Annotated in this window: 51 protein-coding genes, 1 tRNA gene and 1 pseudogene (2 of these 53 cut by a window edge); 24 read left to right on the top strand and 29 right to left on the bottom strand. The window is 65.4% G+C overall.

Annotation, left to right across the window (positions count from 1 at the left end; translation table 11 throughout):
* Positions 1–626: the 3' portion of a pyrroline-5-carboxylate reductase gene (gene proC / locus DT069_RS04950; RefSeq protein WP_119459163.1), read on the top strand. 193 nt of this gene lie to the left of the window's left edge; 626 of the gene's 819 nt are visible here — the last part of the coding sequence; the start codon falls outside the window, past its left edge; its stop codon occupies positions 624–626.
* 10 nt (positions 627–636) lie between these two features.
* Positions 637–1,119, top strand: a complete 483-nt coding sequence (locus DT069_RS04945; RefSeq protein ID WP_119459162.1) for a YbaK/EbsC family protein — start codon at positions 637–639, stop codon at positions 1,117–1,119.
* Positions 1,120–1,123: 4 nt separating this feature from the next.
* Here the strand turns inward: DT069_RS04945 and DT069_RS04940 are convergent, their stop codons facing one another.
* Positions 1,124–2,662 carry an amidohydrolase family protein gene (locus DT069_RS04940; protein ID WP_119459161.1) on the bottom strand — a complete coding sequence of 513 codons (1,539 nt, stop codon included), beginning with the start codon at positions 2,660–2,662 and terminating at the stop codon, positions 1,124–1,126.
* A 236-nt stretch (positions 2,663–2,898) separates the two neighbouring features.
* Here DT069_RS04940 and DT069_RS04935 point away from each other — a divergent pair, with 236 nt between their 5' ends.
* The 4 genes from DT069_RS04935 to DT069_RS04920 all read left to right on the top strand — a co-directional run bounded on the left by DT069_RS04935 (position 2,899) and on the right by DT069_RS04920 (position 5,845).
* Positions 2,899–3,498, top strand: coding sequence for a TetR family transcriptional regulator (locus tag DT069_RS04935; protein WP_119459160.1), 600 nt, complete (start codon positions 2,899–2,901; stop codon positions 3,496–3,498).
* Positions 3,499–3,521: 23 nt separating this feature from the next.
* Entirely contained in the window at positions 3,522–4,157 is a 636-nt protein-coding gene (locus DT069_RS04930; protein WP_162912984.1) for a phasin family protein, read from the top strand.
* Positions 4,158–4,300: 143 nt separating this feature from the next.
* Positions 4,301–4,681 (top strand): tRNA-binding protein, encoded by a 381-nt coding sequence (locus DT069_RS04925; RefSeq protein WP_119459301.1) that lies wholly within the window; start codon positions 4,301–4,303, stop codon positions 4,679–4,681.
* Positions 4,682–5,086: 405 nt separating this feature from the next.
* On the top strand, positions 5,087–5,845 hold the full coding sequence (locus DT069_RS04920; protein ID WP_119459158.1) for a cell wall hydrolase: 759 nt from the start codon (positions 5,087–5,089) through the stop codon (positions 5,843–5,845).
* A gap of 65 nt (positions 5,846–5,910) precedes the next feature.
* Here the strand turns inward: DT069_RS04920 and DT069_RS04915 are convergent, their stop codons facing one another.
* The 3 genes from DT069_RS04915 to DT069_RS04905 form a co-directional block, all read right to left on the bottom strand.
* Complete coding sequence (locus DT069_RS04915; RefSeq protein ID WP_425450009.1) at positions 5,911–7,317, bottom strand: ATP-binding protein; 1,407 nt, start codon at positions 7,315–7,317, stop codon at positions 5,911–5,913.
* A 3-nt stretch (positions 7,318–7,320) separates the two neighbouring features.
* A complete protein-coding gene (locus DT069_RS04910) occupies positions 7,321–8,010 on the bottom strand; it encodes a response regulator (RefSeq protein ID WP_119459157.1) in 690 nt (229 codons plus the stop codon).
* A 69-nt stretch (positions 8,011–8,079) separates the two neighbouring features.
* Positions 8,080–8,595, bottom strand: a complete 516-nt coding sequence (locus tag DT069_RS04905; RefSeq protein WP_119459156.1) for a MarR family winged helix-turn-helix transcriptional regulator — start codon at positions 8,593–8,595, stop codon at positions 8,080–8,082.
* A 103-nt stretch (positions 8,596–8,698) separates the two neighbouring features.
* On the opposite strand from DT069_RS04905, the gene DT069_RS04900 reads away from it, so the two are divergent.
* On the top strand, positions 8,699–9,595 hold the full coding sequence (locus tag DT069_RS04900) for a branched-chain amino acid aminotransferase (protein WP_119459155.1): 897 nt from the start codon (positions 8,699–8,701) through the stop codon (positions 9,593–9,595).
* A 305-nt stretch (positions 9,596–9,900) separates the two neighbouring features.
* On the opposite strand, the gene DT069_RS24885 is transcribed toward DT069_RS04900, so the two are convergent.
* The 3 genes from DT069_RS24885 to moaD all read right to left on the bottom strand — a co-directional run bounded on the left by DT069_RS24885 (position 9,901) and on the right by moaD (position 11,214).
* A complete protein-coding gene (locus DT069_RS24885) occupies positions 9,901–10,350 on the bottom strand; it encodes a cation diffusion facilitator family transporter (RefSeq protein WP_425450008.1) in 450 nt (149 codons plus the stop codon).
* 131 nt (positions 10,351–10,481) lie between these two features.
* A complete protein-coding gene (locus DT069_RS04890) occupies positions 10,482–10,949 on the bottom strand; it encodes a molybdenum cofactor biosynthesis protein MoaE (RefSeq protein WP_119459154.1) in 468 nt (155 codons plus the stop codon).
* Between the two features lie 13 nt (positions 10,950–10,962).
* On the bottom strand, positions 10,963–11,214 hold the full coding sequence (moaD, locus tag DT069_RS04885; RefSeq protein ID WP_119459153.1) for a molybdopterin converting factor subunit 1: 252 nt from the start codon (positions 11,212–11,214) through the stop codon (positions 10,963–10,965).
* A 251-nt stretch (positions 11,215–11,465) separates the two neighbouring features.
* Between moaD and DT069_RS04880 the strand changes: the two genes are divergently transcribed.
* Positions 11,466–11,759 carry a hypothetical protein gene (locus tag DT069_RS04880; protein ID WP_119459152.1) on the top strand — a complete coding sequence of 98 codons (294 nt, stop codon included), beginning with the start codon at positions 11,466–11,468 and terminating at the stop codon, positions 11,757–11,759.
* A 14-nt stretch (positions 11,760–11,773) separates the two neighbouring features.
* Here the strand turns inward: DT069_RS04880 and DT069_RS04875 are convergent, their stop codons facing one another.
* From DT069_RS04875 to uvrB, 8 genes are all read right to left on the bottom strand, one after another.
* Complete coding sequence (locus DT069_RS04875; protein ID WP_119459151.1) at positions 11,774–13,066, bottom strand: molybdopterin molybdotransferase MoeA; 1,293 nt, start codon at positions 13,064–13,066, stop codon at positions 11,774–11,776.
* Positions 13,067–13,073: 7 nt separating this feature from the next.
* On the bottom strand, positions 13,074–13,610 hold the full coding sequence (mobB, locus tag DT069_RS04870) for a molybdopterin-guanine dinucleotide biosynthesis protein B (protein ID WP_119459150.1): 537 nt from the start codon (positions 13,608–13,610) through the stop codon (positions 13,074–13,076).
* Positions 13,611–13,671: 61 nt separating this feature from the next.
* Positions 13,672–14,304: a CDP-diacylglycerol--glycerol-3-phosphate 3-phosphatidyltransferase gene (gene pgsA, locus DT069_RS04865; protein WP_119459149.1), complete on the bottom strand. Its 633-nt coding sequence runs from the start codon at positions 14,302–14,304 to the stop codon at positions 13,672–13,674.
* 103 nt (positions 14,305–14,407) lie between these two features.
* Positions 14,408–16,387: an excinuclease ABC subunit UvrC gene (gene uvrC, locus DT069_RS04860; protein WP_425450007.1), complete on the bottom strand. Its 1,980-nt coding sequence runs from the start codon at positions 16,385–16,387 to the stop codon at positions 14,408–14,410.
* Between the two features lie 474 nt (positions 16,388–16,861).
* The gene (locus DT069_RS04855) at positions 16,862–17,203 is read right to left on the bottom strand and encodes a dihydroneopterin aldolase (protein ID WP_425450006.1); all 342 of its coding nucleotides are present in this window, start codon (positions 17,201–17,203) and stop codon (positions 16,862–16,864) included.
* A 171-nt stretch (positions 17,204–17,374) separates the two neighbouring features.
* A complete protein-coding gene (locus tag DT069_RS04850; protein WP_119459298.1) occupies positions 17,375–18,160 on the bottom strand; it encodes an SDR family oxidoreductase in 786 nt (261 codons plus the stop codon).
* 144 nt (positions 18,161–18,304) lie between these two features.
* Positions 18,305–18,706, bottom strand: a complete 402-nt coding sequence (msrB, locus tag DT069_RS04845; RefSeq protein ID WP_119459147.1) for a peptide-methionine (R)-S-oxide reductase MsrB — start codon at positions 18,704–18,706, stop codon at positions 18,305–18,307.
* Positions 18,707–18,796: 90 nt separating this feature from the next.
* Complete coding sequence (gene uvrB, locus DT069_RS04840; protein ID WP_119459146.1) at positions 18,797–20,956, bottom strand: excinuclease ABC subunit UvrB; 2,160 nt, start codon at positions 20,954–20,956, stop codon at positions 18,797–18,799.
* A gap of 126 nt (positions 20,957–21,082) precedes the next feature.
* Between uvrB and DT069_RS04835 the strand changes: the two genes are divergently transcribed.
* Positions 21,083–21,955 carry a protein-L-isoaspartate O-methyltransferase family protein gene (locus DT069_RS04835; RefSeq protein WP_119459145.1) on the top strand — a complete coding sequence of 291 codons (873 nt, stop codon included), beginning with the start codon at positions 21,083–21,085 and terminating at the stop codon, positions 21,953–21,955.
* Between the two features lie 9 nt (positions 21,956–21,964).
* A complete protein-coding gene (locus DT069_RS04830) occupies positions 21,965–22,324 on the top strand; it encodes an MmcQ/YjbR family DNA-binding protein (RefSeq protein ID WP_119459144.1) in 360 nt (119 codons plus the stop codon).
* On the opposite strand, the gene DT069_RS04825 is transcribed toward DT069_RS04830, so the two are convergent.
* Entirely contained in the window at positions 22,316–22,879 is a 564-nt protein-coding gene (locus DT069_RS04825; protein WP_425450032.1) for a methyltransferase domain-containing protein, read from the bottom strand. The genes DT069_RS04830 and DT069_RS04825 overlap by 9 nt on opposite strands.
* 635 nt (positions 22,880–23,514) lie before the next feature.
* On the opposite strand from DT069_RS04825, the gene DT069_RS04820 reads away from it, so the two are divergent.
* On the top strand, positions 23,515–25,710 hold the full coding sequence (locus tag DT069_RS04820) for an anthranilate synthase (protein ID WP_119459142.1): 2,196 nt from the start codon (positions 23,515–23,517) through the stop codon (positions 25,708–25,710).
* A 26-nt stretch (positions 25,711–25,736) separates the two neighbouring features.
* On the opposite strand, the gene DT069_RS04815 is transcribed toward DT069_RS04820, so the two are convergent.
* Together DT069_RS04815 and DT069_RS04810 are read right to left on the bottom strand one after the other, a co-directional pair.
* Positions 25,737–26,297, bottom strand: a complete 561-nt coding sequence (locus DT069_RS04815) for a queuosine precursor transporter (protein ID WP_425450005.1) — start codon at positions 26,295–26,297, stop codon at positions 25,737–25,739.
* Between the two features lie 115 nt (positions 26,298–26,412).
* Complete coding sequence (locus DT069_RS04810; protein WP_119459141.1) at positions 26,413–27,924, bottom strand: phenylacetate--CoA ligase family protein; 1,512 nt, start codon at positions 27,922–27,924, stop codon at positions 26,413–26,415.
* 292 nt (positions 27,925–28,216) lie between these two features.
* Between DT069_RS04810 and DT069_RS04805 the strand changes: the two genes are divergently transcribed.
* The 3 genes from DT069_RS04805 (at position 28,217) to DT069_RS04795 (ending at position 31,594) form a co-directional block, all read left to right on the top strand.
* Positions 28,217–29,275, top strand: coding sequence for a helix-turn-helix domain-containing protein (locus DT069_RS04805; RefSeq protein WP_119459140.1), 1,059 nt, complete (start codon positions 28,217–28,219; stop codon positions 29,273–29,275).
* 315 nt (positions 29,276–29,590) lie between these two features.
* Positions 29,591–30,022, top strand: a complete 432-nt coding sequence (locus DT069_RS04800) for a hypothetical protein (RefSeq protein ID WP_119459139.1) — start codon at positions 29,591–29,593, stop codon at positions 30,020–30,022.
* Between the two features lie 369 nt (positions 30,023–30,391).
* Positions 30,392–31,594, top strand: coding sequence for an aspartate transaminase (locus DT069_RS04795; RefSeq protein ID WP_119459138.1), 1,203 nt, complete (start codon positions 30,392–30,394; stop codon positions 31,592–31,594).
* 21 nt (positions 31,595–31,615) lie between these two features.
* Here DT069_RS04795 and DT069_RS04790 read toward each other — a convergent pair whose 3' ends face one another.
* Positions 31,616–31,933, bottom strand: a complete 318-nt coding sequence (locus DT069_RS04790; RefSeq protein ID WP_119459137.1) for a hypothetical protein — start codon at positions 31,931–31,933, stop codon at positions 31,616–31,618.
* A 245-nt stretch (positions 31,934–32,178) separates the two neighbouring features.
* Between DT069_RS04790 and DT069_RS04785 the strand changes: the two genes are divergently transcribed.
* Positions 32,179–33,261 carry a M48 family metalloprotease gene (locus tag DT069_RS04785; RefSeq protein ID WP_119459136.1) on the top strand — a complete coding sequence of 361 codons (1,083 nt, stop codon included), beginning with the start codon at positions 32,179–32,181 and terminating at the stop codon, positions 33,259–33,261.
* Positions 33,262–33,410: 149 nt separating this feature from the next.
* On the opposite strand, the gene DT069_RS04780 is transcribed toward DT069_RS04785, so the two are convergent.
* Positions 33,411–34,058: an exopolysaccharide biosynthesis protein gene (locus tag DT069_RS04780; protein ID WP_162912982.1), complete on the bottom strand. Its 648-nt coding sequence runs from the start codon at positions 34,056–34,058 to the stop codon at positions 33,411–33,413.
* A gap of 364 nt (positions 34,059–34,422) precedes the next feature.
* On the opposite strand from DT069_RS04780, the gene DT069_RS04775 reads away from it, so the two are divergent.
* The 3 genes from DT069_RS04775 to msrP all read left to right on the top strand — a co-directional run bounded on the left by DT069_RS04775 (position 34,423) and on the right by msrP (position 38,192).
* The gene (locus tag DT069_RS04775; protein WP_119459134.1) at positions 34,423–36,483 is read left to right on the top strand and encodes an elongation factor G; all 2,061 of its coding nucleotides are present in this window, start codon (positions 34,423–34,425) and stop codon (positions 36,481–36,483) included.
* A gap of 144 nt (positions 36,484–36,627) precedes the next feature.
* Positions 36,628–37,095, top strand: coding sequence for a Dps family protein (locus DT069_RS04770; protein WP_119459133.1), 468 nt, complete (start codon positions 36,628–36,630; stop codon positions 37,093–37,095).
* Positions 37,096–37,217: 122 nt separating this feature from the next.
* Positions 37,218–38,192: a protein-methionine-sulfoxide reductase catalytic subunit MsrP gene (msrP, locus tag DT069_RS04765; protein ID WP_119459132.1), complete on the top strand. Its 975-nt coding sequence runs from the start codon at positions 37,218–37,220 to the stop codon at positions 38,190–38,192.
* An 84-nt stretch (positions 38,193–38,276) separates the two neighbouring features.
* On the opposite strand, the gene DT069_RS04760 is transcribed toward msrP, so the two are convergent.
* The 6 genes and pseudogenes from DT069_RS04760 to DT069_RS04735 all read right to left on the bottom strand — a co-directional run bounded on the left by DT069_RS04760 (position 38,277) and on the right by DT069_RS04735 (position 45,228).
* Entirely contained in the window at positions 38,277–38,804 is a 528-nt protein-coding gene (locus tag DT069_RS04760; RefSeq protein WP_119459131.1) for an outer membrane beta-barrel protein, read from the bottom strand.
* 721 nt (positions 38,805–39,525) lie between these two features.
* Positions 39,526–40,415, bottom strand: a pseudogene (locus tag DT069_RS04755) (LysR family transcriptional regulator).
* A 91-nt stretch (positions 40,416–40,506) separates the two neighbouring features.
* Positions 40,507–41,478 carry a thioredoxin-disulfide reductase gene (trxB, locus tag DT069_RS04750; RefSeq protein WP_119459130.1) on the bottom strand — a complete coding sequence of 324 codons (972 nt, stop codon included), beginning with the start codon at positions 41,476–41,478 and terminating at the stop codon, positions 40,507–40,509.
* Positions 41,479–41,580: 102 nt separating this feature from the next.
* On the bottom strand, positions 41,581–43,497 hold the full coding sequence (locus DT069_RS04745) for a hypothetical protein (RefSeq protein WP_119459129.1): 1,917 nt from the start codon (positions 43,495–43,497) through the stop codon (positions 41,581–41,583).
* A 15-nt stretch (positions 43,498–43,512) separates the two neighbouring features.
* A complete protein-coding gene (locus tag DT069_RS04740; protein WP_425450004.1) occupies positions 43,513–44,175 on the bottom strand; it encodes a 2OG-Fe(II) oxygenase family protein in 663 nt (220 codons plus the stop codon).
* A 66-nt stretch (positions 44,176–44,241) separates the two neighbouring features.
* A complete protein-coding gene (locus tag DT069_RS04735) occupies positions 44,242–45,228 on the bottom strand; it encodes a mitochondrial fission ELM1 family protein (RefSeq protein WP_425450003.1) in 987 nt (328 codons plus the stop codon).
* A gap of 89 nt (positions 45,229–45,317) precedes the next feature.
* Between DT069_RS04735 and DT069_RS04730 the strand changes: the two genes are divergently transcribed.
* The gene (locus DT069_RS04730; RefSeq protein ID WP_119459128.1) at positions 45,318–45,824 is read left to right on the top strand and encodes an Lrp/AsnC family transcriptional regulator; all 507 of its coding nucleotides are present in this window, start codon (positions 45,318–45,320) and stop codon (positions 45,822–45,824) included.
* An 88-nt stretch (positions 45,825–45,912) separates the two neighbouring features.
* On the opposite strand, the gene greA is transcribed toward DT069_RS04730, so the two are convergent.
* From greA to carA, 3 genes are all read right to left on the bottom strand, one after another.
* Positions 45,913–46,386 carry a transcription elongation factor GreA gene (gene greA, locus DT069_RS04725; protein WP_119459127.1) on the bottom strand — a complete coding sequence of 158 codons (474 nt, stop codon included), beginning with the start codon at positions 46,384–46,386 and terminating at the stop codon, positions 45,913–45,915.
* A gap of 98 nt (positions 46,387–46,484) precedes the next feature.
* Positions 46,485–49,742, bottom strand: a complete 3,258-nt coding sequence (carB, locus tag DT069_RS04720; RefSeq protein WP_119459126.1) for a carbamoyl-phosphate synthase large subunit — start codon at positions 49,740–49,742, stop codon at positions 46,485–46,487.
* Between the two features lie 108 nt (positions 49,743–49,850).
* A complete protein-coding gene (gene carA, locus DT069_RS04715; RefSeq protein ID WP_119459125.1) occupies positions 49,851–51,062 on the bottom strand; it encodes a glutamine-hydrolyzing carbamoyl-phosphate synthase small subunit in 1,212 nt (403 codons plus the stop codon).
* A gap of 239 nt (positions 51,063–51,301) precedes the next feature.
* On the opposite strand from carA, the gene DT069_RS04710 reads away from it, so the two are divergent.
* The 5 genes from DT069_RS04710 to DT069_RS04690 all read left to right on the top strand — a co-directional run.
* Positions 51,302–51,757 carry a GatB/YqeY domain-containing protein gene (locus tag DT069_RS04710; protein WP_119459124.1) on the top strand — a complete coding sequence of 152 codons (456 nt, stop codon included), beginning with the start codon at positions 51,302–51,304 and terminating at the stop codon, positions 51,755–51,757.
* Positions 51,758–51,870: 113 nt separating this feature from the next.
* The gene (dnaG, locus tag DT069_RS04705) at positions 51,871–53,736 is read left to right on the top strand and encodes a DNA primase (protein ID WP_119459123.1); all 1,866 of its coding nucleotides are present in this window, start codon (positions 51,871–51,873) and stop codon (positions 53,734–53,736) included.
* A 101-nt stretch (positions 53,737–53,837) separates the two neighbouring features.
* Positions 53,838–55,793 (top strand): RNA polymerase sigma factor RpoD, encoded by a 1,956-nt coding sequence (gene rpoD / locus DT069_RS04700; RefSeq protein ID WP_119459122.1) that lies wholly within the window; start codon positions 53,838–53,840, stop codon positions 55,791–55,793.
* 89 nt (positions 55,794–55,882) lie between these two features.
* Positions 55,883–55,958 (top strand) — tRNA-Ile (locus DT069_RS04695).
* 122 nt (positions 55,959–56,080) lie between these two features.
* Positions 56,081–56,377 carry the 5' end (the start) of a PAS domain-containing protein gene (locus DT069_RS04690; RefSeq protein ID WP_119459121.1) on the top strand. It continues 1,365 nt past the right edge of the window, so the window shows 297 of its 1,662 coding nt (coding positions 1–297); its start codon is at positions 56,081–56,083; its stop codon lies off the right edge, out of view.

Below are 56,377 nucleotides of genomic sequence, written 5' to 3'. Positions count from 1 at the left end.
GGCCGGCGGTCGTTGTTCTGGCCGTGAAGCCCCAGATGATGGGCGGAGTCCTGCCCGCCTATGCCCGGTTCGCGCGGCCGGAGACGGTGTTCCTCTCGGTCGCGGCGGGCAAGACGATCGCCTATTTCGAGCGGCATTTCGGCGCGGGAACGCCGATCGTCCGGGCGATGCCGAACACTCCGGCCGCGGTTGGTCGCGGTATTACGGCCCTCTCGGCGAACGGCGCCGTCACCGCCGCGCAGAGGGACGCCTGCAGTACGCTGCTGAGCGCGGTCGGCGAGGTCGCTTGGGTCGAGGCGGAGGCGCTGCTCGATGCGGTGACGGCGGTCAGCGGCGGCGGCCCCGCCTATGTGTTCCTGATGATCGAGTGCCTGGCGGAGGCCGGCGTCCAAGCCGGCCTGCCGCCGGATCTCGCGATGCGGCTCGCCCGCAGCACGGTCGCCGGCGCCGGCGAGCTGGCGTGTCGCTCCGACGATCCGGTATCCATCTTGCGCCAGAACGTGACCAGCCCCGGCGGCACAACGATCGAAGCGCTGAGTATCCTGATGGCGCCGGATGGCATGCAGGTCCTCTTCACCAAGGCGATCGCCGCGGCGACCCGACGGTCGCGCGAACTCGCGGATTGAAGGCTCGACCATGGCGGAACCGCCGCTGCGTGCCAGCGCCGACCGGGTGCGGCAGGCCCTGCGCGCCTTTGGCCATGATGTTCAGGTGGTGGAGTTCGCGGAGACGACCCGAACCGCGGCCGAGGCGGCTGCGGCGATCGGCTGCGCCGTCGCGCAGATCGCGAAATCCTTGATCTTCCGCGCCGCGTCCTCGGGCCGGCCGGTGCTGGTGATCGCCAGCGGCGCCAATCGAGTCAATGAGAAGACGGTCGCGGCGGTGCTGGGCGAGAAACTGGAGCGGGCCGATGCCGACTTCGTCCGGGCGAAGACCGGTTTCGCGATCGGCGGCGTGCCGCCGGTCGGCCATCGCGAGTCGCCGGTCACCTTCATCGACGAGGATCTGCGGCAGTTCGATGAGATCTGGGCCGCCGCCGGAACACCCTATGCGGTGTTCCGGCTGACTCCGGCCGACCTTGTCTCCTTGACCGGCGGGACGGTGATCGCCATTCGCTAGCGGTTTACCGCCGCGAATTGTAGCGGATATAGGGCAGAAGCTCCGGGATCTCCCAGGCCGCGTAGTGCGCCTCGATATAGGGAAGCAGCGCCTCCACCCGTTTCGCCGCCTCCGCCGGATAAGGCGCCACCGTCAGCTGGGCCGCCAATTCGCGGCCGGCGGCCTCTGCGTCGAACCGGGTCGGTCGGCCGTCCTGAAGCATGACCTCGCCGCCGACCAGGACGGTCCGCACGTCGCTGGCCCGAGCGCGCAGCAGGATGAGGTCGCGCGGGTCGGTCTCTGGCGCGACCCAGGGCCATGTCAGCCGCTCGAGGTCGAGCAGCAGGATGTCCGCGGCATGGTCGGGCGCCAGCCTGCCGAGCAGTCCTTCCTTGCGCAGCAGCTTGGCGCCGCCCGTCGTCGCCATGGCGAACAGGTCCGTCGGCTGCGGCGCAGCCGTCTTCATCTGCGGCGTCCGGTGCAGGCGGAGCGCGAGGCGCATCTCCGCGAACATGTCCTCGTCGTCGTCGAGCGTCGTGCCGTCCATGCCGAGCGCGACCGTGCTTCCGGACGCCAACAATGCGTTGAGCGGCGCAATGCCGGCGCGCAGGCGCAGGTTGGAGCCGGGATTGTGGCTGATCGCCGCACCGCTCTCGGACAGCACCTCGATCTCGGGCTCCGTCAGCCAGACGCCGTGCGCGATCGAGAAGCGGGGGCTCAGCACCCCCAGGTTGCGTAGATGGAGGAGGGTTGGCCGGCCCAGGAACTTCGGGCCGTAGAGCTTCTCGTACAGGGATTCGGTAAGATGGGTCTGAATCCCGGTGTCGTAGGTCTCGGCCTGTTGCGCGATGCGCTGCATGAAGCCGTCCGACACCCATTGCGGGCCGGGCGGGGCGAACCAGAGGTCGATCCGCGGATGTGCCCGATAGGTTTTCCAGAACGTCTCCATTACGGCGAAATATTCGTCCTGGTCGATCGCGTTCGGGGGCGGCAGTTGCTGCTCTGCATAGGCGCGCAGCTCCGCCGGCAGGGAGGCGAGGAACCGCTCCTCCTCGCCGCGCGGCCCCCAGACGAGATGGCTCTGGTCGCTGATTCCGGCGGCGAACGCGACGCGGAGGCCGGCCTCGTCATAGGCCGCCAGGGCCCGGCGCATGGCATCGGCATAGTCGTCGGCGGTTCCACCGCCGCCGTGGACGTCCACAACCGTGGTCACGCCGGATCGCAGAAGACGCGCCGCGCTCAGCAATGTGTCGAGATAGATGTCGGTCGGGCGTCGCGAATCGAGCGAGAGTAGCCAAAGCTCCAGGAGCCGATCCGGCACGCCGTGCTGGAGGGCCGTCACGCCGGCGCTGTGGTGATGGGCGTTGATCAGCCCCGGCAGGACGGCGACCGAGTCGGACCCCAGGACCGTGGCGCCGGGGTGGCGCTCCCGCAGCCCGCGCCAGTCGCCGACCTCGCGAATCCGGTCGCCTGCCACCAGGACCGCCCCGTCAGACAGAACGGGATCGGCCGGGCCTGGGCCGGCGATCACCCAGCGGCCGCGAACGAGCAAGCTATCGGTCATTCCGTATCTCCTCCTGATCGCGCCCGGCGAAAGGCGGTACCATTCGAGAGATCCGGGCTTATATCTGTTATCTATTCCGTTTCGAGGGTTAGAGCCTGATCCGATCGCATCGAAACGATGTGATCGGATCAGGCTCAAATCATATGAGTTAGAGAACGATCCACTGATCAGGATGCCTCAACCTGATCAGTGGATCGTTCTCTAGGCCGGAGCGAGCGGCGAAGCAGGAGACGAGTATGGTCAAGAAAGCGGATCTTCCCAAGCACATCCTCGACCGCGCCTTCGAGCTCGCGGCGGAGCGCGGCTGGCGCGCGATCTCCCTGTCGGATATCGCAGGGGCGGCGAAGGTACCGCTATCCCAGCTTTATGCCCTCTATCCGTCAAAGACGGCGATCCTCGAGGCCTTCTCGCAGGAGCTCGATCGGCAGGTCCTGTCGGCGACCGACGCAGAGACGCCGGAGGGGTCGGCGCGCGACCGGCTGTTCGACGTGGTGATGCGCCGGCTCGACGCAATGGAGCCGCACCGGGAGGCGGTGCGGGCGATTCTGAACGGAACCCGCCGCGATCCGCTGATGGCCCTGGCCAGCCTGGGCCAGTTCATGCGCTCGATGGCCTGCATGCTGGAGGCGGCGGGCATCTCCGCCGCGGGTGTGCGCGGCGCGATTCGCGTCGAAGGGCTTGCCGCAATCTATCTCGCCACCCTGCGCGTCTGGCTGAAAGATGAAAGCGAGGATCGGGCCCGGACTATGGCTACCCTCGATTCGCGGCTCCGCCGGGCAGAAAGCTGGATCGGGATGCTGGAGCGTCGGCGCCCCGGTCGCTCCTCGGCGGCCTGACGTCGCGGCCGGACCGATCAGGTTTGGCATCGCCTCGATCGCCAGTTTTTGCTGCAGTGCACAAAAATGGCTTGACGCCGTCGTTCGCTACGCACATATTCGCAGCGTTGCTGCAGTGCAGCATGGGCGCGACCCTTTATCCTAATCCTGATTGGAGTGCAGATATGGCGAAGGCCAACAATGCTTTCAGCGACACGGAGTTCAAGGTTCCGAACTTCTCACAGTTCTATGCGGATTACAGCCGCATGATGGGCGATTTCGGCAAGCTGTTCGGCAATTCCAAGACGTCCTTCCTGGATATCAATGCCGTAGTGGCGACCCAACAGCGCAATATCGAGGCGCTGACGAAGGCGAACAAGCTGGCGTTTGATGGCGCCCAGGCGGCCGCGCGGCGCCAGGTGGAGATCGTCCGCCAGAGTTTCGACGATCTCGCCAAGATGAGCCATGAACTTGCGGCGGCGGGCAGCCCGGAAGACAAGCTGGCGCGTCAGGCGGATTTCGCAAAGGAGAGCTTCGCGACGGCCGTTGGTGCGATCCGCGAGGTTTCGGAGCTGCTGCAGAAGTCGAATCTCGAGGCGGCCGACGTGATCAGCAAGCGGATGTCCGACAATTTCGACGAAGTGAAGACCGCGCTGTCGCAGGTCAACGGCAGCCACTAACAGCCGTTCGTCCGTGTCGAAAGCGCCGCCCCGCTTCTTCGGTGGGGCTGCGCTTTCGTTGGCGAATCCTCGCGGCATTGCCGCATCCGCGCCGCGGATGCTAGCCTCCCCGCCGAACGCAACAGTTGGCGGACCTGGCGCCCATGACGGACAAGCAATCTTCCCCGGCCTCCCCATCTCCGGAACTCACCCCGACCATCACCTATGACGATTTCCGCAAGGTCGATGTCCGGGTGGGGACGATCCTCGCCGTTGATCCGTTTCCGGAGGCGCGCCGTCCGGCTTTCAGGCTGCAGGTGGATTTCGGGCCCGAGATCGGCGTCCGCAAGACCTCAGCCCAGATCACCAGCTACCGGCCCGAGGACCTTATCGGCCGTCAGATAGCCGCCGTGGTGAACTTCCCGCCGAAGCAGATCGGCAAGTTCATGTCCGAGGTACTGGTGCTGGGATTTCCCGACGCGGCCGGTCAGGTGGTGTTGATCCGGCCCGATCAATCCGTTCCTAACGGCGGGCGGCTGTACTGAGCTGCACAGATCGCGCGGTGCCGTAGGGGCGGGTTTCAAACCCGCCCCTACTGATTCAGCCTGAGCTTGATGCGGCGGTTGCGTGACAGGCGGCTCCGTCGTCGCTCGGGCTGCAGGTCGATCCCTTTATTACTTCAGCGGAACATTTTGCCGATCGCGGCGTTATATCGTGGAAAGAGCTGAGTAATCAGCGGCTTCTCTCCCTGTCATGACCGAGGGTCGAACAGTAATGCTTGGAGTTCGGTTAACGAATTAGGTTAATCGGTTAACTGCCTGACTATTCAGTAAAATGCCACATGCTTATGTGTTGCTTACCAAACATAAAGATTAGAAAATCGTCAACGCGCCGTCCATAATAAGGGCCAGAAAGAGCCGGAAGGCTGCGGCAAGACGAGGAGGTCTGTCATGAATGTTTTTCGGGCCATCGGAGATACTCTCCATAGCGCTTCAAGGTCCGTCTTCCCAAGGCTTGCCCTCCCAAGGCTTGTCCTCCCAAGACTCGTCATCGCGGGGCGCAGCCGGCAGAGCGCGGCCTTTGCCGGATGCCTGGCCCTGATTACTGGCGGCCTTGCCCTGATCCCCGGGCCCGATGCGGCTGCCATCGCGACCGTGGAGGAGGGACAGGCCCTCGCGGCGGTCGCGCCGGGTGCCGGCGGGTTTGGGGCGCAAAGCACGGCTGCTCTCGCGCTGACACCGGATCTGCGGCACGCGGCCGGAGGTGCCAACACCCTGGCGACGATCGGCCGCGAGGTCGAATGTCTCGCCCTCAACATCTATTTCGAAGCGCGCAGCGAGCCCGAGACCGGCAAGCGCGCCGTTGCCCATGTCGTGATGAATCGCGTGGCCGACCCGCGGTTTCCGGACGATGTCTGCGCCGTCGTGCAGCAGGGCGGCGAATGGCCGCGGCACCGTTGCCAGTTCTCCTGGTGGTGCGACGGCCAGAGCGACGAGCCGACGGACCGGCGCGCCTGGGTGCGCAGCAAGGCGCTGGCCCAGCAGGTCTATTGGGCCCGTTCCGCGGACCCGACCAACGGCGCTCTCTGGTATCACGCCGATTATGTCGCGCCGAGCTGGGGCCAAGTTCTGGCCCAGGCCGGCAAGATCGGCCGGCACATCTTCTATCTGGATCAAAAGAAGCCGAAACTGCAGCTCGCGTCCTCCTGACGGCGGACTGACGGCGGATCGCGGGGCTTGGCACGGCGCCTGATCTCCAGGCGTCGGCCACGGAGCTAGACCGGAAGGCGCAGGCGGGCGCGGAGGCCGCCGCTGGGGGACTCCGCCAGCGCCAGCTCTCCCCCATGGCTGCGCATCACGTCGCGGGCGATGGTCAGACCAAGCCCGATTCCGCCGGTTTCCGAGTTGCGCGACTGGTCGAGGCGATAGAACGGCCGGAAGACCTCTTCGCGCTGCTCGGGGGGAATGCCCGGCCCGTCATCGTCGATCGTGATCTCGACCGCGGCGCCGCGATGACCGGCGCGCACCGACACCGTCCGGGCGTATCGCTGCGCGTTGGCAATCAGGTTGCCGACGCAGCGCCGGAACGCATCCGGCCGCAAGCGCATCGGCAGCGGGTCCTCCTCAGTATGCAGGTCGATCGTCGTGCCCTCGCGCCGGGCGCTCCCGACTACATCCTTCAGCAGCGCCGAAAGATCGACCTCCACTGGCTGCTCGGTGCCTTCGCCGCGGGCGAAGGCGAGATAGCCGCCGACCATTTTCTCCATCTCGGCCACGTCGGCCTTCAGATCGGCGGTGTCCGGGCTGTCGGGCAGCATCGCGAGCTGCAGCTTCATCCGGGTCAGGGGCGTTCGCAAATCGTGCGAAACGCCGGCCAGCATTTCCGTGCGCTGCGTGATCTGTCGGGTGATACGGTTGCGCATCAGGTTGAAGGCGGCGGCCACCTGCCGCACCTCGGTCGCACCTTCGATGCGGAAATCGCCGGTTTCGCGCCCCTTGCCGAAATCATCGACGGCGGCGGCCAACCGGCGGATCGGCCGCACCTGGTTGCGCATGAACACGGTGGCGACGGCGAACAGCACCAGCGAGGTGCCGACCATCCAGAGGATGAAGACGTAGGTGGTCGAACTGAACAGCCGCCGGCGCGGTGCGACGATGTGAAGCACGCCGTCGGGAAGCTGCACCTGAATCTCGACATACTTCTCCAGCGAGCGGGTATCGATCAGGAACGGCCGCCGCACCACATTGGCGAGCGCCGTGGCCAGCTTGCGATCGACCAGCGTCTCGCGCATCAGCAGCGGATTGAGCCTCAGGATCTTGCCGGGGGCGAGCGTCATCTCGAGCTGCATCGTCTCCTCGGCGACCGCGAAGATGCGGGGATAGTGCTCGGGCCCCGATACCTCCTCCATCAGGGCGATGACCGCGGCGATGTCGCCGGCGATGCTGCCCGCCAGCCGCCGCGTCACGGTTTCCCAATGGCTGTCGTAGAACACCCAGGTCGACACGACCTGCAGCAGGATCAGCGGCGTGATGATGATCAGCAGCGACCGGCCCAGAAGCGAGCGCGGCAGCATACGATTCAGGGCGGCCACCATGCTTCTCATGGCCGAGCGGCGGGCGTCCCCCGCCTTCGGCTCCGCCGCGACCCGGCCCTCTGCGATCCGGCCTTCCGCACTCGTCATGGTCTAGTCCTGCCGCAGCATATAGCCGCGTCCCCGAACGGTCTGGAGGTAGCGGGGAAAGCGGGAGTGGGGCTCGATCTTGCGGCGCAGCCGGGCCATCTGCACGTCGACCGTCCGGCTGTTGCCGGCGGCGATACCCGCCTGTCGGCTCAACTCCTCGCGGCTGAGTGGCACACCCGGGCTGCGCGCGAGCGCGGACAGCAGGTCGGCTTCAGCCGTTGTCAGCCGAACCTCCTCGGCGCCGCGGCGCAGGAGTTGGCGATCGAGATCGAAGCTGTGCTCGCCGAAGCGAATCTCCTGGACCTTCGGTACCGTTTCCTGCGGCACCCGGCGCAGGATCGTGCGGATGCGCAGGACCAGCTCGCGCGGCTCGAACGGCTTCGGCAGATAGTCGTCGGCGCCTTGCTCAAGACCGGTGATGCGGTCTTCGGCCTCGGCCATCGCGGTGAGCAGCAGGATAGGCACCTTGCTGTCGGCGCGCAGCGCCGCCGTCAGCTCCAAGCCAGTCTCACCCGGCATCATGATGTCGAGGACGATCAGGTCGAAGGCGATGCCGGCCAGCCGCGCCCGCGCATCGGCGGCGTCTCCGGCGACGGTGACGCGGAAGCCCTGCTCGCTGAGATATTTCCGCAGCAGCTCGCGCAGGCGCCGGTCGTCGTCGACGACCAGGATATGCGGCATCTCTTCCGTCATGACGCGGCGGATTATACGGCGCGACGCGGCCGGATGCCTAGCGGCGCCTTGTAGCGCTCAACGTAGCGCTCAACGCCGACCGGACTCGGTCTTCAACGCCGCTCCCGGCTCGCCGAAGCGGGCGCGGTCGGTTTCGTTGATCAGGCCGAGCAGGACCTTGCGGAAGCCGTCCACCGCCTCGGCGCCCGCGGCGCGGTAGGCGCGGGCGAACAGCGCCCGTTGGCTCTCCGTCAGGCGCCGCTCCAGCTCGGTGCCCTGCGGCGTCAGCTCAAGCAGCCGCTGGCGGCGGTCGGTCGGCCCCGGCCGCTGGGTGACGAACCCTTGATCGACCAGTTGGCTCAGGACCCGGCTCAGGCTCTGCTTGGTGATCTTCAGGATGTCGAGCAGCTCCGATACCGTCATGGATGGGTTGCGGCCGACGAAATAGATCACCCGATGATGCGCCCGGCCGAAGCCGTATTGGGCCAGCATCGCATCGGGCTCGGCCGTGAAGTCGCGGTAGGCGAAGAACAGCAGTTCAATGCCCTGGCGCAGGTCCTCCTCGCGGAGGAACAGCGGATTGGCCAAAGATTTTACGTCAGCCATGTTGACATATTTTTCTGCAAAACATACCGTGGACTGGGTGTTCGTCGATGGTCGACGGGCATAATATAGCGGCAAAGCGCTTCAACAAGGGTGGACCGGTGTCATGAGCGTACTCCCCTTCGACGACCGAGACGGCGTGATCTGGTACGATGGCGTGCTGGTGCCCTGGCGCGAGGCCAAGCTGCATGTGCTGAGCCACGGCTTGCATTATGCGAGCTGCGTGTTCGAAGGCGAGCGGGCCTATGGCGGCCGCATCTTCAAGAGCGCCGAGCATAGCGAGCGGTTCCTCAACTCGGCACAGGTCCTTGGCTTCAAGATTCCCTACAGCGCTGCCGAAATCGACGCCGCCAAGCGTCAGTTGCTCGAGGCGCAGGGCTTCGACGACGCCTATGTCCGTCCCGTCGCCTGGCGCGGCAGCGAGATGATGGGCGTGTCGGCGCAGCAGACCCGCATCCATGTCGCGATCGCCGTCTGGCAGTGGCCGGCCTATTTCTCGCCGGAATCACGGACGAAGGGCATCCGCCTGACCATCTCGAAATGGCGCCGTCCGGCCCCGGACACGGCGCCGGTCCACGCCAAGGCGGCCGGCCTCTATATGATCTGCACGATGAGCAAGCATTCTGCAGAGGCGGAAGGCTATGCCGATGCCCTGATGCTCGACTGGCGCGGCCAGATCGCCGAGGCGACCGGCGCCAACATCTTCCTGGCCCAGAACGGCGAGCTGCACACCCCAACGCCGGACTGCTTCCTCGACGGCATCACCCGGCGCACGGTGATCGACCTGGCGCGCCGGCGCGGCATCAAGGTGATCGAGCGGGCGCTGATGCCGGAGGAGCTCGGCCGCACCGACGAGGTGTTCATCACCGGCACCGCGGCCGAAGTGACCCCGGTGGGCGAGATAGGCCCCTATAGCTTCAAGGTCGGCGCGATCACCCGGGCGATGATGGAAGACTACGAGAAGCTGGTCCGCGCGCCGGCTGACGCCGCAGCCGCGGAGTAGGGACGGGCCCCTACGTTGCAGATCGGTCCGGGCGCGAGTCACTCCCGCTTAGGGACAGCTGGTCGAGTCGCGAGCTCCGAGCCTTGATCGGCTCCGCCGGGTCATCCTGGTTTCGCCGAGGGGGCCGGAGAAAAACATACCTGATGGCGGGGTGACACTTTTTAAGTGAAGCAGTGAGGTCTTCTATGGCGGCCTCTATCTCGGGACTGGTCAATTCGTCGCGGAAGTCGATGGACACGGCGAGAAGGATATTGTTGGGGCCAAGATGCATGGTAAGCAGGTCCTTGGCGGCCACTATCCGGGAATCAGAGTCGAGAACGGATCGGACGAACGAGACCACCTCGGTCGAGGCGCCCTCCCGTCATCAGGCTGAGGGTTTCTCGCGCCAGGAAGACGGCGATCAGCACGAGAACGGCGCCAATACCGATGGAGACCATGCCGTCGAAGATCGGTTCGTCGAAGACATAGGCGAGAGCGATGCCGCCCAGCGCGAAGATGAGCAGCGCGACGATAATGGCCCAGAAATGGATTTTGATTCCATGGCCGAAGGGATGGTTTTCGTCAGCCGGCCGTGCGGCCCTCCGAAGATCAAAGAGGAGGAGGCCCTGATTGCTGGTGTCGACGATCGAGTGAATGCCCTCGCTCAACATCGCGCTCGAGCCGGTCCACGACGCTGCCGCGAACTTGGTGCAGGCGATGGCCAGGTTGCCGGCGAGGGCGGCGCAGATTACCCGCTTCGAGCCGTGAGATGCCATTGGTTTGGCTTCGGTGCAGCGTGGCTGAAAACCGAGGGGTGAACCCAGGCGTCTCCGGGGTTGTTCCTACAGGGCGAAGTGTATCGGCCGCGGAGTGGGCTCGTGAATGCTGCGGCCAGGCAGGGCAACCCCTACGATTCGGCCGCCCAGCGCTTGGCCGCGGCGTCGTCGCTGTCGCGCGCGTCAACCCATTGGCCGCCCGAGGGCGTCTCCTCGAGCTTCCAAAACGGTGCCTTGGTCTTCAGCCAATCGATCAGGAACTGGCAGCTTTCCAGCGCCGCCTGACGGTGGGCCGAGGCGGTGGCGACCAGCACGATGCGGTCGCCGGGCTCGAGCCGGCCATAGCGGTGGATGATCAGGCTCGCTTCCAAGGGCCAGCGGCGATTGGCCTCCGCCTCGATCTCGGCGAGCTTCTTCTCGGTCATGCCGGGATAATGCTCCAGCGTCATCGCGCCGATGGGCGCATTGCCGGTCCTACTGGGAGCCATATCGCGGACCAGACCGACGAAGCTGGCCAGACCGCCGATATTGCGGTTGTCGGCCGTCAGCCGGGCGAATTCGGCACCAATGTCGAAATCCTCGGCCTGGACGCGGATCATCGCTCGCTTCCAGTCAGCCACCGGTCACCGGGGGGAACAGCGCGATCTCGTCGCCCTGGGCGACCCGATGATCGGGGCCGGCATATTCCTGATTGACCGCGACGCGCACGACCTCGCGGTTGGCCAAGGCCGCTGCATAACCCGCCCCGCGGGCCTCCAGCCAGTCCAGCAGGGCGGCGACCGTGGTGACGGAGGCGGGCGGCTGCACCTCCTCCTCGGCCGTGCCGATCTTGCCCTTGAGCCATGCGAAATAAAGGATCTTCATCCGTGCGCCCGCCGCAGCCTCTCTCCGAGAATCTATATGATGCGCATCTTAGCCGTCTGAAGGGGCTGTTTGAAGAACCCAGAAGAAAGTTCCATAGTCAGGTCGTTTCGGAAGAAAAAATATTTCGGTTCCGGCTGGTGGTAGAATCCAGGCGCAGGCCTAGATAATCAGTCTAAACGTGGCCGGCCGAGTTCAAGCCGGTCTATTGCGCTGTGAAGCGCGACCCTCTAGCTAGGAGCGCGGAGGCTAGCATGGTCGCTTCGGTTTCTTGTGATCGGCCGCTGTTCACTGCGGCGGATGAGGCCTTGATGTTGCGAATCGGCGCCTATTTCGAGGCGCTCGGGTTCGAGATCGAGCGGGATAGGAGCGACACCTACGACGGTTATTGGATGACGCCGCCGGGGACCATCAATCCGGCCTGGATCATCGTTCGGCAGGATAATGGCGCCTATGAGCTTCGGGATGGCCTGCTCACCATCGAACGGAGAGGACGGTCGCTGCGGGATATCCTGCCGCCCGAGTGGATGCCGGCATTGGCCGCATAAGGGCGCGAGAGTCACTAGCGCACCTCATTGAAGGGCAGGAAATCCACCATGCTCCCCGGGGCAAGGTGGGTCGTGTCCTCCGGCAGCTCGACCAGCCCGTCGGATTCGACCATCGAGCTCAGGATGCCCGCTCCGTCGCGGGGGAATTTCTGCGCCGCAAGGTCGCCGGCGCTGTCAGGAACCAGCCGCGCCCGGACCCATTCGCGGCGATCCTTCTTCTTCTTATGCTCGAACGCGGCACGCACCCGGAACAGGGGCGGCGCCAGATCCTTTGCGCCCATCAGCCGCAGGACCATCGGTCGGGCGATGCGCAGGAACGTCACCATGACGGCCACCGGGTTTCCAGGCAGGCCGATGAAGGGCACCGGGCGGTCTTCGGACATGATCTGGCCGAAGGCGATCGGCCGGCCGGGCTTGATGGCCAAGCGCCAGAAATGCAGATTGCCCAGCGCCTCGACCGCCGCCTTGACGTGGTCCTCCTCGCCGACCGACACGCCGCCGGAGGTGATCAGCAGGTCATGCTCCTGCGCGGCGACGGCAAGCGACAGGCGGACGACCTCGCGGCGGTCCGGCAGGATGCCCAGGTCGGTCACCGCGGCGCCCAGCTGGGACAGCATCGCGGCAAGCGTATAGCGGTTCGAATCGTAGATCGCGCCCGTCTCGAGCGGCATTCCCGGCTCGACCAGCTCGTCGCCGGTCGAGAACAGGGCGACGCGCAGCGGCTGCGAGACCGGTAGCGTCGTCAGGCCGATCGAGGCGGCGAGGCCGACCTCCTGGGGCCGTAGCCGCGTCCCGGCCTCCAGGATGGTGCGCCCGGCGCGGACATCCTCGCCGGCCAGACGGCGGTTAGCGCCGCGCTTGATGCCCGGGCGAATGATGACGACATCGCCCTCAAGGCGGCAGTCTTCCTGCATCATTACCGTATCGGGCCCAGCGGAATCGGGTTCAGTGGCCGCACCGAGGGGCATCGCTGCCCCGGTGAAGATGCGGATCGCTTCGCCCCGCCTTGCCGGTCGCCCCAGCGGATGCCCTGCGGCGGCCCGTCCGTTGACCGGCAGCCGCGTTTCCGCGTTCGCGTTGAGGTCCTCGAAATAGACGGCATAGCCGTCGACAGCCGAATTGTCGTGGCGCGGCACGTCGATCGGCGCCACCACCGGCTCGGCGAGAATGCGGTCCCCGGCACGGGTCAGCGGAACCGGCTCGACCCCGGTGACGGTGACGAGCCGGCCGAGCAATCGGTCGAGGGCTTCGTCGAGGGGCATCAGCGGCCCGCCGCCCGCGAAGCAGTCGTCAGTCAATTGGGCCACGGCCGCGCTACTCCCGCATCGCCGTCCGGCGGGCATCCGCGCCGCGCGCCGGCAGGTTGCAATGGGCGATAATGAAATCGGCGATCGCGGTGACGTCGTCGATCGGAATCACAGGCCGCGGAAGGTCCGGCAACGCGATGTCGCTCGCCACCGCAACGATGCGCGGATCCTCGGACTGAAGGAGCGGCTTGCCGTTTGCCTGGCGGTAGACTTCCAGCTTGTCGTGCGCCTCGCGCTTGAACCCTTCGATCAGCAGCAGGTCGACCGGGGCCATCCGGCGCATCAGCTCGGCCGCCGTGGGCTCCGCGGCGCCGCGGTGCTCATGCATCAGCGCCCAACGCTGGGCCGAGCCGACCATCACCTCGGTCGCGCCGGCCGCACGGTGCTCGTAGGAATCCTTGCCGGGCTTGTCGATGTCGAACGCGTGATGGGCATGCTTCATCGTCGATACGGACAGCCCGCGACCGATCAGTTCCGGCAGCAGCTTGACCACCAGCGTCGTCTTGCCGCTTCCGCTCCATCCTGCGAGGCCGAAGACCTTCATCGTCCCGCTTTCATGTCCCAGTTGGGCATGTCCCCGTTGGGCGGGAGCGGCCGGTGGCCGCTCACCGCGCCGGTTTCGGTGGTCTGACGGCGGAGGAGCGTGACCGGGTGGACGCCGCGCCGGGGCGCCGGGCGGGCGTGTCCGGGCCCATATGCCGCAGGCCTGTCACCAGGTAGTCGTAGCCTGTCACCAGCGTCAGTATCGCCGCCAGCCAAAGACCGATCTCGCCGATCTCCGTCACCGGCACGGCGGCGGGGCCGGCATCGCCGACGATCAGAAAGCCCAGGGCCAGCATCTGCAGCATGGTCTTCCATTTCGCGAGCCGGCTCACCGGCACGCTGACATTGAGGCCGGCGAGAAACTCCCGCAGCCCCGACACGAGAACCTCACGGCACAGGATGACCAGCGCAGGCAGGATGACGAGGCCGGAAATGCGCTCGGAGAAGGCCAGCATCAGGATTACCGCCGCCACCAGGAGCTTATCGGCGATCGGGTCTAGAAAGACTCCAATCTTCGTGATCTGGGCACGGCTGCGCGCGAACCGCCCGTCGAAATAGTCGGTGATCCCGGCGGCGCCGAACAGGAAGCCGGACACCCAGCGCCAGACGTCGCCCTCGACGAAGAACAGGCCGACCAGGACGGGAATGATGGCGATCCGCGACAGGGTCAGGAGATTGGGGAGGCTTGTCAGCATTGGGTCCGTCAGTCTGAGAACATTCCATGTTTTACAGCCTGTTCCGCTCCTAAACAACCATCCGGCCGGGATGGACCCGCCGGCCGACGGCCGCCTCGAAGGGTTAACCTTGGCCGTGAAAGTGATCATAAATCCGCTTCGCCACGGTCCCGCTGATTCCCTCGACAGCTTCGAGGTCTGCGAGTCCGGCCCGGGCGACGTTCCGGGCCGAGCCGAAGTGGTGGAGCAGGGCCTTCTTCCGCCGCGCGCCGATGCCCGGAACCTCGTCGAGCAGGGACTGGCCGATCTGCTTCGAGCGCTTCGCGCGATGGGTGCCGATGACGAAGCGGTGCGCCTCGTCGCGCAAGCGCTGCAGGAAATACAGCACCGGGTCGTTCGGCTCCAAGCTGAAGGGCTCGCGCCCCGGCAGGAAGAACCGCTCGCGGCCGGCATTGCGGTCGGGTCCCTTGGCGATCGCGGCGACCGGCTGGTCCGAGATACCGAGATCGGCGAACACCTGCAGGGCTACGCTCAACTGCCCGGCGCCGCCGTCGATCAGCACAAGGTCCGGCCAGGTTCCGCCCTGCCGTTCCGGGTCCTCCTTGAGCGCGCGGGCGAATCGGCGGGTCAGCACCTCGCGCATCATCGCGTAGTCGTCCCCGGGGGCGTCCCTGGGGGCGTCCCTGGGGGCGTTTTCGGGCGCGTCGTCGCCTGCGCCGGCAATCGCGAACTTGCGATAGGCGTTCTTCATCAGCCCGTCCGGGCCGGCGACGATCATGGCCCCATAAGGGTTGCGGCCGGAGATATGGCTGTTGTCGTAGACCTCGATGCGGTTCGGCGGACCGTCCAGCCCGAAGACGGAGGCCGTGCCTTCGAGCAGGCGCCGCTGCGTCGCGTTCTCGGACAGCCGGCGCGCGAGCGCATCGCGGGCGTTGGCCGTCGCATGATCGACCAGCTTGCGCTTGTCGCCCCGCTGCGGCACCAGCAGCTTGACCGCGTGGCTTGCCTGCAGCGCCAGCGCCTCGGCAAGCAGCATCTGCTCGCTCGGCGCATGGCTTAGGAGGATCAGGCGCGGCACCGGCTTGTTGCTGTAGAACTGGCCGAGAAAGGCGGCCAACACATCCGGCAGGTCGAGCTGGCGGTCGTGGCTGGGGAAGTAGGCACGGTTGCCGTAATTGCTGCCGGCGCGGAAGAAGAAGACCTGAATACAGGTCTGGCCGCCGGCTTGGTGCGCGGCGATGACGTCCGCCTCGTCGATGCCGGCGACGTTGATGGCCTGATGCGCCTGGATCTGCGTCAGCCCGCGGATCCGGTCGCGATAGCGCGCCGCCGTCTCGAAGTCGAGCGCATCGCTCGCCGCCTGCATCCGTTCCGCGAGGCGCTGCTGGATGCCCCGGCTGTTGCCGGACAGAAACTCGCGCGCCTGACCGACGAGTTCGGCATAGTCCTCCGGCGCGATACGATTCACGCAGGGCGCCGAGCAGCGCTTGATCTGATATTGCAGGCAGGGGCGCGTTCGGCCGGCGAACACGCTGTCGGAGCAGGACCGCAGGAGAAAGGCGCGCTGTAGGGCGGTGATGGTGTGGTTAACCGCACCAGCCGAGGCGAAGGGGCCGAAATACTCGCTCTTAGGATCCTGCGCGCCGCGATGCTTGGCAAGCTGCGGCGCCGGGTGGTTGCCGGTGATCGTGATGAACGGAAAGGACTTGTCGTCGCGCAGCAGGACATTGTAGCGCGGCATCAACCGCTTGATCAGGTTGCCCTCGAGCAGCAGCGCCTCGACCTCCGTATGGGTCGTGATGACCTCGAGCGCCACCGTTTCCGCGACCATCCGCTGCAGCCGGTTCGGCAGCTTCGCGATCTGCGTATAGCTGGCGACACGCCGCTTCAGATTGCGCGCCTTGCCGACATAGAGCGCGTCGCCCTTCGCGTTCAGCATCCGATACACGCCGGGGCTGCCGGGCAGGGTCTTGAGCTGCGCCTGAATCACGGCGACGCCGTGCGCGATGCTGCCCGCATGGCCCATATCCGGTTCGCTCAAGCCCGATCGCTGTTCCGGCGCTTGCTGCATCGACTCCTGCTCCAACGGCGCGTCCTGTTTCATGATGTTCGTCATGGGTCAGCCGGAAGATTAATGGCAAGTGCGGTGCGGTCGCGCTGGCTGCTCGTCCAACCGGGAAGCCTTTCGGCTCTAGTGCAATGCGAGAAGCCGAGAGGCGGCAAAGGGCGGCGCCAGATATCCACGGAATCTGTGGATAACTCTGTCGATAAATGGGATTTGCCACTCACTTCGCCAAGCAAATCCGGCTCTTTGTCCTCGTTGCGTAAAAATTAGGCAGAATTCACAACATATTGAAATGGAACAGAAAAACTCAAGTCAAGCGCAAACAATCTGTCACAACTGCGATCAGGGGCTTGACTTCGCCGCCATCTTAACCGTCGCCATTTCCTTGTGAACAACTCTCCGCCGCCGTTCCCCCTTGGAAGCGGAAGAACCTTCGATATTTCAATAGCTTCTTAACCATGGAGGCGAATCGACTCACACATCAGGGCGGCGTTGCCGGAGCCGCCGCGACAGTCAATCCTGCGGCCGCTTTCGCTCGATCTCGACGCCGACGCTCTCAGCCTCGGGGAAAACTTCCAGCTTCTCGATCTTGACCCGCACGCTGCGTACCCGCGCATCCTCGAGGCATGTCGTCGCGATGCGCTCAGCCAAGGTTTCGGCAAGGTTCACATGCCCGGCGCCGACCACATGCCGGATGCTGGTGACGAGCTCGCTATAGCAGACGACGCTGTCGAGATCGTCCTCGAGCGGTCCCTCCGTTCGGAAGTCCAGATCGAGATTGATGCGGATGCGCTGATCGGCGACCCGCTCATGCTGATGAATGCCGATCCTGCAGGGCAATACCAAGTCCCGCACGAAGATTCGCGCTTCCCAAGGGGCATTCGAGGGGGCGCCCCCGGGGGCGCTTCTCGGGCGGGTCCGGCCCAGGGCTACCGGATCAGCCTTTTTGCTGACGTTGGCTTTACTCATAACCGTTTAGCTCCTGCGCGTCCCGGTCGAGTCGGAACCCATCGCGATCAAGCCGCCTTATTCGCGCTTCACATATCCGCGCGACGGCAATGCCCAGCCCAGATGCTCGCCGCCATCGAGCGCGATCATCTGACCGGTGATCGCCGGGGCCGACAGCAGGAAAAGAACCGCCTCGCAGATCTCCTCCGGCGTCGTGCCGTGGCCCAGCGGCACGGCATTGCACAGCTCCTCGAACTGCTCAACAGTCTGCTTCGGGCTGGGCAATGTCGGCCCAGGGCCGATGCCGTTGACGCGAATGTGCGGCGCAAGCGCCAGGGCCAGTGTTCGGGTCAGCGTCCACAGGCCCATCTTCGAGACCGTGTAAGATAGGAAGTAGGGCGTCAATTTCCAGACGCGCTGATCCAGCAGGTTGATGATGTTGCCCTGGACATCCTCGGGCATCTGCCGGGCGAAAGCCTGGCTCAGGACCAACGGCGCGCGCAGATTGGTTTCTATATGCGCGTCCCACGACTCACGCGTCGCCGTATCGACCGTGTCCATCTCGAAGAGCGAGGCATTGTTGACGAGGCAGGTCAGCGGCCCGACCGCACCCACGGCGCGCTCCACCAGCATCTCGACCTCGGATTCACGGGACAGGTCGCAGCGCAGCGCCACCGCCCGGCCGCCGGCCGCCTCGATGCGCGACACCACCTCGGCGGCGGCCGTCTCCGAGCCGTGATAGTGGACGGCGACCGCCCAGCCGGCGTCGGCCATGCCAAGCGCGATCGCGCGGCCGATACGCTTCGCGGCGCCGGTGACGAGGACGGCGCCCGGAGGTGCCTGTTTGGAGGGTCTGTCGATCATCGGCTGGAAAATGGGCCAAACGCGCGAACGGCGCAAGAGCCGCGGTCGGCGCCGTTTGCGCGGATACGGTGGCTCACCCCCTCCCCCAACCATCCCCCCGTCGAGGGGAGGAGGTAGGGGGAGGGGCAATTTGCGGCCGAACGCCTATTTCTTTGGCTTCAGATCGAGTGCGGCCGAGTTGATGCAGTAGCGGAGGCCGGTCGGCTGCGGGCCGTCGTCGAAGACGTGTCCGAGATGCGCGTGACATTTCGCACAGAGCACTTCGGTGCGCCTCATGCCGTGGCTGGCATCGCTCTCCGTCGCGACCGCTTCTTCGGACATTGGCTTATAGAAGCTCGGCCAGCCGGAGCCGGACTCGAACTTCGTGTCAGAGTCGAACAGCTCCTCGCCGCAGACGACGCAGGCGTAGGTGCCCGGCGTTTTCTCGTCATTGTACTTTCCGGTGAAGGCCCGTTCGGTGCCCTTCTCCTGGGTGATGTGATATTGCTCCGGCGTCAGCTTCCGGCGCAGGGTGTCGTCGTCCGGCTTTCTGGTCTCATTCGCCATCGCAGCTCCTCCTCATCCTTCGACAAGCTCAGGATGAGGCCCTCATGGTGAGCTTGTCGAACCATGAGGGCCTCGGTCACAGACCGACAATCAGCGCCGCCGGCGACCCGTCGGCCGGCCGGAGCGTGTCTTTGGCCCAGCGTTCTTGCCGCCGAGTCCGCTGCCGCTGAAGCTGCCCGGCAGGCCGGCGGTGGAGCGCGCCACGGGGCGGCCGTCCGTGGGCACGCCGAGATCCATTGCCTCCAGCCGGCGGATCTCGTCGCGCAGGCGCGCGGCCTCCTCGAACTCGAGGTCGGCAGCCGCTGTACGCATCCGCTGCTCCAGATCGGCGATATAGGCCTTGAGATTATGGCCGACGAGATTGCCGGCCTCCGCGTCGCCGGTCGATACCGTCACCCGGTCACCCTCATAGACGCTCTGCAGAATGTCCGAGATCGACTTGCGCACGGATTCCGGCGTGATGCCGTTGGCAGCGTTGTACGCCTGCTGCCTCTCGCGCCGGCGGTTGGTCTCGGCGAGCGCCACCTCGAGCGATCCCGTCATCTTGTCGGCATAGAGCACGACGCGACCGTCGATGTTGCGCGCCGCCCGCCCGATCGTCTGGATCAGCGAGGTCTGCGAACGCAGAAAGCCTTCCTTGTCGGCGTCGAGAATCGCGACCAGCGCGCATTCCGGGATGTCCAGCCCCTCGCGCAGCAGGTTGATGCCGATCAGCACGTCGAAGGCCCCGAGCCGCAGATCGCGGATGATCTCGATGCGCTCCAGCGTCTCGACGTCCGAATGGATGTAGCGGACGCGGATGCCCGCCTCGTGCATATATTCGGTCAGGTCCTCGGCCATCCGCTTGGTCAGCGTCGTGATCAGCACGCGCTGGCCCTTCGCCGCCGCCTCGTGGCATTCGGCGATCACATCGTCGACCTGGGTCTCCGTCGGCCGGATCAGGCAGACGGGATCGATCAGGCCGGTCGGCCGGATCACCTGCTCGGTGAAGGCGCCGCTGGTGCGCTCCAGCTCCCACCGGCCCGGCGTCGCCGAGACATAGACCGTCTGCGGCCGCATCGCATCCCACTCCTCGAACTTCAGCGGCCGGTTGTCCATGCAGGAGGGCAGGCGGAAGCCGTATTCCGACAGGATCGACTTGCGGGCGAAGTCGCCGCGATACATGCCGCCGATCTGCGGCACGGTGACGTGGCTCTCATCGACGATCAGCAGCGCGTCGCCCGGCAGATATTCGAACAGGGTCGGCGGCGGCTCGCCGGGCTTGCGGCCGGTCAGATAGCGGGAATAATTCTCGATGCCGGCGCAGCTCCCGGTCGCCTCGATCATCTCGATGTCGAAAACCGTGCGCTGCTCGAGCCGCTGCGCCTCCAGCAGCTTGCCCGCCTTGTTCAACTCCTCGAGCCGCTGCTTGAGCTCAACCTTGATCTGCTTGACCGCCTGCGTCAGCGTCGGCTTCGGTGTCACATAATGGCTGTTGGCGTAGATCCTGACCTCGTCCAGCGCCGCCGTCTTCTCGCCGGTCAGCGGGTCGAACTCGTGCAGCGACTCGATCTCGTCGCCGAACAGCGACAGCTTCCAGGCGCGGTCCTCAAAGTGGGCGGGAAAGATCTCCACCGAATCGCCGCGCACCCGGAAGGTGCCGCGATGGAAGTCCGCGTCATTGCGCTTGTATTGCAGCTCGACGAAGCGGCGCAGCAGCTCGGTGCGGTTGATCGTCTGCCCCTGCCGCAGGGTCACCGTCATCGTCGAATAGGTTTCGGGCGAGCCGATGCCGTAGATGCAGGAGACGCTGGCGACGATCACCACGTCACGGCGCTCGAACAAGGCCCGCGTCGCCGAGTGGCGCATTCGGTCGATCTGCTCGTTGATCGACGACTCCTTCTCGACAAAGGTGTCGGTGCGCGGAACGTAGGCCTCGGGCTGGTAGTAGTCGTAGTAGGATACGAAATACTCGACCGCGTTGTCCGGGAAGAATCCTTTCATCTCACCATAGAGCTGTGCCGCCAGCGTCTTGTTGGGCGCCAGGATCAGCGCCGGACGCTGCAGTTCCTGGATGACATGCGCCATGGTGAAGGTCTTGCCGGAGCCGGTGACGCCGAGCAGGACCTGGTCGCGCTCCTGGGCGCCCAGGCCCGCGACGAGCTCGCGGATCGCCTGCGGCTGGTCGCCGGCGGGTTTGTAGTCGGACTGGAGCGTAAAGGGCGTGCCGCGCAACGCGGGCAGCGGCCGTTCGGCAAGTTCGAGAGGCATGGCTGGAATATAGGTCCTCTTCCGGCGTCGGCCAATGGGGCAAGCACCGGTGATGGCCGGAACGTTGCGGCCGATGGGCGCGCGCCTTACGATGGTTATGGTTGACGGCTTCGATTGGGCACGCCCATGGCCGATATCGACATCGTGCGCCGGGCCTATGCGAAGCAGATCATGGCGGCCGCCGGGGTCGATAGCCGTGCGCTGGAGGAGGCGTTCGCGCGCGTCCCGCGTGAGGATTTCCTCGGCCCAGGACCGTGGCAGATCTGGCGGTCCGGCCGGGGCTATTGCGCGACACCGTCGGCGGACCCGGTCTATCTCTATACGAATGACTTGGTGGCGATCGACCCGGCGCGGCAGATCAACAACGGCGAGCCCTCCTTCCATGCCACGCTGATGGCGGCGCTGGCTCCCGCGGCGGGCGAGCATATCGTTCATATCGGGACCGGCACGGGCTACTACACGGCGATCCTTGCCGAGCTGGTCCGCGCCGCGGGCCGGGTCACCGGCATCGAGTACGACCCCAGCCTGTCGGATCGGGCGGCGCGAAACCTTGCGCGCTATCCAAACGTCACCGTCCTCACCGGCGATGGCGCCAGGATGACCTTCGATCCTGCTGACGGGATCTATGTGAATGCCGGGGCGACCCGGCCGGCCGAAAGCTGGCTGGACGGCCTGACGGAGGGCGGCCGCCTGATCCTGCCCTTGACCACGGACGACAACCGCCCGAAGGCCGAGATGCCGGGGGGGACGCGTCGCGGCGGCGTGCTGAAGGTCGTTCGGCGTGGGTCCCGATACGCCGCCCGCTTCATTTCCTCGGTCCTCATCTTTCCCTGCGCCGGCGCACGCGATGCCGCATCGGAACGGCTCCTCGCCGCCGCCATGGAGGGGGGCGGGGCAGAGACCGTGCGGAGCCTGCGCCGCGATGCGCATGACCGGGAGCGCTCCTGCTGGCTGCATGCCGATGGCTGGTGCCTATCCCAATGTGCCGTCGACCTGTAGAGTGGCGCGATGTCAAGACAGCCGACCGACTACCTGCGCGCGATCTGCCTGGCGCTTCCCGAAGCGGTGGAGAAGGAGGCATGGGGCGATCCGACCTTCCGGGTGCGCGACAAGATCTTCGCGATGGAGAAGCGTGGCGACGGGCGCATCTCGCTCTGGTGCAAGGCACCGCCCGGCAGTCAGATGGTGCTGGTCGGTGCCGATCCGGAGCGGTTCTTCGTGCCGCCCTATGTCGGCCACAAGGGATGGGTCGGCATGCGGCTCGACCGCAATCCGGACTGGGACGAGGTGGCCGTCGTGGTCAAGCGCAGCTACGGGCTGATCGCGCCCAAGCGACTCGCCGCGCTGATCGGTCGTACCTCAGTTTGAAACTTCAGGCTCGCCACGGCGAGCAAGGTCTGCGACCACCATTTCGGCCACGAAGAGCTTCTCGCCTCGCATCAGGCCGTGTCGGATGATCTGTTCAGGACCGTCAGCGGTAAACTCTGATAGGGCGAAGCCAGCAGCGTGTATTCGGTTCCTTGCATCGGCGCCATAGAATCGAACGTGATTGGCTTGGCCGAAATACAGGAATCGATCATCCGGAGACGTGATCTCGGGATTCTCATAGGTCGCGTTCCACCCTTCCACGATCGGAAACATGAGCAAGAGGACGCCACCTGGCTTCAGGATACGGTGCAATTCCGAGAGTGCCTTTCTGTCGTCGACGTGCTCCAGGATATGAAAGCAGATAATCGCGTCAAAGGATGCGTCAGGCTGATCGATTTCTTCGATGTTCAGCACAAGATCGGCCCGGCCCGGACTGAGGTCGGCTGTCACATATTCCTCGACAGAAGGGCGCACGAAGCTCGTAATTGACTGCTCCGGCGCGAAGTGAAGCAGTTTGGACCCGGCTAAGCGCTGTTCGTGCTCGTCGAACCACATCTTGAACAAGCGGTGACGTTCCAAGGAGGAGCATTGGGGGCATTGCGCGTCGGGGCGGGGCGGCCATCCGGTCGGGCCGAAGAAGCCATCAAACGCGCAGATATTGCAGATGTGCCGACGGGGTTTCGTATGTCTCAGGCGCCGAGCGAGATGGACAAATTGCCGAAAGCGCCAGCGGTTCGCATCACCGAGTCGCGCGTCAACGGCACGAGCCAAAGTGCGTTTGAGCATAAATCCAGCAAATCACCCCTAAGCTTGTCTCACAAGCGTTATTGGAGAACGTCCGCCCCCACGTCAGGGGGCATATGGTCGAGCCATCATTTGGGGCCGCCCTTTTCATGGGACCTCGATGCGCTCGGAATCCCGCCGCAGCATCACGGTCATCATCGCGGCTTTGGTGGAACAGCCGCCACTGATCGCTTGACTTCGAACGCGCGCAAAGCCAGCATGGCGCCATGCAACCGATCGTCTGCATTCTGAACAAGCGCTGGTGGTGGCCCGTGTAACCGGGCGGCCAGCGCGCATCCATTCGGACCACAGGGCCGCCACGCGTTTCGGGCGGCCTTTTTCGTAATCAGTGGTAAGGCAGTTCGGACGGTCGTGGCGCCCCGCACAACCATGGGGAGACCGCCACGATGCTTTTCGACCTACGCCCTGAGCAAGGCTATCGCACGCGCGGCGGCCTTCAGGTTTATCGCCACGAGACCCCGCTGCCTTATGAGGGGGCGGTCGAGCCGCTGATCGACGCGCTGGCCGATCGGCGCGGCGTTCTGCTGTCTTCCGGCTTCGAGTTTCCGGGGCGCTATGCCCGTTGGGACCTCGGCTTCGTCGACCCGCCGCTCGCGATCACGGCGCGTGCTCGCGATTTCGAGCTTGCGGCGCTCAACAGGCGCGGCGCCGTGCTGCTGCCGCCGATCGCCGCGGCGCTGGAGATGCTCGATGCGGTCGAGCGGCTGAGCGTCGAGCCGGAGCGGGTCACCGGCGCGATCCGCCCGGCCGGGCAGCGCTTTCCGGAGGAGATGCGCAGCCGGCAGCCTTCGATATTCAGCCTGCTGCGCGCCGTCATCGAGCTGTTCGGCAGCGGCGAGGACCGGCATCTCGGGCTCTATGGCGCCTTCGGCTATGACCTCGCCTTCCAGTTCGAGCCGATCCGCCAGCGCCGGGAACGGCCGGCGGATCAGCGCGATCTGGTGCTGTATCTGCCGGACGAGATCCTGGTGGTGGACCATATGGCCCGGCGGGCCAGCCGGCTGAGTTACGAGTTCCGGACGGCCTTGAGCCGCACCGACCTCCTGGCGCGACGGACCGTGCCGGATCCCTATCGAGGCGGCATGGCTGCCGCGGCCCGAGCCGACCACGAGCCCGGCGCCTATCCGGCCGCGGTCGAGCGTGCGCGGACGGCCTTTCAACGCGGCGATCTGTTCGAGGCGGTGCTAAGCCAGCTCTTCACGGAGCCCTGCGCCGACGGGCCGGCCACGGTGTACCGTCGCTTGCGGCAGGCCAACCCCTCACCCTATGGCGCCCTGATGAATCTCGGCGCGGGCGAGTTCCTGGTGGCGGCATCGCCCGAGATGTATGTCCGGGTGGACGGCCGGGAGGCTGGAGGACGGCGCATCGAAACCTGTCCGATCTCCGGCACCATCGCACGCGGCAAGGATGCGATCGGCGATGCGGCGCAGATCCTGACGCTGTTGAACTCGGCCAAGGATGCGGCAGAGCTCACCATGTGCACCGACGTGGACCGCAACGACAAGTCGCGGATCTGCGAGCCGGGCTCTGTGCGCGTCATCGGTCGCCGGCAGGTCGAGCTCTATTCGCGCCTGATCCATACGGTGGACCATGTCGAGGGCGTTCTGCGGCCGGAATTCGATGCGCTGGATGCATTCCTCAGCCATGCCTGGGCCGTCACCGTGACCGGCGCGCCCAAGCGCGGGGCAATGCAGTTCGTCGAGGATCAAGAGAAATCCGCCCGTCGCTGGTATGGCGGCGCGATCGGCCGGGCGACCTTCGACGGTGGCATGAATACCGGGCTGACCCTGCGCACCATCCGGATGAAGGACGGCATCGCCGAGGTCCGGGTCGGCGCCACGCTGCTCTACGAGAGCGATCCGAAAGCCGAGGATGCCGAATGCCGCCTGAAGGCTGCGGCCCTGTTCGCTGCGATCCGCCCGCCCATGGCGACGGCGGCGGCGAGGCCAGCGGAGCCTCGTCCATCGGAGTTCTGCCCGGGCGAAGGCAGGCGCATCCTGCTGGTCGATCACGAGGACTCGTTCGTCCATACGCTGGCGAACTATTTCCGGCAGACCGGGGCGAAGGTGGTGACGCTGCGGGCCGAAGCCGCCCGTGCGGCCCTAGCCGCGGACCGGCCCGACCTCGTCGTGCTGTCGCCGGGGCCGGGCCGGCCCTCGGACTTCGATCTGAGCGCGACGCTCGAAAGCGTGCTCGCCCGCGACCTGCCCATCTTCGGCGTTTGTCTCGGGCTACAGGGTGTAGCCGAGCATTTCGGCGCGCGGCTGGCGGTGCTCGCCGAGCCGGCGCATGGCAAGGCGTCCGAGCTGCAGGTGCTGGGAGGGCGGCTGTTCGACGGCCTTCCGAAGCGCTTCGGCGTCGGCCGCTACCATTCGCTCCATGCCTGCCGGGAGACGCTGCCGGAAGTGCTGCGGATTACCGCTCAGACGGATGACGGCGTGGTGATGGCGCTGGAACATGCGGAACGGCCGATCGCGGCCGTGCAGTTTCACCCGGAATCGATTCTGACCCTGGCGGACGATGCCGGCTTGCGCCTGATCCGCAACGTGGTCTCCGTGCTCTGTGCCGCGCCGGTCGCCTGACCGGCTCCGGCCCCAAGCCCCCAGACTCAGGACTGTTGCTGTCCGGCCGGTTGCTGTCCGGTCGGTTGCTGTCCGGTCCAGGGCCGGATCCACAGCCTGAGGGCGCCGAACGGGATGAGCATCACGGCGGCGACGCCGAGCTTGACCGCGTAATCGCCGATCGCCCAGGTCGTCCAAGGTAGTCCGGTCCCGGCGAAGGCGACCGAGAAGAAGATGGCGGTGTCGAGCGCGGAGGCCAGCACGGAGGAGGCCAGCGGCGCCCGCCACCAATCCTGGTGGCGCAGGCGATTGAAGATCGCGATGTCCCAGAGCTGCGTCGCGAGAAAGGCGACGCCCGACGCCACCGCGATCCGCGGCGTCGCCAGCCAGATCGAGAGCGCTACGGCCAGCACGAATCCGGCATAGACCACCCGCCGGGCACGGGCCGGTCCGAAGGCGCGGTTGCTGAGATCCGTAATCAGAAACGCGACCGGATAGGTGAATGCGCCCCAGGTCAACCAGTCGTTCAACGGGAACTGAACGGCGTAGTTGGCCAGCGCGACCACGAACACCATGGCCGCGACGGCGATGAGAACCCCGCTGCGCACTATGTCACCCTCCGATAGAAGTCGAACTCGGCGGAGAGATAGCCTTTTCCGACCGCTTTTGCGACTCCCTTGCCGCGATCGGCGGCGCCTCAAGGCCGCGATCGGCGGTACCGGGTCAGGGCCGGGAATAGCGGTGCTTCACGCCGGGCGGGAACCATTCGGGATCGCCCGCCGGCCGCAGCGTCACCCGCGGGCGGCGATATTCCGCCGGCGTATAGTTGGCGAATTCGCTATTGAGGCGCAACAACTGGTCCAGGATGGCCCCGGCAATCGCGTCCGCATCAACAGCCTCCGGGGCGAGATCGGCGGCGAGCTCAACCACGATCGCGAGATGCGGGGCCTCCTCCAGCCCCTCTTTCGCCTGCAGCACGAACTTGCCCGTTACCTGATCGCGGATGCCGGGCTGCTCGAGCGCGACGCTGACATTCTCCGGATAGACATTCGCACCGAAATAGGAGACAGCGAAGTTCGACCGGCCGAAGAGATAGAGGAAGGGAAGGGGACGGTCCCCGCGCCAGCCGTGGCCCGCCAGGGCGTCGCCCGGATCGAAGCCCCAACCGGCCAGGAAATGGAGCATCGCCTCATGCGTGATGATCCCGCCGCTATCGGCGATGTGGTAACGGACCAGCGGCACGCCGTTCCGGCCGGAGAAGATCAGTGTTCCGTCCTCCAGGCTCTCGAAATAGCGGACCAGCGGATCGTATTGCACCAGAGTCGGCAGTCGGGACTGGCCGAACAGTTGGCGCGCCGCCTCCGGCGTGCGGCTGAGGAAGCGGCGAATGGCGATGCTGAGCGGGGTCTCGTTGCCGAGGACCCCGGCATCCGCCGTGCCGTAGAGGGAAGCGAAGTCATAGCAGGGGTCCGACGCGCCTATTCGCTCGGCGATCAGCGACCGCCATTCCTCGCTGAACACCTCGCCCGCCATCACCAACTTGACGTTCAATGGCCGCCAGTCGATGCCGGCCGCGCGGCCACCATCGATCACATCCTTGAGGAAGGGCGGGTAGCCGAGCAGAACGACCTGCGCGAAATGCGGCGCCAGGTCGCGCACCGCACGGAAGATCTCGTCACGATTGCTGCCGGGCGTGACCACGGTGATCGGATAGCCCTTGGCCGCGAGATGACGGCAGCAGGCGGCGGTAAACATGCCGCCGACCCAGTTGCCGAGCGCGAAGCAGACGACGGCGAGCGTGCTCTGGATGTCGGCGGCGAAGCTGTCATGGAAGACTTGCTCGAACCGCACCGCGGTCGGCAGCTCGTCGGTGACGAAGCGCGGCCAGAAGGTCGGCTGGCCGGTCGAGCCGGAGGATACGGCGACCATGTCGCAATGCTCGATCCGCCCGCCGGTGCAAAGCTGCGGCAGCGGATAGGCCAGCACGTAGCTCTGCTTAGTGGTCAGCGGCAGCGTCAGGAAATCCGCCGCCGTTCGGATCGACGCCGGATCGATGCTGTGCCGGGCGAGGAAATCGCGATAGGCGGGCACCGTCTCGACCGTGTCGTGAAAGAGGGCCAGGGCGGCGGTGCTCGGGTCGCGTTCCGCCGGATGCTTCAGCAAGGCATCGAGCGGAGTCGTGACGAACGCGCGTATCGCTTCGCTTGCCCGGGCCATCTGCTGACGGTCGACCATGGCGGACCCTCGCGGCTGTCGCACCCCTGGAGGCTGTCGCACCCGTGGGCGCGGCGCAAACGGCATCCCTCCGATGAAGCCTCGTCATCAATAGACCAATCCCGCTGCGACCGCCACCGCAACGTCAGTATTCGGAGCTGGCACTAGGTTGCCGGCGACTGTAAGAATCGCCCGGATGTCGTAAGATTCTGCTATTCTGCTAGAAACTTGGCCGCTCGCCCAAAATGTATCGTCAGGGGCGGGACGATAAAATGTGCTCGGCGAGGGGGGACATAGCCGGGGGGCAAGGGGAATGGACGCCACCGTCAGTCGTGAAGGCAACGTGCCGACCACGCGCTTTACCGTCGATCACCTGGCGCCCGAGCGGCGCTATGAGGTCTGGCGGGACAGCATGGCCTGCATCTTCGATGTCGATGCGCCGCGAGCGATAAGGCAGGACAAAGCGTTTCACGCTACGGTGGATGCGCATCTGATCGGGCCGCTGCTGATCGGCCGAGTGACCACCCGCCGGCAGATCTTTGACCGGTCCTCGTTCACCATCGCCCGCGACGGGATGGATCATTACATGATCCAGCTCTACGAATCGGGCCGCCAGCGATGCGACTATCGCGGCGGCTCGGTCGAGATGCCGGCGAACGGCCTTCTGGTTTATGACCTGTCGCAGGAGGTGCACGCCCAGACGGAGGATTTCACCAACATCTCGCTCGTCATCCCGCGATCGATGCTCGAGCCGGCATTGCGCTCCGCCGACGACCAGCATATGCGCGCGCTCTCGGGGAGTGAGCCGCTCGTCGCGGTGCTCCGGGAACATATGCGAACCGTCATGAGCCAGGCCGACCGGTTCAATCTACGGCAGGCAATGAAGCTGGCGCCCGTGACCGTCGGCCTTGTCGCGGCCTGCTTCAATGCATCGATCCGCGACACGCCGGGCGGCCAAGCCGCGGTCGAGAAGGTCATGCTGTCAGCGATCAAGCGCGAGGTCGAAGCGCGGCTCGACGACCCGGATCTGACTCCGGCCGAGCTGGGGCGGCGCTTTCACCTCTCCCGGACCAAGCTTTACGATCTTTTCGAGCCTTTGGGCGGCGTCTCCCGATATATCCGGGAGCGGCGGCTTAGACGCGCCTTGCTGATCCTTCGCGATCCGACGCAGGCGCACCGGCCGATCGGCGGAATCGCGCATGATTCGGGGTTTCGGAGCGAAAGCGATTTCAGTCGCGCCTTTCGGAAACGCTATGGAATGTCGCCCCGCGCCGCACGCCACGGGGCTGTACCGGCCGAGCAGATGGCGACCGGCGCCGGCACAAGCCTGGACCGGCGCTATGAGCGTTGGCTATGGGATCTCGCGCCATAGAAGCCGGTCGCACGGCGACGATATTCACGGGGAGCATCCCTGCCGGTGCGGGCGAGGGCCGGACAAGAAGTAAATAGTACTCGGACGGTTTGTATAAACATGCACGGGAGGCGTGAAATATTTTGATGACTTGGGCGGCTGCTAGTATTTCTTTTCCGAAAGGGGCGTATGACCGTTCCGTTTGGTCATCATTATGAGTTCAGGAACGGCAAGGTAAGAACGTCAATGGCTGATATCCCCCTAAATCCAGAGCTCCGGCCACCGACGTTCGCAGCTGCCGGGCTCGCAGGGCGAGCCGACGCGGGAGGATGAAGGTTGCGGAAGTCGCTTGATGCCATTTTGGGGGACCTGAAGGAACGTGAGAAGGTGCGCGAGCGCGGCACCTGGAAGCAGGAGCTGAGACAGCAATATGCCCCCTGGTTCGATGATCTGGTCTATGGCTTCGAGTTCAAGGATGGCTGGAGGGCGATTCTCGTCGAGGCCATGGGAAGCATCGTAAGGGCGGTCGGCGATCCGCAGGCCTATCCGAGCCTGCGCATCACGCGCCTGAGGCAGGATCTCGGCAAACTGAGCTTTCAGATCCAGGGACTGACCGACGAATGGCGGGATGCGGTGAACGACGCCATCCAGATGGCGTCGGATCGCAGCCTTCGGACCTGTGAGCGGTGCGGCGGCCCTGGATCGGTCCGGGAATCGGCCCGAGGACTTCGGTACACCGTCTGCGATCAGCATGCGGTAACGGACTGACGGCGCTCTTTCCGCTATCCCAACGAACCGAACAGCAGTGCCAGCAACAGCAAGAGGCTTCCGATCGACAGCCCCCAGACCGATTGGTCCACAGGGCGCAATGGCCGCTGCAACGCAACGCTTCTGGCAACGCCTCGGGCAACATTCCGGGATATCCGACCGTTTCTCATCATGCCGCTCCGCGATGGCTTAAGACCACGTCGACGACCTGTCGACAAGGATAGTAGACCTCGCGGTCATGGCGATAGCGGTACGGAATTTGGGCATTTCAAGGGCAGTAGCGCCTTTTGGGGCAGTTGCGCCTTTCGGCCCGGCGGCGTAAGGTCGCCCCGCCGTTTGACTAGCTAAATCCGCAAGGACCTCTGCCCCATGTCGTTTCTCGCCCAACGCTTGAGCCGGATCAAGCCGTCGCCCACCATTGCCGTCACCCAGAAGGCGCGTGAACTGAAGGCCACCGGGCGGGATGTGATCGGGCTTGGCGCCGGCGAGCCGGATTTCGATACGCCGGACAACATCAAGGCGGCAGCCGCGGAGGCAATCCGCCGCGGCGATACGAAATACACGAACGTCGACGGCACGCCGGAGTTGAAGAAGGCCATCGTCGCCAAGTTCCGCCGCGAGAACGGCCTCGACTACAAGCCGGAGGAGATCACCGTCGCTTCCGGCGGCAAGCAGGTGATCTATAACGCGATGATGGCGACGGTCGACGCGGGCGACGAGGTCATCATCCCGGCGCCCTTCTGGGTGTCCTATCCCGATATCGTGCTGCTGGCCGAGGGCACGCCGGTCGCTGTGCCCTGCCCGCAGAACAACCAGTTCAAGCTGCGCGCCGAGGATCTCGAGGCGGCGATCACGCCGAAGACGAAATGGCTGATCCTGAACAGCCCGGGCAACCCGACCGGCGCGGCCTATAGTCATGACGAGATGAAGGCGCTGACCGACGTTCTGGTGCGTCATCCGAATGTCTGGGTGCTGACCGACGACATGTACGAGCATCTCGTCTATGACGATTTCCGGTTCGTGACGCCGGTCGAGGTCGAGCCGCGGCTCAAGGAGCGGACCCTGACCATGAATGGCGTCAGCAAGGCCTATTGCATGACGGGCTGGCGCATCGGCTATGCCGGCGGCCCGGTGGATCTCATCAAGGCGATCGCCAAAGTCCAGTCGCAGAGCACCTCGAATCCCAGCTCGGTCAGCCAGGCTGCCGCGGTCGAGGCGCTGAACGGTCCGCAGGACTTCATCGCCGAGCACAACAAGGTGTTCAAGGAGCGACGCGACCTCGTCGTGGACATGCTGAACAAGGCGCCCGGGCTGAGCTGCCATCGGCCGGAAGGCGCATTCTATGTCTATCCCTCATGCGCCGGCACGATCGGCAAGCGGACGCCGCAGGGCCGGGTGATCGAGACGGACGACGATTTCGTGACCTATCTGCTCGAGGCGGAGAATGTCGCCGCGGTTCAGGGCTCGGCCTTTGGCCTCTCCCCGTTCTTCAGGATCTCCTACGCCACATCGACAGACCTGCTCCGCGAGGCCTGCAACCGCATCCAGCGCGCCTGCGCCGCGCTGCAGTAGTCGCGCGGCAGATCGCCGCGCTCAATCCCGCCGGACCCGCCGCCCCATCCACCACAACCGGATGGCGCGGACGGCCCCGACGATCGTCAGCACCACCCACATGGCAATCAGATTGCCCATCAGGCTGCCGAGCATCTGCGCCGACAACGCTCCGGCGGTCCAGTCATGTCGCCCGTCGAGCAGAACGCCGGCGAGCCACAGCCCCACGCCCCAGCTTACGCCCGCGGCATAGGCCCACCAGACATTCAAGATGAAGGCGGCGGCAAGGGCGTAGCCGGCCAGATTGATCGGGTCGGGCACCGAGGCAAGAGCCTCGGTGAAGTTCAGCAGGAGATGCATCGCAGCCTCGTCGGCGCCGCCCGTCCCGGACCCGTAGCACAGAGCTTAAAGCAGATCGCGATCCAGTGGAATTACCTGATTGTGCGACTCAGCTCGACAATCGGCGAGATGGAGCCCGTCCCCGCTGGCCGGTAGGAGCGCCGGGTCGGCGATATTAATGATTCAATAAAGTTAAATATTGTCCTGGATTTTACTTTGTTGGCATAATTCTTCCGCCAAGAACAACAAATGTATCGGGGGAAGCCATGTCGCGAATTCATCTTGTCACGAGTGCGATGCTGGTCGCGCTGCTCGGAGCCTGTGCCGCGCCGCGCACCCAGATACCGGATATCGATGCGCGTTACGCGGCGTCGGAAGCAGCAAAGCAAAAGGAGATCGCGCTCCGGCAGCAGCTAGAGGATTTTTCCCGTCTTGGCCGTGTCAGCCTGCCCATCCTCGCGGGCGGTGTCTCGCAGTGCGAGAACAAGCGGTTCACCGTCGGGATGGCATATGTGAACAGTCAGTCCTATGATTCCGAATGGCGTGGCGCCGCGGCTGCGATCCTCGGGCATGACAGCCGGCTCAAAGTCATCCAGGTCGTCGATGGCTTCCCGGCGGCGGAAGGCGGTCTGCGCCAGGGCGACATGCTGTTTGCCGTCAACGGTGAGTATGCCCCGGCCGGCGTTGAGGCGCTCAAGAAGTTTTCGAAGCTGGCCAACGCGGCGATCGAGCGCGACGGCGTACTCGAACTTACCGTGCTCCGCGACAATGTCAAACACACGGTCCGGGCCGTGCCTCGGGAGATCTGCGACTATCCGGTTGAGATGACCCTGGACGACCAGATCAACGCGTTCGCCGACGGAAAGGCGATCTATGTCACGCGCGGCATGATGCGCTTCGCCACCAGTGACCAGGAGCTGTCGCTCGTGATTGCACACGAGCTTGCGCACAATGTGATGGGGCACATCGATGCAAAGCAGGATAACGCGATCGCCGGCGGCTTCGGCGGCCTGCTGCTCGACATTCTCGCGGCCGCCGGCGGGGTCAACACCGGTGGTGCTTTCAGCGACGCTGGCATGAAGGCTGGAGCCAGTTCCTATTCGGTCGAGTTCGAGCATGAAGCGGACTATGTCGGCTTGTACTTCATGGCCAATGCCGGGCTCGAGATCGATGGAGTCGCGAACTTCTGGCGCCGGATGGCGACCGTGAATTCGGGCGCGATCAGCCGCGCCAGCACGCATCCGACGACACCGAGCAGGTTTCTCGCCATCGAGGCAGCGGTCGACGAGATCAAGCGGAAGCAGACCGCCGGGCTACCGCTGAGCCCGACGATGAAATCGGTGGACTGAGGGCTGGGTTCGCGCACCGGAATGGCGGAAGCCACGAATGGCTTCGGCCATTCCGACTTTTCCATGGCGCAATCGCGGTTTGCTTGCTGAGTGCGCAGCCAGCGTTGAGTCAAGCCGCGTTGCCGCAACCCGAAACTGCCGAAAGGGCGCTAGACCAAGCGTTCGATAAGCGGCAGGGCCAACTCAACTAGTAGCGCCCAACTCAGCGCCAGCACCGCGATGACGGCGGTGAGGCCAAGGATGAATCCGGCGAGGACGAACCAGCCGTCGCGTTCCAGCAGCCCAAGCGACAGCAGCGCGAGCGGCACGGCCAGCGGAATGTTCGTCAACGGGATCGGGAGCATCAGGATGAGCGTCAGGACTAGGCAAGCCGTGCCGATCAACCGTTCGCCGAGCGGCGAGGTGAATTCCAGCCGGCGGGGCTGCAGGATCCGTTCGGCACGCTCCACATAGGGCAGCGACCAATTGACCAGCCTAGCGAACCCGCTGCGGGGGAACGATCTCTGCATCAGCACGCGCGGCAGCCACGGAGCGGGGCGGCCCAGCATCAATTGCAGCGCGATGAATCCCAGCGGCGGACCGAAGATGGCCGCCAGCCCCGGCAGATAGATCGGCACCAGACTGGGCAGGGTGAGGACCAACAGCAGAATGCCGTAACCGCGCTCCTCCAGCGCCGCCACGATGTCGCCGAGCGACAAGCGGTCGTTCGATTGGTCGTCGATCAGGCTCCGCAGGATCTCCGAGACTCGACGGCGGGAATGATTCCCGGATCGTGAGTCGGCGGCCTTGACCATCATAACGGCTCGCCTGGCCCGGATAGGTCTGGTGGATGTCGAAGCATCGTGATCATGGGCCGTCATTCGTCAAGCCGGCAATGCTGTTGAAAGAGGAGAGTCGTCGCGTTCAGGGGCCGCAGCGTAATGACTTGACGATCGACTAATCGACCCAGGCGGACCGGTCGTTCCAAGCCGCTTCGAAGCAGACCCTGAGCCATATGATGTCGATTGTCGCAGCTTTGAAGGGTAAGTATCGCCGATCGACGGGTCATCCGTTTTTCCTTGCATCGCCCCTGACCGCCCTGAAATCATGTTTAGCTGACGAGAGGGCGGCTCCGGCGATCCTCGCCGGGGGCTTCCCCCGGCACGGATCAGGGAGGACCTCATGGGCGATAGAGCTGTCGCTGCGCCCCGATGCGCAGCCTTGGTTGGACCCTATCTCAGTGGCAAGACGACGCTTCTCGAAAGCCTGCTGTTCGCGACCGGCGCGGTTACGCGCAAGGGTTCCGTGAAGGAGGGGAGCAGCGTCGGCGACAGCGTACCGGAGGCGCGCTCGCGCGGGATGAGCGTGGAGGTTTCGGCCGCATCGGCAGAGTATCTCGGTGAACGCTGGACGCTGCTCGATTGTCCCGGTTCGGTCGAGCTGGCGCAGGAGACGCAGAACGCCCTCATGGCGGCGGACGCCGCGGTGGTCGTCTGCGAGCCGGAGGTAACCAAGGCGCTGATGCTGGCGCCCCTGCTGAAGTTTCTCGACGACCGCAAGATTCCGCATCTGCTGTTCATCAACAAAATGGATATCGCGGCGCATCGCGTGCGCGAGGTGCTGAACGCGCTGCAGGCCGTCTCGGCGCGGCCGCTCGTGCTGCGCCAGGTCCCGATCCGTGCCGCCAACGGTTCCAGCGAAGAGTCGATAACCGGATATGTCGATCTGGTCAGCGAGCGCGCCTACCGCTACAAGCCCGGCGAGGAATCCGACCTGATCACGGTTCCAGAGGAAATCGCCGAGCGCGAGCAGTCTGCCCGCCAGGAGCTTCTCGAATCGCTGGCCGATTTCGATGACGCGCTGCTCGAACAGCTGCTCGAGGACACCGTGCCGTCGAAGGAGGAGGTCTACCAACAGCTCCGCAAGGATTTCGCGGCCGATCTGATCGTGCCGGTTCTGCTCGGCTCTGCCGAGAAGGATCACGGCGTTCGCCGGCTGCTCAAGGCGCTGCGCCATGACGTGCCGGGCCCCGAGGAGACCGCTGCCCGGCTCGGCATCGCGCCGGGCTCCGGCAACGGAGCGGGCGACACCTTGGGACTCGTCTGCAAGACCTATCATCAGCCGCATACCGGCAAGCTGTCGCTCGCGCGAATCTTTGCCGGCACCGTGCAGGACGGCGCGACCCTTGATGGCGGCCGGGTCAGCGGCCTCTATCGGATGAAGGGCCACGAACTGGCGAAGCTGTCGGCGGCCGGGGAGGGCGAGATCGTGGCGCTCGGCCGGATGGACGACGTCGCGACCGGCCAGTTGATCTCGGCTTCGGGCAAGCCGGCCCGCCAGATCAACTGGCCGGCGCGGTTCGCGCCCCTGTTCTCGCTCGCAATCACTGCCGAGAACCGCGCCGACGAAGTCAAATTGACGGCTGCGCTGCAGAAGCTGATCGACGAGGATCCGTCCCTGTCGATGGAGCACAACCAAGACACCAATGAAATGGTGCTGTGGGGCCAAGGCGAGATCCACCTGCAGATCGCGCTGGACCGATTGCGCCAGAAATACAATCTGCCGGTCAAATCGCACCGGCCGAGCGTCAACTACAAGGAGACGATTCGGAAAGGCGTCCACCAGCATGCCCGCTTTAAGCGCCAGTCCGGCGGCCATGGCCAGTTCGGCGACGTGCATCTCGACATCAAGCCGCTGCCGCGCGGTGGCGGCTTCGAGTTCCACGACCGGATCGTCGGCGGCGCCGTGCCGAAGCAGTACATCCCGGCGGTCGCCGAGGGCGTCCGCGACTATCTTGCGCGCGGTCCCCTGGGATTCCCGGTGGTGGATGTTTCGGTCACCCTGACCGACGGGCAGTATCATACGGTCGACAGTTCCGACCAGGCCTTCAAGACGGCCGCGCGCATGGCGATGAGCGAAGGCATGGCGAAATGCGACCCGGTGCTGCTCGAGCCGATATTTCAGGTGCAGATCGTCGTGCCTGCCGAGTTCACCTCCCGCGCCCACGGCCTGATCAGCGGGCGGCGGGGGCAGATTCTGGGATATATGGCTAAGGACGACTGGAGCGGTTGGGACGAGGTAGACTCCTATATTCCGCAATCCGAGCTGCACGATCTGATCATCGAGTTGCGGTCGCTCACGCTGGGAGTCGGCACCTTCGCCTGGCGGTTCGACCATCTTCAGGAACTGACCGGTCGGCTCGCCGACAAGGTCGTCGAGCAGCGGCTGGCGACGGCCCACTAAGCGGGGCGCGCCCGGTGTCCCGATAGCTCGTGGGCTGGGGTGCCGGGCGGCATCGCGCTAGATTATAGTAATTCTAAATAACGCTTGAACGTGCGGGCATAGCGCATAATATTATTCTTAGTATTTACCTTGGGAGAGTCGAGAATGGCGATCGATATCGGAATCGCGGAGAAGGACCGGGAAGCCATCGCGGAGGGTCTGTCGCGTCTGCTGGCCGATACCTACACGCTGTATCTGAAGACCCATAACTTCCACTGGAACGTCACCGGGCCGATGTTCAACACCCTGCATCTGATGTTCGAGACGCAGTACACCGAGCTGGCCACGGCCGTCGACGAGATCGCGGAGCGGATCCGCGCCCTCGGCGTCCATGCGCCGGGAAGCTATGCGCAGTTCGCCAGGCTCTCGAAGGTCAAGGAGGCGGAGGATGTGCCGGCGGCGGAGGAGATGATCCGGCAGTTGGTGGAAGGGCAGGAGACCGTGGCGCGCACGGCGCGGGAGATCTTCCCGACCGTCGATGCGGCCCATGACGAGCCGACGGCCGACCTGCTGACCCAGCGCATGCAGATCCACGAGAAGAACGCATGGATGCTGCGCAGCATGCTGGCCTAAGCCGGTGCGGCCGCTACAGGCCGCCGGTTCATCCTCTCATGACGTTCACCCTCTCGTGATTTGCCGTGTGGCGGCCAGTACCTACATGCTTGGGCGGCACTTACTCGACGGCGGAGGGATGAATGCTGATCAAAGTCAAACGCGGCTGGGAGTTGCCGGAGTCCGCGGCGACACCGGAACGCGTCTTCCGGGATCGCCGGCGGCTGATGAAGGCGGTCGCCGCGGGGCCGATCCTGCTGGCGGCCGGCGCGACGCTTAGCGCCTGCTCGGCCGAAGCGGAGGTCGAGGAGGACCCGTCGGCGTCGCTCTATCCGGTCGAGGGGAATTCACGCTACAAGGTCGACCGGCCAATGACGCCGGAGGAACTGGTCACCAACTACAACAATTTCTACGAGTTCGGCTCCAGCAAGGACATCGCGGCAAAGGCGCAGCAACTGCCGATCCGGCCCTGGAGCGTGACGATCGACGGGCTGGTCGATGCGCCGATCACGATCGGCATCGACGAGCTTCTGGCGAAGATGCCGCTGGAGGAGCGAGTCTATCGCCTGCGCTGCGTCGAGGCCTGGTCGATCACGATTCCATGGAGCGGCTTTCCGTTGAAGGCGCTGGTCGATTTCGCCAAGCCCCTCGGCTCGGCCAAATATCTCGTGATGGAGACCTTTCTGAACCCCGAAGTCGCGAGCGGGCAGAGGGCGGTCTGGTATCCCTGGCCCTATGTCGAAGGCCTGACGATGGCGGAGGCGACCAACGAGCTCGCCTTCATCGCCACCGGCCTGTACGGCAAGCCGATCCCGAAGCAGAACGGCGCGCCGTTGCGCCTCGCGGTGCCGTGGAAGTACGGCTTCAAATCGATCAAGTCGATCGTCCGATTCACCTTCAGTGACGAGCGCCCAGTGAATTTCTGGCAGGCGCTTGCCGCCAGCGAGTACGGCTTTTGGGCGAATGTGAACCCCGAGGTGCCGCATCCGCGCTGGAGTCAGGCGACGGAGCGCGTGCTTGGCACCGATGAACGCGTCCCCACGCGCCTCTTCAATGGCTATGCCCCGTTCGTCGCCGATCTCTATGAGGGGCTTGAGGGGGAGCGGCTGTTCGCCTGAGCAGAGACGCCGCCTGATGCGTCGAGGTTCGGTCGGGCGACCCCCATTCGAGGGGGCCGCCACTTTGACCGACCGTGCGCGGCCTCAGAAGGTGAAGCCGAGTCCGACCGTGTGGATCCACGACCCGTCGTCGAAATTGTCGTTGATATCGTCGCTGTCGTCGAAGAAGAACTGATACGACGTCTGGCCGTAAATGAAGGTCGTGTCGTTGGCGAAGAACTTCAGGCCGGCTTCCGGGCCGATGACGCCAGTCTCGTTCGTCGTATCGCCATAGGTGTAGCCGATCGCTGCGCCGACAAAGGGCTGGAAGCGGCCGAGATCGAAATTGTAGTCGGCCGCGATTCGGGTCGTTCCATTCCACGCGCTGTCGTCGCCGCTATCTGCCCATGTCAGATCCTGGCGCACCCCGACCTCGATATTGTCCGTGAGGAAGTAGGAATAGCCCGCCGACAGGCCGAAGCTTCCCGTATCGAAATCCTTGTCGTTGCTGCCGGTGCCGGAGAGGGTGAACTGTTGATCTCCGGTGCTGAAGCCGTAGTCGATCGCGTCCTGGGCCATTGCAGCGGTGGGCGCGAGCGCGAATAGGGCCGTCGTGAGGAACAGTCGTTTCATGCTGGAAATCCTGTAATTCTTCGAAAACGGAAAGGCCGCAACCCGGAGGATGCCGCCCCACGATCCAACGAGTTTCAGCCGAGTCCGTTCCACCGTCGGATTGATGCGCCGGCCGGCGTTGCAAAAATGTCACATTCGGTGTCGCAGCCGGACTGCAACCCAGCCGACCTTTGCCGCGTTGGGTGTTTTCTAACCCGCTCGAAGCCGTAGGAGCGCTCGATGGCAGAACGAGGTGCGGCGATGCGTTCGTCAATGGGAATCGCGGCGAGATTCGCAGCTTTTGTCGCGCTCGGCCTCGCGGCTGTGACCGTGACCGGTTGCGCGATGGAATCGCATACCTGCTACGAAACTGCCGGCCGCGGACGCGGGAACATTCTTGAGCCCACTCCATGTCAGGCGCTCGATGAGCGGTAGCCCGCGTGAAGCCGAGCCTTCAGCACGTGATTTTCCTGAAAAGAAAAAGCCGGGCCACGAGGGCCCGGCAAGTTAACAGGGAGGCTTCACGTCTGGGAGACGTAGGGTCCGAAGACCCTGGTTTCGGGCATCGCGCCCGAACCCGTGTGGTGGCATCGGGGATGACCACCAAAACTTGTGATGTTGCGCTGCAACACTCCCCATAAGATAGTTAAGCCGCGCTCATATACCAGATGGAAATCTACAAAAGAGCCATGCAATTTTTGCATGGCTCGGCGAACCGCCGACGGCCCGCGGCGGCGCTACGCTACATATGGGATTCCGCAACCTTGCGGATCAGGAAATCACGGAATACCTGGATGCGCTTCGACCGGCGCAACTCCTCCGGATAAACGAAATAGGCTTCCACCCGCGGCCCTTCCACATCCGGCAGGATGCGCACCAGATTGCTCGACTCCCGGACCATGAACTCCGGCAATGCGGCAAGACCGATGCCGCCCTGAACGGCCCGGAAGATCGCATAAATGTTGTTGACCGTCAGTACCGGGCGTCGAGGCCGGTCCTTCGACGCCCCCATCCAGAGCAGCCAATTGACGTCGGGGACGGGGGGCGTGTTTCCTCGCCATAGACGATGATCTTGTGGTCGTCGAGGTCCTCGGCGGTCTGCGGCATACCGTGCTTCTTGATGTAGCTGGGCGCGGCGAAGATATGCATATGGACGGTCAGCAGGTGCCGCTGGATCAGCTCCGGCTGGCGCGGCGGCGCCATGCGGATCGCCACGTCGGCTTCGCGCATCGACAGGTCGAGCTCGCGGTCCTGCAGCACCAGATCGACCGAGACGTCCGGATAGAGCTCGATGAACTCGCTCATGCGCGGCGTGAGCCAAGTCGAGCCGAGCGCCACCGTGGCAGTAACCTTGAGCTGGCCCTTCGGCCGGTCCTTGCTCTCGGTGAGTTGCGCCTCGGTCATTGCCAGCTTGGCGAAGATCTCGTGCGCGGTGCGGTACAGGAGCTCGCCCTGCTCGGTGAGAATCAGGCCGCGGGCATGGCGGTGGAACAGCGAGATGTTCAGGCTCTCCTCGAGCGCGCTGATCTGCCGGCTGACCGCCGATTGGCTGAGGTTGAGCGCTTCGCCCGCATGGGTGAAGCTGCCCGCCTCCGCGACGGCATGAAAGATCCTGAGCTTATCCCAGTCCATCCTTGATAGTCGGCGCGGCGCGGGCCCCTATGCCCGATCCGAACCGGCTCCCCTAAGAGGGCCCCCCTGTTGTCGGCTTGTCGGCCGCCATCTACTCGGCGGCCGCCTGCCCTGTCTCCGACTCCTGCGCGGCGAGGAACCGTTCCGCCTCCAGCGCCGCCATGCAGCCCATGCCGGCCGCGGTGATCGCCTGCCGAAACACCTTGTCCTTCACGTCGCCGGCGGCGAAGACTCCCGGCACGGCCGTCGCCGTGCTGTCCGGCGCGGTCACGATATAGCCCTCCTGGTCGATCTCGAGCTGTCCCTTGAAGAGGCTGGTCGCCGGATCGTGGCCGATCGCGACGAACACGCCGTCGACGGGCAACTCGCTATGCTTCCCGGTCCGCAGGTTCTTGAGGCGAACACCGGTGACGCCGGGCGGGTTGTCGGTCCCGAGCACCTCTTCCACCACGTTGTCCCACACCACCTCGATCTTCGGGTTGCGGAACAGCCGGTCCTGCATGATCCGTTCGGCGCGCAGCGTGTCGCGCCGGTGGATCAGCGTCACCTTGGTCGCGTGATTGGTCAGGTAGATCGCCTCCTCGACCGCCGAGTTGCCGCCGCCGACGACGCAGACCTCCTTGCCGCGAAAGAAGAAGCCGTCGCAGGTCGCGCAGGCGGAAACCCCGAAGCCGCGATATTTCTGCTCGCTCTCCAGCCCCAGCCAGCGGGCCTGGGCGCCGGTCGCGATGACCAGCGCGTCGCCGAAATAGATGTCGCCGCTGTCGCCGACGCAGCGGAACGGCCGCTTGCGGAGATCGACCTCGGTGATCACGTCGAAGATCATGCGCGTGCCGACATGCTCCGCCTGCTCGCGCATCTGCTCCATCAGCCACGGGCCCTGGATCACTTCGGCGAAGCCCGGATAGTTCTCGACGTCGGTGGTGATCGTCATCTGCCCCCCAGGCTGCAGCCCTTGGACCAGAACCGGCTCCAGGTTTGCCCGAGCCGCATAGATCGCGGCCGTATAGCCGGCCGCACCCGAGCCGATGATTAGAACTTTACTGTGATGTTCCGCAGCCATGACGATATTTTTCCATTGGAAAGGTTTCCCTGGAAGATAGAGACACTCGCCGTTCTGGACAAGATAAGTGCCGGGGGTAAGTGTTAAGCGCTCTCAGGCCGTTCAGAACCCGAACATATGGTCGAGGCTGAAGGAATCGTCGCCGCGCATTAGGCCATGATAACCGAACAGCCGGCAGGTGGTGTCACGAACGACCGCATAGGCGCCATCGCCGGCCTGGTCCCGCTCCGCCGTCGCGAACATCTCGTCATAACGCCACAGCAGCGAGCCGCTGCAGGGGATCGCGACCTGACGCTCGGCGACCTGCCGGCCCGCGGAATCGAACAGCGCGATCGCGGTCCGGCTGAGCGGGTGCCAGGGCGTGGACGCCGGGTAGATCAGGTGGCAGAAGGTCTCGAACGGTGGCGGCCCGAGGCGCAGGAACAGGCGCGTGCTCAGCCCCGGCGGACGGCCGTGATAGGACTGCGGCTCGCCGCCATAGGTCAGGACCGTGTTGAAGATATGGGCCCCGAAGCTGGTCTCGGCGGCATGGCCGCTCCGTCGGTCCTCATAGCGGAACAGGGCGTGCAGCCAGCCGTCGCCGGCGCCGCCCTCCGCGAAGTCGTAGACCAGCTCGACATGCCCGAAGCCGCCGTCGAGATCGGCTCCCGCGGCCTCCAGCAGCGCGCTGATGTCCAGCGCCACGCTGTCCCGCCGCTGCAGCCGCCCGAGGCGGCGGCGCGCCAGTTCGCGGCCGTCGGCGGCATAAACGATCGCGGCCAGCGGCAGTTCCTCCTGCGCCGTCGTCATCGGCGTCGGCAAGGCCAGGCTGCGCCAGCGCTCGACCGGCAGCAGCGGCGCCGGAAGGATGAACCCCTTGCCGAGCAGATTGGCAAGCTCGGGAAGCTGCGGATCGGGCGCGAGGTCGGTGCGCTCGACATTGACATGCGCGATGCGCCGCCGCTCGCCGGCCGCGACGACCTCATAGCGGGGGCGGACGAAATGCTTGCCGGCCTGAATCTCAATCTGCTGCGGCCAGCGCGCATCGGGCAGCAGCTCGGCGACGTCGACGGCGGCGGTCGCAAAGGGTGCGATTTCCCGCCCAAGTGGGCGGATATCCGAATCGCCCATCAGGTTGAAGCCGACGGCACCGGCCGGAATCGGGCAGGGGTGGCTGTTCTGGAGCCAGAACAGGACGCGCTCGCCGGGCGCCGGCGCCGGCAGCCCGGCATAGAGCGCGGCCGGCCAGGCGTTGGCGTCATGCGTGCAGGACAGCACCGTCTCCGCGTCGCCATAGGTATCGAGTGCGTACTTCACCACATCATGTCCGGCCGCGCCGACGACATGCAGGAAGAGCTGGCCCGTGAAGTCGGGCAGGCCGAACCGGCGCCGGACCTCCTGGCTATCAATGGTGACCGAGCCGACCCCCGTCGGCAGCGGGTCCTGCCACTCCGCCAGCACGCGGCCGCCCTCGTCCAGCAGGCAGGCCCAGAGCGAGACCGCGTCGGCGCCGTATCCGACCCAGTAGTTTGCGGTCGTCAGGCGCGTATGGTGGCCGTTGCCGTCGCGGAAGAAGGCGATGTTGGTCGCGAAGTTCAGAGGATCGAGATACCGCCGGCGATTGGTCAGCAGCGCGTCGGGCAGGCGCATCTCGTCGAGGCTGATGAGATCGGTGCCGGCGGGAATCAGATGCCGGATCTGGTCGATCGGCCGCTGCGCGTCGAAGGCGACGACCAGAAGGCTGTCGAGCCCCTTGAGCGCCGGCAGATCGGTCACCGGCTGCGTGGGCCGGCCGAGTATGGAACGGCCCAAGCCTTCGACATTCTGGACAAAAACCCCGGCGACATCGATCGACGACAGGTCGTAGAACTCGGCGAGGCCCTCGAGCAGCCCCAGCGGGTCGTAGACCGCGACCCGGCCCGCGGCGGCGAGGCGCTGCAGCAGCATATCCGCGCTGCGGGCCGCCAGGGGGTGGGTGACTGCCTTGAAAAAGCTGTTGCCGCCGGTGACGTTACTGAAGGTTTCGATGCGGAGGGCCATGCGGCGAACAACCGGTCAGGAAGAGGGCTTCAGCCGCTTGAACCAAGCGGAGAGGCGGTGCCGCGCCTGTTCCCGGCGCGCCACGCCGGCGTCGCGAACCCAGTTGATCTGGATGCTCCGACGTTCCCCGACGAAGCTCTTGTGGCCGTGGAACGAGTTCTCGCTGCGGCGGAAGGCCAGCAGCGTGCCCGCGTCGGGCGGCACCTCGGCGGCGAAATCCTCCAGGTCGGTCGCCGAACGCAGCAGCCGCAGCCGTCCGCCGTTCGCCTCCCAGGACGAATTCAGATAGACGAGCACGGTGATGATCTTGCTTTCGCTATCGGTGTGAATCTTGCCGTCAGAGGCCCGGCACCGGCCGCGGATGGTCGCGAGCGTGGGGTGGTCGCGAAGATCGACGCCGAACTTCTCGGCCAGGCAGTCGGTCATCGCCGGGCCGCGCAACTCGGCCACGAGTGCGGCGAAGGCCGGACCGAACGCGAGCTTGTCCAACGGGAAGCTGCCAGGCTCCGTGATACGTGGGAAGTCGGCGGTGACGGCCGCCAGCGCCTCGCGCCGGACCAGGTTCGGCACGATCACGAACTCAAAAGGATCGCGGACGAGCTGCGTCGCGCGGAGCGCCTCAAGATCGATGGCGCTGCTGTTGTCTGTCGACAGGGCGGCGGTCGCGGCGTCAGTCAAGGTAGGATCCCGGGCCAGCATAATGGGCGTTGCGGCGAAACTAGGAGCACCGCCGGCAAAGATCAATCATTGCAATTTTCGCGCGGCGCGATGCGCCTCCAGGCGGCGGGCGAGTTCTGCCGCGGCCCGCGCCGTTTCGTCGAGCGGCTGATAGCGCCAGTCGCCGATCGTGCCGGTGAAGGGCCGGGCGGCGCCGACGGCGGAGAGCCGCTCATGAAACCGGCGGAACTTGGCCGAGCCGCCCTCCAGGTCGATGACGTGCACGGGTTTCCCGGTGGAGGCAGCCTCCGACAGCATGTTGATCGAGTCGGCGGTGACCAGGATCGCGTCGGCCAGGGCGAGAAAGCCGAAATAGGGATTGGGGGTCTCGCCCTCCCAGAAGACCGCGGGCAAGCCCCGCAGGTGCCGCCGCAGACGCGCCATCGCGGCCGCTCCGGTACGCCGCGATGCGGAGATCGCGAGACCGCAGCCCTGCCGCCGGACCAAGCCGGCGAGATCCTCGCCCAGGCGTTCGACGAGCTGCTCGCTCATCCGGTAGACCTTGTTCGGCCCGCCCAGAAGGACGGCAACGAGCGGTCGTGGGAGATCGGTCAGCATCGGCTGGAACGCGGACGCTCCCGCGGCGAGGCGGGCCGGGGTGACCCGGGTCAGCGCGCCGAGGGTCGACAGGACCTTGTGGCCCGCGAGCCCGTCATGCTCGGGCGCGATGACAAGGTCGAAGCGCGCCGGATCGACGCCCGGATTCTGGATCTGCGCGAGGAAAATTGCGCCGTCGCTCGCGCGCTTCGCCGCCAGTGCTGGGGCGACGGTCTGCCGTCCGGTCGCGATGATCAGGTCGGGCCAGGGCGGCAGCAGGCGGTCCGCTTTCGGGCTGAGCGCCGTCAGGGGGCCGACCCAGGCCTGTGGCGGCAGCCAGCGCCAGGGCGCCCGCGGCGCGATCCGCTTCACTTCCGGCGACAGTCCGAGCGCCTCGGCCAGGCCAAGGCACTGGCTTTCCATCCCCGCCTTGCCGTCGGTGACGATCCAGGAACGGATGGAGGCAAGGTTTCTCATTGTCGCGAAGTTGTAAGCCGGAACGCAGCTTGGCGCGTCCGGGTCCGTGCAATATAATTTCGCGCAGAGGCGCCGTTCGGAGACAAAAGATGCGACGGGTGAAGCTGGATCGGATCGATCGGCGTATTCTCAGGGATTTGCAGGAGAATGGCCGAATAACGAATGTCGAGCTGGCGAGCCGGGCCGGCATTTCGGCGCCGCCCTGCCTTCGGCGCGTCCGTGCGCTCGAAGAGGCCGGTTATATCCGCGGCTATCACGCCGACATCACGCCCGATGCGCTGGGCTATGGCGTGACCGTCTTTGCCCAGGTCGGGCTGTCGAGCCAGGCGGAAACCGACCTGCGCGCCTTCGAGACGCTGATGGCGAGCTGGCCGCAGGTGCGGGAGTGCCACATGCTCGCGGGCGAGATGGATTTCCTGCTCAAGATCGTCGCCACCGATTGGGATGCCTATCAGCGCTTCCTGACGACCAAGCTGACCGCGGCGCCGAACGTCAGTCATGTGAAATCGGCGCTCGCGATCCGCAGTTCCAAGCTGGAGCCCGGCGTGCCGATCGAGGTCGATGGCTGCGTGCCGGAAGAGGTCGAGGGGCACTAGAGTCAAGAATTTGGTGGCCTGATCGCAACATTTGGGAGCCAAGCGTTGCGATCAGGCCACTGGCACGGGAGCCGGCCATTGGCCGCCTCTATTTGAAGGCAACCTTGACGATCTCGTAGGATTTCGATCCGCCGGGCGTGGAGACTTCCACGCTGTCCTTCACCGTCTTGCCGATCAGCGCACGCGCGAGCGGCGAAGAGATCGAAAGCCGCCGCGCCTTGATGTCGGATTCGTCCTCGCCGACGATCTGGTAGGTGGCCTTCTCCTCGGTGTCCTCATCGACCAGCGTCACCGTCGCGCCGAACATCACCTGCTTGCCGGACAGCTTCGCGACGTCGATAACCTCGGCGCGGGCGATCTTGTCCTCGAGCTCCAGGACTCGGCCCTCGATGAAGCTCTGACGCTCCCGGGCGGCGTGATATTCGGCGTTCTCGGACAAGTCGCCATGCTCGCGCGCCTCTGCAATAGCGCGAATCACGGCGGGTCGCTCGATCGCCTTGAGGTGCTTCAATTCTTCTTCGAGGCGGGAATACCCCTCCGCCGTCATGGGGATCTTCGACATGTTGCGCCAACCAAAGACAAAAGGCCTGACTCGTCGCCGTCATTCGGGGCGGAGCTCTGATAGGAGCCTCGATGACAGCGGCCCGGTCAGGTCAAATGTTAAAACGACGCCTTAAAGTACGACTGGAGCGGGGCGACTTCAAGGTCGCCGCTTGCCAGAGCCGCAATCGCCTCGATCGCGGCGCGAGCGCCGGCCACGGTGGTGTAGTAGGGAATGTTGCCGAGTAGCGCCGCCTGGCGCAGGCTGAAGCTGTCGGCGATCGCCTGGGCCCCCTCGGTGGTGTTGAAGACGAGTTGCACTTCGCCGTTCTTCATGGCGTCGACGATGTGCGGCCGTCCCTCAAGCACCTTGTTGATAGGGCTGACCGGCAGGCCCTGCGACTCCAGATAGGCGGCCGTGCCGCTCGTCGCGATCAGACGAAAGCCCATCGCGACCAGACGCCGGCTCGGCGCGACCATGGCCGGCTTGTCCTTCTCCTTGACCGAGATGAAGACGGTGCCCGACAGCGGAAGCCCGCTCCCGGACCCGAGCTGGGACTTGGCGAAGGCGCGAGCGAAGTCGCGATCGATCCCCATGACCTCGCCGGTCGATTTCATTTCCGGCCCGAGAATAATGTCGACGCCCGGGAAGCGGGCGAAGGGGAAGACCGCTTCCTTGACGGCAATATGACCGCCATGTCCCCGATTGTTGCCTTGGGCGTCCAGCCGGAAAGCGGCGACTTTCTCTCCGGCCATGATCCGCGCGGCGATCTTTGCGATCGGCACGCCCGTCGCCTTGGCGACGAACGGCACTGTCCGGCTGGCGCGCGGATTGACCTCCAGGACGTAGATGTCGTCGCCCTTCACCGCGAACTGCGTGTTCATCAGGCCGATGACGTTCAGTCCCTTCGCCAGCACCGCGGCCTGACGCTCGATCTCGGCCACCAGATTGGCGGACAGGGTGTAGGGCGGCAGCGAGCAGGCGGAATCGCCGGAATGGATTCCCGCCTCCTCGATATGCTCCATGATGCCGGCGACATAGACCGTCTCGCCATCGGCGACTGCGTCGACATCGACCTCGATCGCGTCCTGCAGGTAGGAGTCTATCAGAACCGGGCTCTTGCCGGAGACCTTGACGGCGCTCGTCATGTAGCGCAGCAGCGCCGCGTCGTCATGGACGATCTCCATCGCCCGTCCGCCCAGCACGTAGGACGGCCGGATCACCACGGGATAGCCGATCTCGGCGGCCACGGCCTTCGCCTCCTCGATCGAGCGGGCGATGCCGTTGGCCGGCTGGCGGAGCTCGAGTTCGGCGAGCAGCGCCTGGAACCGCGCCCGGTCCTCGGCCAGATCGATCGCATCGGGCGAGGTGCCGAGGATCGGAATCGCCGCCGCTTCCAGCGCCGCCGCGAGCTTCAGCGGTGTCTGCCCGCCGAACTGGACGATCACGCCCAGCAACTGCCCGCGCCGCTGCTCGACCCGCGCCAGTTCGACGACGTCCTCGGCGGTCAGTGGCTCGAAATAAAGGCGGTCGGACGTGTCGTAGTCGGTCGACACCGTCTCCGGGTTGCAGTTGACCATGATCGTCTCGTAGCCGGCCTCCTTCAGCGCATAGGCGGCGTGGACGCAGCAATAGTCGAACTCGATTCCCTGGCCGATCCGGTTCGGACCGCCGCCGAGAATGATCACCTTGCGGCGGTCGCTGGGGTCGGCCTCGCATTCGGGGGGCATGAGCCCGTCGCCCTCGTAGCAGGAATACATGTAAGGCGTCAGCGAGGCGAACTCGGCGGCACAGGTGTCGATGCGCTTATAGACGGGATGGATGCCGGCGTGCGCGCGCGTCGCGGCGACATCGGCCTCGTCGCGGCCGGTCAGCTCGGCCAGCCGGGCGTCGGAGAAGCCGAGCTTCTTCAGACGCAGCAGCGCCTCGGGCTCGCGCGGCAGCCCCTCGGCCCGCAGCGTCGCCTCGACATCGATGATCCGCTTGATCTGCTGGAGGAACCAGAGGTCGTACTTGCAGACCGCCCGAACCTCCTCCACCGACATGCCGAGGCGCAGCGCCTGCGCGATCACCAGCAGCCGGTCGGGGGTCGGGCGCGCCAGCGCGGCGCGGATCGCATTCGGGTCGGTGCCGCCGGGGATCTCCACCTCGTTGAAGCCGGTCAGCCCGGTCTCCATCGAGCGCAGGGCCTTCTGCACCGACTCGGCGAAGGAGCGGCCGATCGCCATCGCCTCGCCGACCGACTTCATTGCGGTGGTGAGTAGAGCCTCGGTGCCCGGGAACTTCTCGAAGGCGAAGCGCGGCATCTTGGTGACGATATAGTCGATGGTCGGCTCGAAGGAGGCCGGTGTCACCCGGGTGATGTCGTTCGACAGCTCGTCGAGCGTGTAGCCGACGGCGAGCTTCGCGGCGACCTTGGCGATCGGGAAGCCGGTCGCCTTGGAGGCCAGCGCCGATGAGCGCGAGACGCGCGGGTTCATCTCGATCACCACCAGGCGCCCGTCGGCGGGGTTGACGGCGAACTGCACGTTCGAGCCGCCGGTATCGACGCCGATCTCGCGCAGCACCGCGATCGAGGCGTTGCGCATCAGCTGATATTCCTTGTCGGTGAGCGTCAGCGCCGGCGCGACGGTGATGCTGTCGCCGGTATGGACGCCCATCGGATCGACGTTCTCGATGGAGCAGACGATGATGCAGTTGTCGGCGCGATCGCGCACGACCTCCATCTCGTACTCCTTCCAGCCGAGCACCGACTCCTCGATCAGGACTTGGCCGACCGGCGAGGCGCGCAGGCCGCCCTGGACGATCTGGTCGAACTCGTCGCGATTGTAGGCGATGCCGCCGCCGGTGCCGCCGAGCGTGAAGGAGGGGCGGATGATCGCCGGCAGGCCGATCTCGGCGAGCGCCGCGACCGCTTCGTCGAAAGATTTCACCAGCAGGCTTCGCGGGCTCTCGAGGCCGATACGGTCCATCGCCTCGCGGAACAACTGACGGTCCTCGGCCGTATCGATCGCCCGCGCGTTGGCGCCGATCAGCTCGACACCCAACTCTTCCAGCTTGCCCGACTTGGCGAGTGCCAGCGCGGTATTGAGCGCGGTCTGGCCGCCCATCGTCGGAAGGAGGGCCTGCGGCCGCTCCTTCTCCAGGATCCGGGCGACGATCTCGGGCGTGATGGGCTCGATATAGGTGGCGTCCGCCAGGTTCGGATCGGTCATGATCGTCGCCGGGTTGGAATTCACCAGCACGACCCGATAGCCTTCCTGCTTCAGCGCCTTGCAGGCCTGCACGCCGGAATAGTCGAACTCGCAGGCCTGGCCGATCACGATCGGCCCGGCGCCGATGATCATGATGGATTGGATATCGGTGCGTTTAGGCATGGGCGGACTCGTGAATAGGGCGGCCACGCAGGGCCGCCCCTACGAACGACAGTGTCTGGTCGGCCGCATGTGGCGGCCCTTTCATCGGTGAATGGCGCAAATTATCCGTCATTTATCCATCATCGCGACGAACCGCTCGAACAGGTAGTGGCTGTCTTGCGGGCCGGGGGAGGCTTCGGGGTGGTATTGGACCGAGAAGACCGACTTGCCCTCGACCTTAAGGCCTTCGAGGCTGCCGTCGAACAGCGAGACATGGGTCGTCGTTACCTCCGGCGGCAGTGAGTCCGGGACCACGACAAAGCCGTGATTCTGGCTCGTGATCTCGACCCGGCCGGTCGCCAGATCCTTGACCGGATGGTTGGCGCCGCGATGGCCCTGATGCATCTTCTCGGTGCGGCCGCCCAGCGCCAGCGCCAGCATCTGGTGGCCGAGGCAGATACCGAAGACCGGCAGGCCGGTTTCCAGCAGGTCATGGATCACCGGCACCGCATAGTCGCCGGTGGCGGCGGGGTCGCCAGGACCGTTCGACAGGAAGACGCCGTCGGGCTTGTGGCGGAGGATGTCCTCGGCCGTCGCCGTCGCCGGCACCACCGTCACCCGGCAGCCGGCGCTGGCGAGGCAGCGCAGGATGTTGCGCTTGGCGCCGTAATCGACAGCGACGACATGGCGCTTCGGGGCGTCCAGCCGGCCATAGCCGGAGCCCAGCGCCCAACCGGTTTCGTCCCAGCGATAGGTCTGCCGGCAACTCACCTCTCCGGCGAGGTCCATGCCTTCGAGGCCGGGCCATCCGGCGGCCTCGGCAGCGAGGGCGTCGAAATCGAGGTTTCCATCCGGCGCATGGCCGAGTGCGCCGTTGGGCGCGCCGCCGTCGCGGATGCGTCGGGTCAGCCGCCGCGTGTCGATGCCGCTGATCCCAATCAGGCCATGGGACTTCAGCCAGGCGTCGAGATGCTGCGTCGCCCGCCAGTTCGACGGATCGGTGATGTCGGCGCTGATCACGCAGCCGCGCGCCGCCGGCGTCATCGTCTCGATATCCTCGAGGTTGGCGCCGACATTGCCGATATGCGGGAAGGTGAAGGTGATGATCTGACCGGCATAGGAGGGATCGGTGAGGATCTCCTGATAGCCGGTCAGCGCGGTGTTGAAACAGACTTCGCCGACGGTGGTCCCGACGGCGCCGAGGCCGCGGCCACAAAAGACGCTGCCGTCCGCCAGCACCAGGGCGGCGGTCACGCCGGCGCTGCGCGCCCGCGTGCGATCGTCGGCCGACAGACGCGCCGCAGCGTGCGTCGGCGCGGCGGTGGGCCCTCTGTCACTCATTGGCGTTAACCCTTTGATTGTGCGGGCGAAGGCGAGCCGCACCGCGAGGCGCGGGTTCCTTCAGCTGCTTCGACCGGGCAAATTGCCGGCTAGATAAGCCTATAGAGACCGTGCGTCAAGTCCGAAGGCCGGAAAAAATTTCATGAATTTCAATCTCTTATCAAAATAGCTCGAATTTGCCATGAAGGGTGAAATCCTGTAACGTCACCGGCTTCTTCCACGACAACAGGGGCCGAGCCATGCTGCGCGCCCGCCTCAACGACGCGTTGAAAGCGGCCATGAAGGCCAAGGATCAGCGGTCGACATCGACGCTTCGCCTGATCCTCGCCGCCCTCAAGGATCGGGATATCGCGGCCCGCAGCCGGGGCAACACCGAAGGCATCGGCGATGACGAGATCATCGACATGATGCAGAAGATGATCCGGCAGCGGCGCGACAGCATCACCCTCTACGAGCAGGGCGGCCGAACCGAGCTGGCGCAGCAGGAATCCGAGGAGATCGACATAATCCAGGGTTTTCTGCCGCAGCAGATGGACATGGCGGAGAGTCAAGCGGCCGTCGACCAGGCGATCGCCGATGTCGGCGCCGCCAGCATCAAGGACATGGGGCGCGTCATGGCGTCGCTGAAAGAGCGCTACGCCGGACGCATGGACTTCGCCAAGGCGGGGACGCTGGTAAAGCAGAAACTCGGCTAGGGTTTGTATTTTATAAGTAACAGTACGGCTTAACCTGCACGGCATCCGTCGATATAGTCCCATCGCGGATGCGGTCGGCCGGCACATTCGCCGGCGAACTCGGATGATGGCCGATGGCGTTCTCGCCGCAGTTTCTCGAAGAGCTTCGCAATCGCCTGTCGATCGCCGACGTGATCGGGCGCAAGCTGCGGCTGCAGAAGCGCGGGCGCGAATATCACGCGCTCTGCCCCTTCCATAACGAGAAAACACCGTCCTTCACGATCAGCGAGGAGAAGGGCTTCTTTCACTGCTTCGGCTGCGGCGCGCATGGCGACGTGGTCGGTTTTGTCATGCGCAACGAAGGGCTGTCCTTTCCGGAGGCGGTCGAGAAGCTGGCGCAGGAGGCGGGGTTGCCGGTGCCGGTCAGCGCGCCGGAGGATCGGCAGCGCGCCCAGCGTCAGACATCCGGGCTGGCCGTGCTGGAGGCGGCGGCGGCCTGGTATGAGGAGCGGCTTCGATCGGCCGCCGGGCGCTCGGCCCTCGATTATCTGAAGGGGCGCGGGCTCGAGGAGACGACGATCGCCCGCTTTCGGCTCGGCTATGCGCCGGACTCCCGGGGTGCGCTGAAGTTAGCGCTGACCGGGGCTGGCTTCCCGGAGGCGCTGCTGGTCGAGGCCGGGTTGCTGATCCAGCCGGATAATGCCAATGGGAGGGGTGGCGCGCCCTATGACCGGTTCCGTGGCCGGGTCATGTTCCCGATCACCGACCGGCGTGGGCGGGTGATCGCCTTCGGCGGCCGGATTCTGGGCGACGGAGAGCCCAAATATCTCAATTCGCCGGAGACACCGCTGTTCCATAAGGGGCGGACCCTCTATGGCCTGGCCCAGGCGCTGAAGGCGGCGCGCGAGAAAGATGAGATCATCGTCGCCGAAGGCTATATGGACGTGATCGCCCTGGCGCAGGCGGGCTTTGCCCAGTCGGTCGCGCCGCTCGGCACGGCGCTCACCGAGGAGCAGATGGTCGAGCTCTGGCGGCTGGCGCCCGAACCGGTGCTCTGCTTCGACGGCGATGCCGCGGGCGAGCGCGCTGCCGCCCGGGCGGCCGATCGCGCGCTGCCGCTGCTGAAGCCGGGCCAGTCCCTTCGGTTCGCCCTGCTGCCGCCGGGCGAGGACCCCGACAGCCTGGTGCGCGAGCAAGGGGGAGCGGCGCTGCGCGAGGTGATCGATCGGGCGCGACCGCTGGTCGCCGTCCTCTGGCAGATGGAGGCGACGGGGCACAGGCTCGACACGCCGGAGCGCCGCGCCGGCTTCCGCGAGCGTCTGCGCGAGCGCCTGCACCGCATCGCCGACCGCACCGTCTATCAAGACTATCGGATCGAGATGGATCGGCGTCTCGACGCCGAATTCGGCAATGGCAGGTATTCCGGAGGTTCCCCGGCGGGAGGTTTCCCTGGCCGATCCGGATGGGCGCGCGGATCGAAGCTGCTGCCGGGACAACGCACGTCCGCGGGCGGCGAAGCGGCGCGGCGCGGCATGCCTGACCCGTCCCGGCTCCAGCAGGAGATCGCCCTTGCGGTGGCGATCAATCATCCCGATCTGCTTGCCCAGCATGCCGAGGAGCTGGCGCAGACCGTTTTCCCGACGGGCAAGCTCGATCAGCTCCGCCAGGCCCTCGTCGATGCGGTTGCGCTGCATCCGGAACTTGACTCGCAAATGCTAAGGCACTACCTGTCGCAGCAGGGACTTTCCGGGGTTCTGGATGCTCTTTTGCACAGGACCAAAGACAAGCGATTTACCCTCCCTGACGCCCCTCCGGAGCAAGCCAGCGAGGGTTTTTTGCATATCTTAGCCTTGATGCGCGAGCGGGAGGCGCGGCGGGAAACCGACGCCGCGGCACGGCGTCTCGCCGAAGACATGACGGACGAGGCCTTGGCCCAATTCGAGGCGAAGCAGCGGGTGAGCTTGGAAGGTGAGAGCAGGCGGCGAGACCTTGATCGTTAGGAGTCGTCACCCGGGCGATTTTTAACGGCTGGCTTCACGCAGGCTTGTAACCGGCTGGCTTATTTTTATTTTGAAGGACATGGACTTGAGGCAGGTGCTGAATGGCGGCCAAGGCTTCTAGCAAAGCGGAAGCGGTTGAAACCCGCGACGAGAACGTCGACGGCCCCCTGATGGACGGGGTGACCGCGGCTGTCAAGAAGATGCTCGCGCGCAGCAAGGAGCGGGGCTACGTCACCTATGACGAGCTCAACGCCGTGCTGCCGCAGGACCAGATGTCCTCGGAGCAGATCGAGGACACGATGTCGCTCCTGAACGAGATGGGCATCAACGTCGTCGACAGCGAGGAGCAGGAAGAAGCGCCGGCGGCCGCGTCCGAGGAGGATGGCGAGTCCGAAAGCCGCGCCGCGGGCAATCTGGACGACGAAGATATCGGCCGCACCGACGATCCGGTTCGCATGTATCTGCGCGAGATGGGCAGCGTCGAGCTGCTGTCGCGTGAGGGCGAGATCGCGATCGCGAAGCGCATCGAGGCCGGCCGCGACATGATGATCGGCGGCATCGGCGAGAATCCGCTGACTTATCGCGCGATTATCGAGTGGCGCGACAAGCTGATCGCTGGCGAGATGCTGCTGCGCGACATTATCGATCTCGACGCCACTTATGGCGGCGGCAGTCCGGAACCGGCCGGTGCCGAGGCCGGGGCCGAGAACGGTGAGGAAGAGGCCGGCGCCGCCGAGGAAACCGTCAGCGACGAAGGCGACGAGGAGGATGAGGAGGGCGAGGAGAACAACATCTCTCTCGCGGCGATGGAGCAGGAGTTGCTGCCGTCGGTCCTTGAGACCTTCGACGAGGTGGCGAAGACCTTCAAGCAGTTCGAGCGCCTGCAGCAGAAGCGGCTGGAGGCGCTGCAGGGCGGCGAGGCGGTATCGCCCCAGACGGAGCGACGCTATCAGAAGGTCCAGGCTCAGCTGTCGGATCTGATGCGCACCGTGCGCCTTCACAATAATCGGATCGAGGCGCTGGTCGATCAGGTCTATGGCCTGAACCGTCGGATGATGACGATGGAGGGCAGCCTGATGCGGCTGTGCCTGCGCTGCGGCGTCAAGCGCGAGGACTTTCTGGAGCGATACTACGGCAGCGAACTCGACCCGAAATGGCTGCAGCGGGTCGGTCGGCTCTCGGGCAAGGGATGGAAGAACTTCGCCGCGAACCATCGTGACGAGGTGAAGGAGATCCGCGGCGGCATCGCCGAGGTCTCCGGGATCGTCGGCCTGCCGATCGCCGATTTCCGCCGGATCGTGAACACCATCCAGAAGGGCGAGCGCGAAGCCAGCCGGGCGAAGAAGGAGATGGTCGAGGCGAACCTCCGGCTCGTCATCTCGATCGCCAAGAAATATACCAACCGCGGCCTGCAGTTCCTCGACCTGATCCAGGAAGGCAATATCGGCCTGATGAAGGCGGTCGACAAGTTCGAGTACCGCCGCGGCTACAAGTTCTCGACCTATGCCACCTGGTGGATTCGCCAGGCGATCACCCGCTCGATCGCCGACCAGGCGCGGACCATCCGCATTCCGGTTCATATGATCGAGACGATCAACAAGCTGGTCCGCACCTCGCGCCAGATGCTGCACGAGATCGGCCGCGAGCCGACGCCGGAGGAACTGGCGGAGAAGCTGATCATGCCGCTGGAGAAGGTGCGGAAGGTCCTGAAGATCGCCAAGGAGCCGATCAGCCTGGAGACGCCGATCGGCGACGAGGAGGACAGCCATCTCGGCGACTTCATCGAGGACAAGAACGCGGTGCTGCCACTCGACGCGGCGATCCACGCGAACCTGCGCGAGACGACGACCCGGGTGCTGGCCAGCCTGACGCCCCGCGAGGAGCGCGTGCTGCGCATGCGCTTCGGCATCGGCATGAACACCGACCACACGCTGGAGGAAGTCGGCCAGCAGTTCTCGGTGACCCGCGAGCGCATCCGCCAGATCGAGGCCAAGGCGCTGCGCAAGCTGAAGCATCCGAGCCGGTCGCGCAAGCTGCGCAGCTTCCTCGATACCTGACCTCGACTCCCGACGAAAACGCGCCAAATTTCAGCGATCGGCTCGCCTCTGTCGCCGGTCGCTGAAATCTGCTATGTGACCGCGGGAGGGGGCCCGTAGTTCAGTGGTCAGAACGCGCCGCTCATAACGGTGTTGTCGCAGGTTCGAGTCCTGCCGGGCCCACCACTTTATTTCCGAATTTTAAGATTCTTTGTGCGTATCCTGCGGACTAATCGGTATGACCGGTTCGGATCGGAGGAACGCTGAGCCGGCTGGTACCGTGGAACGGTTCCCTGAGCGACTGTCGGTTGGCCGTCCAGAGCGACTATTCGCTGCGGGACCGGCCGATTCGGCGGGGCTCGCTCGGCGATGAGTACCCAGATCTTCATTCGGTGATGCTCGTGGCCCCTTCCGATCAGCTGTCGAACGAGAGCGAGCGCCGCGACGCGGAACGGCTGCGATTCGCGCTCGAGGCCGCGAACGAAGGGCTCTGGGACTGGGACATTCCCGGCGGGTCGATGTATCTGAGCCCACGCTACGAGGCGATCCTCGGCTACGCGACGGGCGAGCGCGACCCCAGCTACGACGCCTGGGAGAGGGATCTG

The sequence above is a fragment of the Virgifigura deserti genome, from assembly GCA_003576685.1.
Taxonomy (GTDB): Bacteria; Pseudomonadota; Alphaproteobacteria; order Dongiales; family Dongiaceae; genus Virgifigura; species Virgifigura deserti.
The sequence above is the reverse complement of the archived record's forward strand: the minus strand, read 5'-3'. Positions and strand labels throughout refer to the sequence as shown.

What these genes read in the sequence shown, in the direction of transcription:
- DT069_RS04945 (WP_119459162.1), top strand. Translation starts at nt 637, where the DNA reads ATGGCGGAACCGCCGCTGCGTGCCAGCGCCGACCGGGTGCGGCAGGCC.
- DT069_RS04940 (WP_119459161.1), bottom strand. Translation starts at nt 2,662, where the DNA reads ATGACCGATAGCTTGCTCGTTCGCGGCCGCTGGGTGATCGCCGGCCCA.
- DT069_RS04935 (WP_119459160.1), top strand. Translation starts at nt 2,899, where the DNA reads ATGGTCAAGAAAGCGGATCTTCCCAAGCACATCCTCGACCGCGCCTTC.
- DT069_RS04925 (WP_119459301.1), top strand. Translation starts at nt 4,301, where the DNA reads ATGACGGACAAGCAATCTTCCCCGGCCTCCCCATCTCCGGAACTCACC.
- DT069_RS04920 (WP_119459158.1), top strand. Translation starts at nt 5,087, where the DNA reads ATGAATGTTTTTCGGGCCATCGGAGATACTCTCCATAGCGCTTCAAGG.
- DT069_RS04915 (WP_425450009.1), bottom strand. Translation starts at nt 7,317, where the DNA reads ATGACGAGTGCGGAAGGCCGGATCGCAGAGGGCCGGGTCGCGGCGGAG.
- DT069_RS04910 (WP_119459157.1), bottom strand. Translation starts at nt 8,010, where the DNA reads ATGACGGAAGAGATGCCGCATATCCTGGTCGTCGACGACGACCGGCGC.
- DT069_RS04905 (WP_119459156.1), bottom strand. Translation starts at nt 8,595, where the DNA reads ATGGCTGACGTAAAATCTTTGGCCAATCCGCTGTTCCTCCGCGAGGAG.
- DT069_RS04900 (WP_119459155.1), top strand. Translation starts at nt 8,699, where the DNA reads ATGAGCGTACTCCCCTTCGACGACCGAGACGGCGTGATCTGGTACGAT.
- DT069_RS24885 (WP_425450008.1), bottom strand. Translation starts at nt 10,350, where the DNA reads ATGGCATCTCACGGCTCGAAGCGGGTAATCTGCGCCGCCCTCGCCGGC.
- DT069_RS04890 (WP_119459154.1), bottom strand. Translation starts at nt 10,949, where the DNA reads ATGATCCGCGTCCAGGCCGAGGATTTCGACATTGGTGCCGAATTCGCC.
- moaD (WP_119459153.1), bottom strand. Translation starts at nt 11,214, where the DNA reads ATGAAGATCCTTTATTTCGCATGGCTCAAGGGCAAGATCGGCACGGCC.
- DT069_RS04880 (WP_119459152.1), top strand. Translation starts at nt 11,466, where the DNA reads ATGGTCGCTTCGGTTTCTTGTGATCGGCCGCTGTTCACTGCGGCGGAT.
- mobB (WP_119459150.1), bottom strand. Translation starts at nt 13,610, where the DNA reads ATGAAGGTCTTCGGCCTCGCAGGATGGAGCGGAAGCGGCAAGACGACG.
- pgsA (WP_119459149.1), bottom strand. Translation starts at nt 14,304, where the DNA reads ATGCTGACAAGCCTCCCCAATCTCCTGACCCTGTCGCGGATCGCCATC.
- uvrC (WP_425450007.1), bottom strand. Translation starts at nt 16,387, where the DNA reads ATGAAACAGGACGCGCCGTTGGAGCAGGAGTCGATGCAGCAAGCGCCG.
- DT069_RS04850 (WP_119459298.1), bottom strand. Translation starts at nt 18,160, where the DNA reads ATGATCGACAGACCCTCCAAACAGGCACCTCCGGGCGCCGTCCTCGTC.
- msrB (WP_119459147.1), bottom strand. Translation starts at nt 18,706, where the DNA reads ATGGCGAATGAGACCAGAAAGCCGGACGACGACACCCTGCGCCGGAAG.
- uvrB (WP_119459146.1), bottom strand. Translation starts at nt 20,956, where the DNA reads ATGCCTCTCGAACTTGCCGAACGGCCGCTGCCCGCGTTGCGCGGCACG.
- DT069_RS04835 (WP_119459145.1), top strand. Translation starts at nt 21,083, where the DNA reads ATGGCCGATATCGACATCGTGCGCCGGGCCTATGCGAAGCAGATCATG.
- DT069_RS04830 (WP_119459144.1), top strand. Translation starts at nt 21,965, where the DNA reads ATGTCAAGACAGCCGACCGACTACCTGCGCGCGATCTGCCTGGCGCTT.
- DT069_RS04825 (WP_425450032.1), bottom strand. Translation starts at nt 22,879, where the DNA reads ATGTGGTTCGACGAGCACGAACAGCGCTTAGCCGGGTCCAAACTGCTT.
- DT069_RS04820 (WP_119459142.1), top strand. Translation starts at nt 23,515, where the DNA reads ATGCTTTTCGACCTACGCCCTGAGCAAGGCTATCGCACGCGCGGCGGC.
- DT069_RS04810 (WP_119459141.1), bottom strand. Translation starts at nt 27,924, where the DNA reads ATGGTCGACCGTCAGCAGATGGCCCGGGCAAGCGAAGCGATACGCGCG.
- DT069_RS04805 (WP_119459140.1), top strand. Translation starts at nt 28,217, where the DNA reads ATGGACGCCACCGTCAGTCGTGAAGGCAACGTGCCGACCACGCGCTTT.
- DT069_RS04795 (WP_119459138.1), top strand. Translation starts at nt 30,392, where the DNA reads ATGTCGTTTCTCGCCCAACGCTTGAGCCGGATCAAGCCGTCGCCCACC.
- DT069_RS04790 (WP_119459137.1), bottom strand. Translation starts at nt 31,933, where the DNA reads ATGCATCTCCTGCTGAACTTCACCGAGGCTCTTGCCTCGGTGCCCGAC.
- DT069_RS04785 (WP_119459136.1), top strand. Translation starts at nt 32,179, where the DNA reads ATGTCGCGAATTCATCTTGTCACGAGTGCGATGCTGGTCGCGCTGCTC.
- DT069_RS04780 (WP_162912982.1), bottom strand. Translation starts at nt 34,058, where the DNA reads ATGATGGTCAAGGCCGCCGACTCACGATCCGGGAATCATTCCCGCCGT.
- DT069_RS04775 (WP_119459134.1), top strand. Translation starts at nt 34,423, where the DNA reads ATGGGCGATAGAGCTGTCGCTGCGCCCCGATGCGCAGCCTTGGTTGGA.
- DT069_RS04770 (WP_119459133.1), top strand. Translation starts at nt 36,628, where the DNA reads ATGGCGATCGATATCGGAATCGCGGAGAAGGACCGGGAAGCCATCGCG.
- msrP (WP_119459132.1), top strand. Translation starts at nt 37,218, where the DNA reads ATGCTGATCAAAGTCAAACGCGGCTGGGAGTTGCCGGAGTCCGCGGCG.
- DT069_RS04760 (WP_119459131.1), bottom strand. Translation starts at nt 38,804, where the DNA reads ATGAAACGACTGTTCCTCACGACGGCCCTATTCGCGCTCGCGCCCACC.
- trxB (WP_119459130.1), bottom strand. Translation starts at nt 41,478, where the DNA reads ATGGCTGCGGAACATCACAGTAAAGTTCTAATCATCGGCTCGGGTGCG.
- DT069_RS04745 (WP_119459129.1), bottom strand. Translation starts at nt 43,497, where the DNA reads ATGGCCCTCCGCATCGAAACCTTCAGTAACGTCACCGGCGGCAACAGC.
- DT069_RS04735 (WP_425450003.1), bottom strand. Translation starts at nt 45,228, where the DNA reads ATGAGAAACCTTGCCTCCATCCGTTCCTGGATCGTCACCGACGGCAAG.
- DT069_RS04730 (WP_119459128.1), top strand. Translation starts at nt 45,318, where the DNA reads ATGCGACGGGTGAAGCTGGATCGGATCGATCGGCGTATTCTCAGGGAT.
- greA (WP_119459127.1), bottom strand. Translation starts at nt 46,386, where the DNA reads ATGTCGAAGATCCCCATGACGGCGGAGGGGTATTCCCGCCTCGAAGAA.
- carB (WP_119459126.1), bottom strand. Translation starts at nt 49,742, where the DNA reads ATGCCTAAACGCACCGATATCCAATCCATCATGATCATCGGCGCCGGG.
- carA (WP_119459125.1), bottom strand. Translation starts at nt 51,062, where the DNA reads ATGAGTGACAGAGGGCCCACCGCCGCGCCGACGCACGCTGCGGCGCGT.
- DT069_RS04710 (WP_119459124.1), top strand. Translation starts at nt 51,302, where the DNA reads ATGCTGCGCGCCCGCCTCAACGACGCGTTGAAAGCGGCCATGAAGGCC.
- dnaG (WP_119459123.1), top strand. Translation starts at nt 51,871, where the DNA reads ATGGCGTTCTCGCCGCAGTTTCTCGAAGAGCTTCGCAATCGCCTGTCG.
- rpoD (WP_119459122.1), top strand. Translation starts at nt 53,838, where the DNA reads ATGGCGGCCAAGGCTTCTAGCAAAGCGGAAGCGGTTGAAACCCGCGAC.